Annotated in this window: 58 protein-coding genes (2 of these 58 cut by a window edge); 30 read left to right on the forward strand and 28 right to left on the reverse strand. The window is 64.4% G+C overall.

What is annotated here, in order from left to right:
* Positions 1-251: the 5' portion of a nucleoside-diphosphate kinase gene (gene ndk / locus ASD45_RS10710; RefSeq protein ID WP_056911469.1), read on the reverse strand. The gene continues 172 nt to the left of window position 1, outside the view; the window shows 251 of its 423 coding nt (coding positions 1-251); it begins with the start codon at positions 249-251; its stop codon lies beyond the left edge, outside the window.
* A 154-nt stretch (positions 252-405) separates the two neighbouring features.
* On the opposite strand from ndk, the gene ASD45_RS10715 reads away from it, so the two are divergent.
* Together ASD45_RS10715 and ASD45_RS10720 are read left to right on the forward strand one after the other, a co-directional pair.
* Positions 406-930, forward strand: coding sequence for a DinB family protein (locus ASD45_RS10715; RefSeq protein WP_244485298.1), 525 nt, complete (start codon positions 406-408; stop codon positions 928-930).
* 47 nt (positions 931-977) lie between these two features.
* Positions 978-2,846: an ABC-F family ATP-binding cassette domain-containing protein gene (locus tag ASD45_RS10720; RefSeq protein ID WP_056911470.1), complete on the forward strand. Its 1,869-nt coding sequence runs from the start codon at positions 978-980 to the stop codon at positions 2,844-2,846.
* A gap of 47 nt (positions 2,847-2,893) precedes the next feature.
* On the opposite strand, the gene ASD45_RS10725 is transcribed toward ASD45_RS10720, so the two are convergent.
* From ASD45_RS10725 to ASD45_RS10735, 3 genes are all read right to left on the reverse strand, one after another.
* Entirely contained in the window at positions 2,894-3,499 is a 606-nt protein-coding gene (locus tag ASD45_RS10725; RefSeq protein ID WP_056911471.1) for a hypothetical protein, read from the reverse strand.
* A 99-nt stretch (positions 3,500-3,598) separates the two neighbouring features.
* Positions 3,599-4,051: a DNA polymerase III subunit chi gene (locus ASD45_RS10730; protein WP_056911472.1), complete on the reverse strand. Its 453-nt coding sequence runs from the start codon at positions 4,049-4,051 to the stop codon at positions 3,599-3,601.
* Between the two features lie 18 nt (positions 4,052-4,069).
* Positions 4,070-5,587, reverse strand: coding sequence for a leucyl aminopeptidase (locus ASD45_RS10735; protein ID WP_056911473.1), 1,518 nt, complete (start codon positions 5,585-5,587; stop codon positions 4,070-4,072).
* 369 nt (positions 5,588-5,956) lie between these two features.
* Between ASD45_RS10735 and lptF the strand changes: the two genes are divergently transcribed.
* From lptF to rsmA, 6 genes are all read left to right on the forward strand, one after another.
* Positions 5,957-7,126, forward strand: coding sequence for an LPS export ABC transporter permease LptF (gene lptF / locus ASD45_RS10740; protein WP_056911474.1), 1,170 nt, complete (start codon positions 5,957-5,959; stop codon positions 7,124-7,126).
* Positions 7,123-8,217, forward strand: a complete 1,095-nt coding sequence (lptG, locus tag ASD45_RS10745) for an LPS export ABC transporter permease LptG (RefSeq protein WP_056911475.1) — start codon at positions 7,123-7,125, stop codon at positions 8,215-8,217. Before lptF ends, lptG begins: the two co-directional genes overlap by 4 nt.
* The gene (locus ASD45_RS10750) at positions 8,217-10,697 is read left to right on the forward strand and encodes an LPS-assembly protein LptD (RefSeq protein ID WP_082540779.1); all 2,481 of its coding nucleotides are present in this window, start codon (positions 8,217-8,219) and stop codon (positions 10,695-10,697) included. Before lptG ends, ASD45_RS10750 begins: the two co-directional genes overlap by 1 nt.
* 73 nt (positions 10,698-10,770) lie before the next feature.
* The gene (locus ASD45_RS10755; RefSeq protein ID WP_056911476.1) at positions 10,771-11,691 is read left to right on the forward strand and encodes a SurA N-terminal domain-containing protein; all 921 of its coding nucleotides are present in this window, start codon (positions 10,771-10,773) and stop codon (positions 11,689-11,691) included.
* Complete coding sequence (gene pdxA, locus ASD45_RS10760) at positions 11,688-12,719, forward strand: 4-hydroxythreonine-4-phosphate dehydrogenase PdxA (protein WP_056911477.1); 1,032 nt, start codon at positions 11,688-11,690, stop codon at positions 12,717-12,719. The genes ASD45_RS10755 and pdxA overlap by 4 nt, the downstream gene beginning before the upstream one ends.
* 6 nt (positions 12,720-12,725) lie before the next feature.
* Positions 12,726-13,577 (forward strand): 16S rRNA (adenine(1518)-N(6)/adenine(1519)-N(6))-dimethyltransferase RsmA, encoded by an 852-nt coding sequence (gene rsmA / locus ASD45_RS10765; RefSeq protein WP_056911478.1) that lies wholly within the window; start codon positions 12,726-12,728, stop codon positions 13,575-13,577.
* A gap of 33 nt (positions 13,578-13,610) precedes the next feature.
* On the opposite strand, the gene gmk is transcribed toward rsmA, so the two are convergent.
* The 7 genes from gmk to fabD form a co-directional block, all read right to left on the reverse strand.
* Positions 13,611-14,282: a guanylate kinase gene (gmk, locus tag ASD45_RS10770; protein ID WP_056911479.1), complete on the reverse strand. Its 672-nt coding sequence runs from the start codon at positions 14,280-14,282 to the stop codon at positions 13,611-13,613.
* Complete coding sequence (locus ASD45_RS10775) at positions 14,279-15,169, reverse strand: YicC/YloC family endoribonuclease (RefSeq protein WP_056911480.1); 891 nt, start codon at positions 15,167-15,169, stop codon at positions 14,279-14,281. Before ASD45_RS10775 ends, gmk begins: the two co-directional genes overlap by 4 nt.
* A 111-nt stretch (positions 15,170-15,280) precedes the next feature.
* Positions 15,281-16,483, reverse strand: a complete 1,203-nt coding sequence (gene mltG / locus ASD45_RS10780) for an endolytic transglycosylase MltG (protein WP_156380801.1) — start codon at positions 16,481-16,483, stop codon at positions 15,281-15,283.
* A gap of 434 nt (positions 16,484-16,917) precedes the next feature.
* Positions 16,918-18,183 (reverse strand): beta-ketoacyl-ACP synthase II, encoded by a 1,266-nt coding sequence (gene fabF, locus ASD45_RS10790; protein ID WP_056911483.1) that lies wholly within the window; start codon positions 18,181-18,183, stop codon positions 16,918-16,920.
* Positions 18,184-18,351: 168 nt separating this feature from the next.
* Entirely contained in the window at positions 18,352-18,591 is a 240-nt protein-coding gene (locus ASD45_RS10795) for an acyl carrier protein (RefSeq protein WP_056911484.1), read from the reverse strand.
* Positions 18,592-18,894: 303 nt separating this feature from the next.
* Complete coding sequence (gene fabG, locus ASD45_RS10800) at positions 18,895-19,632, reverse strand: 3-oxoacyl-[acyl-carrier-protein] reductase (RefSeq protein ID WP_056911485.1); 738 nt, start codon at positions 19,630-19,632, stop codon at positions 18,895-18,897.
* The gene (fabD, locus tag ASD45_RS10805) at positions 19,632-20,579 is read right to left on the reverse strand and encodes an ACP S-malonyltransferase (RefSeq protein WP_056911486.1); all 948 of its coding nucleotides are present in this window, start codon (positions 20,577-20,579) and stop codon (positions 19,632-19,634) included. Before fabD ends, fabG begins: the two co-directional genes overlap by 1 nt.
* 221 nt (positions 20,580-20,800) lie before the next feature.
* On the opposite strand from fabD, the gene ASD45_RS10810 reads away from it, so the two are divergent.
* The 5 genes from ASD45_RS10810 to rplI all read left to right on the forward strand — a co-directional run bounded on the left by ASD45_RS10810 (position 20,801) and on the right by rplI (position 23,866).
* Positions 20,801-21,016, forward strand: coding sequence for a hypothetical protein (locus tag ASD45_RS10810; RefSeq protein ID WP_056911487.1), 216 nt, complete (start codon positions 20,801-20,803; stop codon positions 21,014-21,016).
* 263 nt (positions 21,017-21,279) lie between these two features.
* Positions 21,280-21,729, forward strand: a complete 450-nt coding sequence (gene rpsF, locus ASD45_RS10815; protein WP_056911488.1) for a 30S ribosomal protein S6 — start codon at positions 21,280-21,282, stop codon at positions 21,727-21,729.
* Positions 21,730-21,732: 3 nt separating this feature from the next.
* A complete protein-coding gene (rpsR, locus tag ASD45_RS10820) occupies positions 21,733-21,987 on the forward strand; it encodes a 30S ribosomal protein S18 (RefSeq protein ID WP_056911489.1) in 255 nt (84 codons plus the stop codon).
* A 212-nt stretch (positions 21,988-22,199) separates the two neighbouring features.
* Complete coding sequence (locus ASD45_RS10825; protein ID WP_082540782.1) at positions 22,200-23,165, forward strand: DUF2232 domain-containing protein; 966 nt, start codon at positions 22,200-22,202, stop codon at positions 23,163-23,165.
* Positions 23,166-23,209: 44 nt separating this feature from the next.
* Positions 23,210-23,866 carry a 50S ribosomal protein L9 gene (gene rplI, locus ASD45_RS10830; RefSeq protein WP_056911491.1) on the forward strand — a complete coding sequence of 219 codons (657 nt, stop codon included), beginning with the start codon at positions 23,210-23,212 and terminating at the stop codon, positions 23,864-23,866.
* Between the two features lie 97 nt (positions 23,867-23,963).
* On the opposite strand, the gene ASD45_RS10835 is transcribed toward rplI, so the two are convergent.
* Positions 23,964-24,503: a hypothetical protein gene (locus ASD45_RS10835; protein ID WP_162249410.1), complete on the reverse strand. Its 540-nt coding sequence runs from the start codon at positions 24,501-24,503 to the stop codon at positions 23,964-23,966.
* A gap of 277 nt (positions 24,504-24,780) precedes the next feature.
* Between ASD45_RS10835 and ASD45_RS10840 the strand changes: the two genes are divergently transcribed.
* From ASD45_RS10840 to ASD45_RS10850, 3 genes are all read left to right on the forward strand, one after another.
* A complete protein-coding gene (locus ASD45_RS10840; RefSeq protein WP_056911493.1) occupies positions 24,781-26,040 on the forward strand; it encodes a cyclopropane-fatty-acyl-phospholipid synthase family protein in 1,260 nt (419 codons plus the stop codon).
* A 216-nt stretch (positions 26,041-26,256) separates the two neighbouring features.
* Positions 26,257-27,759, forward strand: a complete 1,503-nt coding sequence (locus tag ASD45_RS10845; protein WP_056911494.1) for a replicative DNA helicase — start codon at positions 26,257-26,259, stop codon at positions 27,757-27,759.
* 275 nt (positions 27,760-28,034) lie between these two features.
* Positions 28,035-29,666 carry a GMC family oxidoreductase N-terminal domain-containing protein gene (locus ASD45_RS10850; protein ID WP_056911495.1) on the forward strand — a complete coding sequence of 544 codons (1,632 nt, stop codon included), beginning with the start codon at positions 28,035-28,037 and terminating at the stop codon, positions 29,664-29,666.
* Between the two features lie 5 nt (positions 29,667-29,671).
* On the opposite strand, the gene ASD45_RS10855 is transcribed toward ASD45_RS10850, so the two are convergent.
* Positions 29,672-30,091, reverse strand: a complete 420-nt coding sequence (locus tag ASD45_RS10855; RefSeq protein ID WP_056911496.1) for a cupin domain-containing protein — start codon at positions 30,089-30,091, stop codon at positions 29,672-29,674.
* 77 nt (positions 30,092-30,168) lie between these two features.
* On the opposite strand from ASD45_RS10855, the gene alr reads away from it, so the two are divergent.
* The 6 genes from alr to ASD45_RS10885 all read left to right on the forward strand — a co-directional run bounded on the left by alr (position 30,169) and on the right by ASD45_RS10885 (position 36,866).
* Positions 30,169-31,371, forward strand: a complete 1,203-nt coding sequence (gene alr, locus ASD45_RS10860) for an alanine racemase (protein WP_056911497.1) — start codon at positions 30,169-30,171, stop codon at positions 31,369-31,371.
* Between the two features lie 129 nt (positions 31,372-31,500).
* Positions 31,501-32,907, forward strand: a complete 1,407-nt coding sequence (gene radA, locus ASD45_RS10865; protein ID WP_056911498.1) for a DNA repair protein RadA — start codon at positions 31,501-31,503, stop codon at positions 32,905-32,907.
* A 237-nt stretch (positions 32,908-33,144) separates the two neighbouring features.
* Positions 33,145-33,774: a CvpA family protein gene (locus ASD45_RS10870; RefSeq protein ID WP_082540783.1), complete on the forward strand. Its 630-nt coding sequence runs from the start codon at positions 33,145-33,147 to the stop codon at positions 33,772-33,774.
* Positions 33,774-35,273, forward strand: coding sequence for an amidophosphoribosyltransferase (purF, locus tag ASD45_RS10875; RefSeq protein WP_056911499.1), 1,500 nt, complete (start codon positions 33,774-33,776; stop codon positions 35,271-35,273). The genes ASD45_RS10870 and purF overlap by 1 nt, the downstream gene beginning before the upstream one ends.
* Positions 35,274-35,306: 33 nt before the next feature.
* A complete protein-coding gene (locus tag ASD45_RS10880; protein WP_056911500.1) occupies positions 35,307-35,990 on the forward strand; it encodes a glutathione S-transferase family protein in 684 nt (227 codons plus the stop codon).
* 129 nt (positions 35,991-36,119) lie between these two features.
* Complete coding sequence (locus tag ASD45_RS10885; protein WP_056911501.1) at positions 36,120-36,866, forward strand: SDR family NAD(P)-dependent oxidoreductase; 747 nt, start codon at positions 36,120-36,122, stop codon at positions 36,864-36,866.
* Positions 36,867-36,902: 36 nt separating this feature from the next.
* Here the strand turns inward: ASD45_RS10885 and der are convergent, their stop codons facing one another.
* The 5 genes from der to ASD45_RS10910 all read right to left on the reverse strand — a co-directional run bounded on the left by der (position 36,903) and on the right by ASD45_RS10910 (position 41,247).
* Entirely contained in the window at positions 36,903-38,267 is a 1,365-nt protein-coding gene (gene der, locus ASD45_RS10890) for a ribosome biogenesis GTPase Der (protein WP_056911502.1), read from the reverse strand.
* Between the two features lie 47 nt (positions 38,268-38,314).
* The gene (locus ASD45_RS10895) at positions 38,315-38,863 is read right to left on the reverse strand and encodes a hypothetical protein (RefSeq protein WP_056911503.1); all 549 of its coding nucleotides are present in this window, start codon (positions 38,861-38,863) and stop codon (positions 38,315-38,317) included.
* 11 nt (positions 38,864-38,874) lie between these two features.
* On the reverse strand, positions 38,875-39,570 hold the full coding sequence (locus ASD45_RS10900) for a tetratricopeptide repeat protein (RefSeq protein WP_056911504.1): 696 nt from the start codon (positions 39,568-39,570) through the stop codon (positions 38,875-38,877).
* 255 nt (positions 39,571-39,825) lie between these two features.
* Positions 39,826-40,647: a 3-methyl-2-oxobutanoate hydroxymethyltransferase gene (gene panB / locus ASD45_RS10905; RefSeq protein ID WP_056911505.1), complete on the reverse strand. Its 822-nt coding sequence runs from the start codon at positions 40,645-40,647 to the stop codon at positions 39,826-39,828.
* 18 nt (positions 40,648-40,665) lie between these two features.
* Entirely contained in the window at positions 40,666-41,247 is a 582-nt protein-coding gene (locus ASD45_RS10910; protein WP_156380936.1) for an NnrU family protein, read from the reverse strand.
* 129 nt (positions 41,248-41,376) lie between these two features.
* Between ASD45_RS10910 and ASD45_RS10915 the strand changes: the two genes are divergently transcribed.
* From ASD45_RS10915 to ASD45_RS10930, 4 genes are all read left to right on the forward strand, one after another.
* Positions 41,377-42,747 (forward strand): FAD-dependent oxidoreductase, encoded by a 1,371-nt coding sequence (locus ASD45_RS10915; RefSeq protein ID WP_056911507.1) that lies wholly within the window; start codon positions 41,377-41,379, stop codon positions 42,745-42,747.
* 65 nt (positions 42,748-42,812) lie between these two features.
* The gene (locus ASD45_RS10920; RefSeq protein WP_056912715.1) at positions 42,813-43,778 is read left to right on the forward strand and encodes a tripartite tricarboxylate transporter substrate binding protein; all 966 of its coding nucleotides are present in this window, start codon (positions 42,813-42,815) and stop codon (positions 43,776-43,778) included.
* Positions 43,779-44,040: 262 nt separating this feature from the next.
* Positions 44,041-44,577, forward strand: a complete 537-nt coding sequence (locus ASD45_RS10925) for a hypothetical protein (protein ID WP_056911508.1) — start codon at positions 44,041-44,043, stop codon at positions 44,575-44,577.
* 20 nt (positions 44,578-44,597) lie between these two features.
* Positions 44,598-45,104, forward strand: a complete 507-nt coding sequence (locus tag ASD45_RS10930; RefSeq protein WP_056911509.1) for a hypothetical protein — start codon at positions 44,598-44,600, stop codon at positions 45,102-45,104.
* On the opposite strand, the gene ASD45_RS10935 is transcribed toward ASD45_RS10930, so the two are convergent.
* The 5 genes from ASD45_RS10935 to ASD45_RS10955 all read right to left on the reverse strand — a co-directional run bounded on the left by ASD45_RS10935 (position 45,079) and on the right by ASD45_RS10955 (position 50,003).
* Entirely contained in the window at positions 45,079-46,707 is a 1,629-nt protein-coding gene (locus ASD45_RS10935; protein WP_056912716.1) for a peptide chain release factor 3, read from the reverse strand. The two genes, ASD45_RS10930 and ASD45_RS10935, sit on opposite strands and share 26 nt — an antisense overlap.
* An 81-nt stretch (positions 46,708-46,788) precedes the next feature.
* Positions 46,789-47,250 (reverse strand): carboxymuconolactone decarboxylase family protein, encoded by a 462-nt coding sequence (locus tag ASD45_RS10940; protein WP_056911510.1) that lies wholly within the window; start codon positions 47,248-47,250, stop codon positions 46,789-46,791.
* Between the two features lie 3 nt (positions 47,251-47,253).
* Positions 47,254-47,772, reverse strand: a complete 519-nt coding sequence (locus ASD45_RS10945; protein WP_056911511.1) for an Rrf2 family transcriptional regulator — start codon at positions 47,770-47,772, stop codon at positions 47,254-47,256.
* Positions 47,773-47,917: 145 nt separating this feature from the next.
* Positions 47,918-49,249: a dicarboxylate/amino acid:cation symporter gene (locus ASD45_RS10950; RefSeq protein ID WP_056911512.1), complete on the reverse strand. Its 1,332-nt coding sequence runs from the start codon at positions 49,247-49,249 to the stop codon at positions 47,918-47,920.
* A 196-nt stretch (positions 49,250-49,445) separates the two neighbouring features.
* The gene (locus tag ASD45_RS10955) at positions 49,446-50,003 is read right to left on the reverse strand and encodes a flavin reductase family protein (RefSeq protein WP_056911513.1); all 558 of its coding nucleotides are present in this window, start codon (positions 50,001-50,003) and stop codon (positions 49,446-49,448) included.
* A gap of 138 nt (positions 50,004-50,141) precedes the next feature.
* On the opposite strand from ASD45_RS10955, the gene ASD45_RS10960 reads away from it, so the two are divergent.
* The gene (locus tag ASD45_RS10960) at positions 50,142-51,188 is read left to right on the forward strand and encodes a YeiH family protein (protein ID WP_082540960.1); all 1,047 of its coding nucleotides are present in this window, start codon (positions 50,142-50,144) and stop codon (positions 51,186-51,188) included.
* 2 nt (positions 51,189-51,190) lie between these two features.
* The gene (locus ASD45_RS10965) at positions 51,191-52,105 is read left to right on the forward strand and encodes a LysR family transcriptional regulator (RefSeq protein ID WP_056912718.1); all 915 of its coding nucleotides are present in this window, start codon (positions 51,191-51,193) and stop codon (positions 52,103-52,105) included.
* Here ASD45_RS10965 and ASD45_RS10970 read toward each other — a convergent pair.
* Complete coding sequence (locus ASD45_RS10970) at positions 52,071-52,421, reverse strand: ArsC family reductase (protein WP_056911514.1); 351 nt, start codon at positions 52,419-52,421, stop codon at positions 52,071-52,073. The two genes, ASD45_RS10965 and ASD45_RS10970, sit on opposite strands and share 35 nt — an antisense overlap.
* Before the next feature lie 38 nt (positions 52,422-52,459).
* On the reverse strand, positions 52,460-53,434 hold the full coding sequence (locus tag ASD45_RS10975) for an alpha/beta hydrolase (RefSeq protein WP_082540784.1): 975 nt from the start codon (positions 53,432-53,434) through the stop codon (positions 52,460-52,462).
* 226 nt (positions 53,435-53,660) lie between these two features.
* Here ASD45_RS10975 and ASD45_RS10980 point away from each other — a divergent pair, with 226 nt between their 5' ends.
* The gene (locus ASD45_RS10980) at positions 53,661-54,062 is read left to right on the forward strand and encodes a MarR family transcriptional regulator (protein WP_056911515.1); all 402 of its coding nucleotides are present in this window, start codon (positions 53,661-53,663) and stop codon (positions 54,060-54,062) included.
* Positions 54,063-54,075: 13 nt separating this feature from the next.
* Here the strand turns inward: ASD45_RS10980 and ASD45_RS10985 are convergent, their stop codons facing one another.
* From ASD45_RS10985 to ASD45_RS10995, 3 genes are read right to left on the reverse strand one after another with little or no spacing between them, the layout of a single operon-like run.
* Entirely contained in the window at positions 54,076-54,318 is a 243-nt protein-coding gene (locus tag ASD45_RS10985) for a hypothetical protein (RefSeq protein WP_056911516.1), read from the reverse strand.
* A 34-nt stretch (positions 54,319-54,352) separates the two neighbouring features.
* Positions 54,353-55,099, reverse strand: a complete 747-nt coding sequence (locus tag ASD45_RS10990; RefSeq protein ID WP_056911517.1) for a thioredoxin family protein — start codon at positions 55,097-55,099, stop codon at positions 54,353-54,355.
* 46 nt (positions 55,100-55,145) lie between these two features.
* A complete protein-coding gene (locus tag ASD45_RS10995) occupies positions 55,146-55,883 on the reverse strand; it encodes a DUF899 domain-containing protein (RefSeq protein ID WP_156380803.1) in 738 nt (245 codons plus the stop codon).
* Between the two features lie 177 nt (positions 55,884-56,060).
* On the opposite strand from ASD45_RS10995, the gene ASD45_RS11000 reads away from it, so the two are divergent.
* Positions 56,061-56,163, forward strand: partial view of a hypothetical protein gene (locus ASD45_RS11000; RefSeq protein WP_056911518.1) — the beginning only. The gene runs 1,118 nt beyond the window's last position; only the first 103 of its 1,221 coding nucleotides appear in the window; its start codon is at positions 56,061-56,063; its stop codon lies off the right edge, out of view.

A 56,163-nucleotide genomic window follows, 5' to 3' on the forward strand; every position in this document is an offset into this window, starting at 1 on the left:
GCAATGGCGCCCTCGCCCTCGAGGACCTGCACCACGACCGGCGCGGAGATCATGAACTCGACCAGTTCGCCGAAGAACGGGCGCGCCTTGTGCACCGAGTAGAACTGCTCGGCCTGTTCCTTGGTGATGCGCACGCGCTTCTGCGCGACGATGCGCAAGCCCGCCTTCTCGATCATGGCGTTGATGGCGCCGGTCAGGTTGCGCTCGGTCGCATCGGGTTTCAGAATGGAAAAAGTACGCTCGACCGCCATCGGGTTGTTGTCCTTCAGTGGGATTGATCGGAACGATGTCCGAGTTTCATTGGAACGGGATGTGTGGGCGGCTTATACCGGCGGGCATGGGGGCGGGGCAAGATCGGTTTTGCCCGGTTTCTGACTGATTTTTCGTCGAAATCCAGGGGGTCAGGTGAAATCGCGCTATCAGATGTTCGCGGGCTACAACGCCTGGTGCAACGAGCGGCTCTATGACGCAGCCGCGCTCGTCCCCGATGCCGAATACCGCGCCGACCGCGGCGCTTTCTTCAAGTCGCTGCACGGCACGTTGAACCACATCCTGGTCGCCGACCGCATCTGGATGCGGCGCTTTACCGGCGTCGGTGACGTGCCGCCGAGCCTCGATACCATCCTGCATGACAGCTTCGAGGATTTGCGATCCGCCCGCCGCTCGCAAGACGTGCTTATCAATCGCTACATAGACGGTCTCGATCACGAGCGGCTGTCCGGCACCCTGCGCTACAAGACCGTCACCAACCCGCAGGTGATCGAGCAACCGCTGGCGCCGGCGCTCGACCATTTCTTCAACCATCAGACCCACCACCGCGGCCAAGCGCACGCCCTGCTCACCTCGATCGTCGGCAACGACAAGACGCCGAGCTTCGATTTGATCGTGTATCAGCGGCAGACCGGGGTTGGTTTGACCAACGTCGGCTGATTACGCGACTATTGCGCGGCGGGCCTCGGTCGGCCACATAGCGCCCCATGTTGATCATCGACGACCTGACCGTCCGCATCGCCGGCCGCACCCTTCTGGAAGATGCCAGCGCCCGCATCACGCCGGGCGCGCGCGTCGGCCTGATCGGCCGCAACGGCACCGGCAAGTCGACGCTGTTCAACGTCATTACCGGGCAGATGGGCGCCGAGACCGGCTCGATCGAGCTGCCGCCGCGCTGGCGCATCGGCCGGCTGGCCCAGGAAGCGCCGAACGGGCCGGAAAGCCTGCTCGAGGTCGTGCTCAAGGCGCCGAGCGAGCGCACCGACCTGCTGGCCGAGGCCGAGACCGCCACCGATCCGCACCGGATCGCCGAGATCCAGTCGCGGCTCGCCGACATCGGCGCCCATGCCGCGCCTGCCCGCGCCGCCGCCATTCTCTCCGGCCTTGGCTTCTCGCCCGCCGACCAGCAGCGGCCTTGCACCGAATTTTCCGGCGGCTGGCGCATGCGCGTTGCGCTGGCGGCGGTGCTGTTCGCCGAGCCCGACCTGTTGCTGCTCGATGAGCCGACCAACTATCTCGATCTCGAAGGCACCCTGTGGCTGCAGGACCATCTGGCGAAATATCCGCACACCATGATCGTGGTCAGCCATGACCGTGACCTGCTCGACAATTCGGTCAACCAGATCCTGGCGCTCGAAACCAAGAAGCTGACGCTCTACAAGGGCGGCTATTCCGACTACGAGAAGCTGCGCAGCGAACGCCTGATGCTCGATCAGAAGATGATCAAGAAGCAGGAAGCGCAGCGCGCGCATCTGCAGGCTTTCGTCGATCGCTTCCGCGCCAAGGCGACCAAGGCGCGGCAGGCGCAATCGCGCATCAAGATGCTGGCGAAGATGCAGCCGATCGTGTCGCTGGTGACCGACGACGTGCGGCCGATCAATATTCCGGCGCCCGACAAGCTGTTGTCACCGCCGATCATCGCCACGGATAATGTCGCCGTGGGTTACGAACCCGGCCATCCGGTGCTGACGCATGTGTCGCTGCGCATCGACAATGACGACCGCATCGCGCTTTTGGGCGCCAACGGCAACGGCAAATCGACTCTGGTGAAACTGCTCGCCGGCCGGCTCGAGCCCGAGCGCGGCACGGTCACGCGCGCCGCGCCACTGAAGGTCGGCTATTTTGCCCAGCACCAGGTCGATGAACTAGACCTCCGCGACAGTCCTTACGATCATGTGCGGCGGCTGATGCCGGACCAGCCGGAAGCGCGCATCCGCGCCCGTGTCGGCTCCATCGGTTTTTCCGGCGACGCGGCCAACACCAAAGTCGAGAAGCTATCCGGCGGCGAAAAGGCACGCCTGATGCTCGGCCTCGCAACCTTCAATGCACCGCATCTCATCATCCTCGACGAGCCAACCAACCATCTCGACATCGACAGCCGCGGCGCGCTGATCGAAGCGATCAACGATTTCCCCGGCGCCGTCATTCTGGTGTCGCACGACCGCTACCTGCTCGAAGCCACCGTGGACCGGCTGTGGCTGGTGGCGAACGGCGAGGTCAAACCGTTCGACGGCGATCTCGACGACTATCACCGCTTCATCTTGTCGGATGGCAAGCCGGCGAGCGTCGCCAAGTCGGCGCCGCGCGTCGATCCGGCGGAGGCACGTCGCGCCGCGGCCGAAAAGCGCGCCGAGACCGCGCCGCTGCGCAAGAAGATTCAGAAGGCCGAAGCAGACATCGCTCAGCTCAACAAGCAGCTCGCCAAGCTCGACAACACACTGTCCGATGGCGACCTGTTTACGAAGGACCCGGCACGCGCCGCCGAATTGTCGAAGACGCGCGCCAATGTCGTCGAGGCGATCGCCAAAGCCGAAGAGGAATGGCTCGAGGCTTCGAGCGCGCTCGAGACCGCGTGACGACCGAAGCCGCAACGAGCCGCGGCCTTGAGCTTTCGGAAATGCCGTCAGCCGCGCTTGGCCGGCGCTCTCTTCTTGGCGACTGGCTTCTTGGCCGGCTTCTGTGCCTGCGGCACTTCATCGACGACCTTCAGGCGGCCGGCCGTGAACGTGTAAACGCCTGGCCAGGTGCCTCCGAGGTAAGTCAGCACGACCTTGCGTTCGTTGTTATCACCGGCGCCGATCGCGACATTGCTCGGCGTACCGGCGCGGCGCACCGTCTGACATTCGGTCATGCCGAGCGCGATGCCGCCGAGCACTGACGGTCCCGCTTCGCCCTCGGATGCCGGCATCGACGCACCGGCGGGGTCGCCACTGGACTGCTGGGCCTGCGGCGCGGCCGGACTCGCCGGCGACGGCGTTTCCGGTGCGCAAGAGCCGTCGGCGTTGACCAGTTCCTCAGGGCTGACCGGGCCGGTCGGGCCGAGCGTGAAACCCTTGTTGCCCATGGTGCCGGAGCCGTCTTCGCGCGACAGCACGCTGGTGATCGGCTTCGAGAACCAGCCGGCATCGGATTTGAAGGTGTCGGCCATGCCGGAGCAGCCGGCCAGGCTGAGCGACAACAGTACCGCACCGGTGACCGGCAGTTTCGAGTTCAAGTCGCGCTGCGCCAAAGCGGTTTCTCCCCGCGCTAACCTATCGTGTTGTCCCTTAAGGCCTATTTTGCGACATCACAATGGCGCAGAACAAGGCATCGCCGGATTATGGCCGGATCAGGCCTTCTTGACCCAGCGGCCATTGTCATCGGGCTGCCAGTAGGTCGCCTCGAACCCCTTGGCCTTGGCCTCGGTCCAGAAGCCGCGCGCCCGCGTTACCGCCTCGTCGTCGTCGCCGTCGAACACCAGAACGAGCCGCTGATAGGCCTCGGCGTCGGCCGGGAGCCCCGCCCCGTCGATCAGGAAACGCACCGTCGCCGCATTCGGGTTGGTGTCGTTGACCGTGAGCAGCACCGGCTGCTGCGCCGCTTCGGCTTCGCGCCAGGTGCCGTGCGGCAAAAAGCCGTCGTCGCGATAGGTCCATAGATGCGAGTCGAGCGCCTCGATGCGTTCCTCGTTGCTGCCCTGCACGGCGACGCGCCAGCCGCGCTCGATCGATTTCTCGATCAGCGGCGTCAGTACGCCTTCGACCTTCTGACCCTGCAGGTGATAGAACAGAACTTCGGTCATTGAATGCGCCCGACGGCGCTACCCCTCGTAATAATCCGCGACCAGACGGTCGAGAAGGCGCACGCCCCAGCCCGACGCCCAGCTTTTGTTGATCTCGTTCTGGCGCGAATCCATGCCGGTGCCGGCGATGTCGAGATGCGCCCACGGAGTCTTGTCGACGAAGCGCTGCAGGAACTGCGCCGCCGTGATCGAGCCGCCGGCGCGGGACCCGCCGGTATTCTTCATGTCGGCGAACTTTGAATCGATCATCTTGTCGAAGGTCGCCGAAAGCGGCATGCGCCACACCAGTTCGCCGGTCGCCTCGCCCGACTTGCTGAGACGCTCGCTCAGTTCGTCGTTGTTGGAGAACAGTCCGGCATATTCGTGCCCGAGCGCGACGATGATGGCGCCGGTCAGTGTCGCCAGATTGACCATGAATTTCGGCTTGAATTTCTCTTTCGTGTACCAAAGCACGTCGCCGAGCACGAGGCGGCCTTCCGCGTCGGTATTGATGATCTCGATGGTCTGGCCCGACATCGATTTGACGATGTCGCCGGGGCGCTGGGCATTGCCGTCCGGCATGTTCTCGACCAGACCGATGACGCCAACGGCGTCGACCTTGGCCTTGCGCGCCGCCAGCGCCTGCATCAGGCCGACGACGCAGGCCGCCCCCGCCATGTCGCCCTTCATGTCCTCCATGCCGGCCGCGGGTTTGATCGAAATGCCGCCGGTGTCGAAGCACACGCCCTTGCCGATGAAGGCGACCGGCGCAGCGCCCTTCTTGCCGCCGTTCCAGCGCATGACAACGACGCGGCTTTCGCGCGTCGAGCCCTGGCCGACGCCGAGCAACGCGCCCATGCCGAGCTTCTTCAGGGCCGCCATGTTGAGGATCTCGACCGCGCAGCCGGCTTTCTTCAGCGCCAGAGTGCGGCGGGCGAATTCCTCCGGGTAAAGGACGTTCGGCGGTTCATTGACCAGGTCACGCGCCAACAGCACGCCGTCGGCGATCGCCTCACGCTCGGCGAAGGCCTTGCGCGCGCCGTTCACGTCGCCTGTGGCGATGGTAACGCTGCGCTTGGCGGCCGGCTCCTCGTCCGGCTTTCGCTTGGTCTTATACCGGTCGAAGGCATAGGCCCGCAGCACCATGCCTTGGGCCAGATCGGCCGCCTGGTCCGGGTTCATGCCGCCGGCGGCGCCCTTGCCCGCTCCGGGCAGGTCGGCGACCACGACCGCATTGTCGATCCGGCGCAGTTTGCCCATCGCCGCGCCGCCGAGCTTGACCACATCCTGTTGCTTGAGGTCGGACACCTTGCCGACGCCGATGACGACCAGCCGGTCGGCCTTGAGGCCCTCCGGCACCAGAAGTTCCAGCGTTGTGCCGCTCTTGCCTGTGAATTTCTCAAATTTGGCCGCCCGGGCGACGATTTCGCCCGCCTCGCCCAGCATTCGGGCGGCGTCGGCCCCGAATTTCACCCCCTCGTCGCAGAACACGACCAGGGTATCGGCCGCTTTTCCCGGGGCGACGGGGCTGAAAGTGATCTGAGGGGCGTTCGCCATGGGGAGGAATTCCTTCGTCTTCGGAAAAGCGGCGGGTTCATTCCCCATATGCGCCGCCGGAGCCGGTCCTGCAAAGCCCCGCAAGCGCCAAGGCGGCGGCTTTTCACAGGCCCCAAACAAGCCTGCGCCGGCCCGCAAAACCGCCCTTATGTTCTTGCCAGAATCGGCACCAAAAGGCTTGGTTCCGCTCGTCAGGGGGCGTTTCGCCGTTTACCATTTGTTGGGCATGATCAATGGCTTTGCCTTGGCTGAGCCATTTTGTGCACCGAACAAGGTTAACTGGTGGAGATGGGTTAGCTTTTGCTCGCGACGTTACGGTGTGTACCGGTCGCTGAATACTAGGACCGGTACGGGGATCGACTGCACGCCATGGGCTCCATCAACCGGTACATTTTTCGCACCACGTTCGGTGCGTTCGCGCTGGTCCTGATCAGCCTCACGGCCGTGATCTGGGTGACGCAGGCGTTGCGTGACATCGACATCATGACGAGCCAGGGCCAGACCATCCTGGTCTTCGTCGGCATCACCGGCCTGATCATCCCCCTTCTCGTCCTTGTCATCGCGCCGATCGCGCTTCTGATCGCGGCCGCGCACGTTCTCAACAAGCTCTCGACCGACTCCGAGATCATCGTGATGAACGCCGCCGGCATGTCGCCGTGGATCCTGTTCCGCGCGTTCATGACAGTGGCGGTCGTCGTCTCGATCATCGTGCTGTCAATCAGCGCCTATTTCGCGCCCAAGGGCCTGCGCATGCTGCGCGACTGGCTCACCGAGGTGCGCGCCAATGTGGTGAGCACGATCGTGCAGCCCGGCCGTTTCACATCGATAGAATCCGGCGTCACCATTCACATCCGCGAGCGGCGGGCCAACGGCCAACTGGTCGGCATCTTCCTCGACGACCGGCGCAATCCGGAAGAGCGCATGACCGTGGTGTCGGAGCGCGGCGAACTGGTCGATAACGAGAACGGCACCTTCCTGGTCCTGCAGACCGGCGTGGTGCAGCGCCAGCAGGTCGGCAAGAAGGATCCGGCGATGGTCGCTTTCGACCGCTACGCCTTCGACCTGTCGCAGTTCTCGGCCGGCCCGCAGGCGGTGAAGTATTCGATCCGCGAGCGCTATCTTTGGCAACTCTTGTTCCCCGACCCGAAGGACCCGTATTACGTCGAGCAGCCGGGGCAATTCCGTGCCGAATTGCATGACCGGCTGATCGCGCCGCTTTATCCGATCGCTTTCGTCGTCATCGCGTTTGCTTATCTCGGCGCTCCGCGCACAACCCGACAAAGCAGAACCATGTCGATGGTGGGCGCGGTCGGCGCTGTGGCCGCGCTGCGGCTGATCGGCTTTGCATCGACGGTGTTCGGGGCCAACGTGCCCTGGATGCTGGTGCCGCAATATGTCGCTGTGGCTTTCGCGGTGGGTGGCGGCGCCTATGTGATCCAGCGCGGGCTGATCATCGAACCTCCGGCGTTCCTCAACGAATGGATTTCGGCCGCCGTCGCGCGGATCGAGCGTCTCACCAGCGGCGTGACCGCATCATGAGCGTCGTCGGCGGCACATTGGCGCGCTACTTCGGGCTGCGCTTCCTCAACACCGTCTTGATGGTGTTTTTCGGCATCCTCTTGCTGGTTGCGCTGCTCGACTACATCGAACTGATGCGGCGCGCCTCCGACATCCCGAATGTCTCGGCGTTGCTCGTGGCAAAAACATCGCTGTTTCGCGTGCCGCAGGTGGCCGAGCGCATCATGCCGTTCTGCATCCTGATCGGCGCGATGTCCTGCTATCTGAACCTGTCGCGCCGGTTGGAACTCGTCGTGGCGCGCGCCGCCGGCATGTCGGCCTGGCAGTTCGTCGCGCCGGCGCTGATCGTCGCCTTCCTGTTCGGGGTCGTTGCGACCACGATCTACAACCCGGTCGCGGCGGTGCTGCAGGAGCGGTCGAAGCGTTTCGAGGCCGAATTGTTCGGTCAGAACACCGGCAGCGCGCAAGGCGGCGGCCCGTTCTGGCTCAGCCAGCGCACCGACAGCGGCCAGGCCATCATCAACGCCAAGTCCAGCCGTGATCAGGGCGTGTCGCTGTTCGGGGTGACGGTGTTCACCTTCGACCCGTCCGGCCACTTCCGGCAGAGGATCGAGGCGCGGTCCGCGGTCCTGGAGCCAGGGGTCTGGCACCTGTTCAACGCCCGGGTCTATGAACTGCAGACCCTGCCGGTCGATCTTGCCGACTTCCGATTCAAGACCAGCCTGACGCCGGAACAGGTTCGCGAGAGTTTTGCAACCCCCGAGACCGTACCTTTCTGGGAATTACCCCTGTATATCCAGATCGCCGACCACGCTGGACTTGTTGCCGCAGGCTATAGATTGCAGTTCCAGAAGCTTCTCGCCCGCCCGTTCTTTCTGGCTGCCATGGTTTTCCTTGCAGCGGCCGTCAGTTTACGGTTTTTCCGGTTCGGCGGCATCCAAAAGATGGTTTTAAGTGGCGTTGCCGCCGGCTTTCTGCTTTATATCCTGCAGAAGGTGACCGAGGACCTAAGCAAGGCCGACCTGATGCACCCTGTGGCAGCGGCCTGGCTGCCTGTGCTCGTGGGCGGCCTGACGGGGTTTGTGGCGTTGTTGTATCAGGAGGACGGCTGATGGCGCTGCGTTTCCGCACGCGTCCGCCAGCGCCGAGGCGTTTTCGCCGCGGCGCATTCAGCGTTCTGACCGTCCTCGTTCTCGCCGTCGCCGGCATGGGTTCGTGGTCGCCGGCGCACGCCCAAACCACAATCGATTTCCCGCCGCCGCCCCCGCCCAAGGCCAAATCCAAGGCCGCGATCGAGCGCGACAAGTCCGGCGACAAGCAGATGCTCGTCCAGGCGGACGAGATCGACTACGATTACGCCAATAACCGCGTCTCCGCTGTCGGCAACGTGCAGATGTACTACGGCGGCTCGACCCTCGAGGCACGCAAGGTCGTCTACGACCAGAAGACCAAGCGGTTGCACGCCGAAGGCAACGTCCGGCTCACCGAAGAAGACGGCAAGGTGACCCACGGCGAGATCATGGATCTCTCCGACGACTATCGTGACGGGTTCGTCGACTCGCTGCGTCTGGAAACCCCGGACCGCACGCGTATGGCCGCCGCCCGCGCCGACCGCACCAAGGGCAACTACACGGTGTTCCACAACGGCGTCTACACCGCCTGCGAACCCTGTAAGGACAACCCCACGAAGCCGCCGCTCTGGCAGGTCAAAGCCGCCCGGATCATCCATGATCAGGGTGAGAAGATGATCTACTTCGAGGACGCGCGGATCGAGTTCTTCGGCCAGCCGATGATGTACCTGCCCTATTTCTCGGCGCCGGATCCGACGGTGAAGCGCAAGACCGGCTTCCTGATGCCGTCGGTCGCCTCGAGCTCGAAATACGGCGTCGCCGTCGAGATCCCCTATTACTGGGCGCTGGCGCCGGATTATGACCTTACGCTGGCGCCGATGATGACGACCAAGCAGGGCCTGCTGATGGAGGGCGAATTCCGCCAGCGCCTGATCAACGGTTCCTATTCGATCCGCGCCGCCGGCATTCACCAGAACGATCCGGGCTATTTCCTGCGGAGCGACGGCACGTCGACTCCCGGGTATCGCGACAACCGCGGCAGCGTTGAAACGAGCGGCCGCTTCGCCATCAACGAGAAGTGGGCGTGGGGCTGGGACGCGCTGATGGTGTCGGACAAGTCCTTCATCCAGGACTACAACCCGCGCCTGTCGCACTACCGGATCAACGACCCGCTGCAGACCGGCATCACCGAAGGCGTGTCGCAGCTCTATCTGACCGGCAAGGGCAACCGCAGCTACTTCGACGCGCGCAGCATCTACTATCTCGGCCTGTCGGAAGCCGACACGCAGGCGCAGATCCCGGTCGTGCACCCGGTGATCGACTACATGTACACGGTTGATCATCCGGTTGTCGGCGGCGAACTCGGCTTCAACTTCAACTTCACCAGCCTGTCGCGCACGCAAGCCAATTTCGATGCGATAAACACGACGTCGCTGGCGAGCGGCGCCTGCAACACCGCCGACTCGCGCGTGAAGACATCGTCGAACTGTCTGTTGCGCGGCGCCCCGGGCAACTTCAACCGCTTCTCCTCGGAAGCGCACTGGAGCCGCAGCATCACCGACGGCCTCGGCCAGGTGTTCAAGCCGTTCGCTTCGGTCCGCGTCGATGCCGGTTCCATGAACGTCACCAACGATCCGAGCGTCGGCAACTACCTCAGCACGGGCGAGACCGATCTGGTCCGCGCCATGCCGACCGTCGGCCTCGAATACCGCTTCCCCTTCATCAACGTGAGTTCCTGGGGCACGCAGACGATCGAGCCGATCGCGCAGATCATCTTGCGGCCGAATGAGAGCCAGATCGGCAAGTGGGTGAACGAGGATGCGCAGAGCCTGATCTTCGACGACACGAACCTGTTCAAGGTCGACAAGTTCTCCGGCTACGACCGCGTCGAAGGCGGCAGCCGCGCCAATTACGGCGTCCAGTACACCGCCCAGTTCAACAAGGGCGGCTTTATCAACGCGCTGTTCGGCCAGTCCTACAGCCTGTTTGGGCAGAACTCCTTCGCCGTCAGCGACGCGACCAATACCGGCCTCGACAGCGGCCTGGACACCCGCCGCTCGGACTACGTGGCGCGGGTCGCGTACCAGCCGAACAGCACTTACACGTTCAGCTCGCGCTTCCGCTTCGATCAGGACACCTTCGCCCTGCAGCGGCTGGAAGTGGAATCGACCGCCTCTTTCGACCGCTGGTCCGCGTCCGTCCTTTATGGCGACTATGCGGCACAGCCGCTGATCGGCTTCCTCGACCGTCGTCAGGGCATCCTCGGCTCCGGCCAGTACAAACTTGACGCCAACTGGGTCCTGCTCGGCTCGGCGCTCTACGACATCAACGAAAAGAAGTTTTCCCAGACCCGCCTGGGCCTCGGCTATATCGACGACTGCCTCATCTTAGCCGTGAATTACATTACAAATTACACGTATAGTGGGAACGTCGAGAATAACCACACGGTCATGCTGCAACTGAGCCTGCGCACGCTGGGAAGCACCTCGGTCAGCCAGTCGCTTAGCAGCACGGCGCAGTAGCGCTCGGCGCGGCGGCCCGGCCGCAACCGGCCGCCGCCTCGATACAATGGATGAGATGATGTCGGGAAACTGCATGAAACGCCGAACGATCGGCCTCTGGTTCGGCTGCGCGGTCGTCGCCGCGGCGCTGTCGGCTTCGGTGCCGGCGCGGGCCCAGGTCGTGGTCATCGCCAACGGCTCGCCGATAACCGAATTGGATATTGCACAGCGCTCGAAGCTGATGGCGGCCTCGACGCACAAGGCGCCTCCCCGTCAGGAAGTGATCAACGAGCTGATCGACGACCGGCTCAAGATCGCCAAGGGCAAGTATTACGGCCTCGAAGTCAGCGACAAGGACGTCGACAACGCCTTCGCCAACATGGCGCAGCGGCAGCGGATGACGACCTCGCAATTCGAACAGGTTCTGGGACGCAGTGGCATTTCGCCGGCCGCGCTGAAGGCACGCTTGCGGGCTCAGCTTATCTGGACCCAGTTGGTTCGCGGCCGGTTCGGCACCTCGCTCGAGATCGGCGATGCCGATGTCGCCAACGCCATGCGCGGCACCAATTCGTCCGACACCGTCGCCGGCTACGTCTACACGCTCTATCCTGTGACCGTGATCGTTCCCAACGGGTCGCCGCCGGCCGTCGTCGAGAGCAAGCGGCGCGAAGCCGAGAACCTGCGCAGCCGCTTTGTCAGTTGCGATTCCGGTGTGAAGCTGGCGCGCGCGCTTCGCGATGTCGCGGTCCGCGAGCCGGTGACGCGCAGTTCGGCCGAACTGCCCGAGCAACTGCGCGACGTGCTCGCCAAGCTCGAAATCGGCCGCCTCAGCTCGCCCGACGCCACGCCGCAGGGCTGGCAGATGTTCGCCTTGTGCAACAAGAAAGAGACCACCTCGGATTCGCCGGCCAAGCGCGAAATGCGCGACAAGCTGTACAACGAGCGCTACGAGGCGGAATCCAAGAAATTCCTGGAAGACATCCGTCGCTCCGCGATGATCGAATACAAGCGATGATACCCGCCGGCCTTCCTGTCGCGCTGACATTGGGTGAGCCGGCCGGGATCGGACCAGAACTCACACTCGACGTCTGGCGGCGGCGCGGCGAATTCGAAGTGCCGCCGTTTTACGTCATCGGCGATCCGGATTTTTACCGGGCGCGCGCCGCCGCCCTCGGCATCGACGTCCCGGTCAAGACCGTCACGGCGGCGCAGGCCGTCGAGACCTTTGACCGTGCCCTGCCGGTTGTGCCGCTCGACATGAACGTCACCGCGCAGCCGGGCAAGCCCGACGCCAGCAGTGCCCCTGCGGCTATCAGCTCGATCCGGCGCGCGGTCGCCGACGTGATGGCGGGGCGCGCATCGGCGCTCGTCACTAATCCGATCGCGAAGAACGTGCTCTATCGCTCCGGCTTCGCCGAACCGGGCCACACCGAATTCCTCGCCAAACTTGCGGAGGAAGCAACCGGTCGGAAGGCGCAGCCGGTGATGCTGTTGTGGTCGCCCGAACTTGCCGTCGTGCCGGTGACCATCCATCTGCCGCTCAAGGACGTCGTCAGCCGGCTGAGCAAGGAGCTGATCGTCGAAACCGGGCGCATCACCGCGCGCGACCTGCATGACCGGTTTGGCATCGTCCGCCCGCGGCTTGCCATCGCGGGCTTGAACCCGCATGCCGGCGAGAACGGTTCGCTCGGCGAAGAGGATCGCGACATCGTCGCGCCGGCTGTCGCCGCGCTGCGCGCCGAAGGCATCGACGCAGTCGGCCCGCTGCCTGCCGATACGATGTTTCACGCCCGCGCGCGCGCCAGCTACGACGTGGCGCTGTGCATGTATCACGACCAGGCCCTCATCCCGATCAAGACGCTGGCATTCGACCACGGCGTCAACGTCACTCTAGGGCTGCCCTTCGTGCGCACCTCGCCCGACCACGGCACCGCCTTCGATATCGCCGGCACCGGAAAGGCGGATCCGTCCAGCCTCGTTGCCGCCCTCGCCCTCGCCGCGCGCATTTCGGCGAGAACGCCGACACTGGCCACGGCCACATAGCAAACCATGGGTTCGATCGACGATCTGCCGCCGCTGCGTGACGTCATAAGCCGCCACGGCTTGCGGCCGAAGAAATCGCTCGGCCAGAACTTCCTGCACGACCTCAATCTCACCGCCCGCATTGCGCGGGCCGCCGAGCCGCTCGAGGCGACGACTGTCGTCGAGGTTGGCCCCGGTCCCGGCGGCCTGACGCGCGCGCTGCTCTCGCTCGGCGCCCGCCGCGTCGTCGCTATTGAGCGTGACGAGCGCGCCATCGCCGCGCTCGAAGAGATCGCGGCTTATTATCCCGGCCGCCTCGACATCGTCGCCGGCGACGCCCTCGAGGCCGACTACGACGCGCTGCTCGGCCCCGAGCGCGCCGCGATCGTCGCCAACCTGCCTTACAACGTCGGCACGGCGCTGCTGATCCAATGGCTCACCGCCGAGCCGTGGCCGCCGTTCTACGATCAGATGGTGCTGATGTTTCAGCGCGAAGTGGCCGAGCGCATCGTCGCCCGCGTCGGCGACAAGGCTTATGGCCGCCTCGCCGTACTCGCCGGCTGGCGCACCGAGGCCAAGATCCTGTTCGATGTTTCGCCGTCGGCCTTCGTGCCGCCGCCGTCGGTGACGTCGTCGGTGGTGCGGCTGGTGCCGATCGAGCGGCCGATCCCTTGTGACTCTGAAACGCTTCAGCGCGTGACCGAGGCCGCCTTCGGCCAGCGCCGCAAGATGCTGCGGCAGAGCCTCAAATCCCTCGGCGTCGATACCGCGGCACTCCTGGCCAATGCCAATATCGAACCGACGGCGCGCGCCGAGGAAATCGACGTCGCCGGCTTCGTCGCGCTGGCACAGGAATATGTGAAACTGAAGTTGGCCTGACCTGCTTTGCGCAGGTCATGACGGAGCTTCCAGCTACGGCGTCAGCGCCTTCAATTCCGTCAACAGCTTGTCGACGAAGTCGTTGAGGTTCGGCATTTTCACGCGCTTCAATCTTTCCGCCGTGAGGATAGCGCGCAGCCGCTCGAAGCTCTTCTGTAGGTCGCGGTTGACCAGGATGTAATCGTATTCGTTCCAGTGCTGGAATTCTTCCGCGGCGTTGCGCAGGCGCTGCGCGATCACCGCTTCGCTATCCTCGGCGCGGCGCACCAGGCGCGACTTGAGATCCTGCGCCGTCGGCGGCAGCACGAATACCGTGACGACGTCGTCACGCATCTTTTCGATGAGCTGGCGCGTGCCCTGCCAATCGATGTCGAACAGCACGTCGCGGCCTTCCGACAGCGCCCGCTCCACCGGTTCACGCGGCGTGCCGTAGTAATTGCCGTGCACCTCGGCCCATTCGAGGAGTTCGCCGTGGTCGCGCATCGCCTCGAAGCGCGTCTTGGTGACGAAGTAATAATGCGTGCCCTCGATCTCGCTCGGCCGCTTCTGCCGCGTCGTCGCCGAAATCGACAGCGTCAGCTTGCCGGGATAGTCGATGTTTTCGCGCTCGAGCAGATTGCGCGTCAGCGTGGTTTTGCCGGCGCCGGATGGCGACGACAGCACCAGCATGATGCCGCGGCGTGTGATGTCGGGTTCGTCGTTCATTCCAGGTTTTGCACCTGCTCGCGGAACTGTTCGACCACGGTCTTCAATTCGAGGCCGATATTGGTGAGTTCGACGTCGTTGGCCTTGGCGGTCAGCGTATTCGATTCGCGGTTGAGTTCCTGCGCCAGAAAATCGAGCCGGCGGCCGACGGGCCCGCCCTCGGAGAGCAGCTTGCGGACCTGAGTGCCGTGCGAGGCCAGCCGATCGAGCTCCTCCCGGATATCGGCCTTGCTCGCGAGCAGAAGAGCCTCCTGATAGAGCCGGTCGCTGTCGAAGCGTTGCGAGGCATCCATCAGCGCCGCCACCTGTTCGGCGAGACGCGCCTTGATCGCTTCGGGCTTGCGGCCCGGCGCCGCCTCGGCGCGGGCGGCAAGCGTCGCGATCTCGTTGAGCCGTGTCGTCAGCAGTTCGCCGAGCGTGGCGCCCTCGGCGCGGCGCATCTTGACGAGATCGGCCAGCGTGGCGTTGAAGCCGGCGGTGATCGCCTGCTCGGCGGCGCGGCGCTCCTCCGGCTTTTCGTCGTCTTCGCTGAGTTCGAGAACGCCCTTCAGGCCCAGAATGCCGTCGAGCGTTGGCCGGCCGGCGCCGACGACGCGATTGTCGATCTGGTCGAGCGTGGCGATGATCGCCGACAGCACCGGCTCGTTGATCTTCACGGTCGGCGCCATGCCTTTGCGCTCGACGCTGAGGTTGCCATAGACGGTGCCGCGCGCCAGCGCATCGTTCGCCGCCTTGCGCACCGCGACCTCAACCGCGTCCCAGCCCGGCGGCAAACGCAGCCGGACATCGAGGCCCTTGGCGTTCACCGATTTGAGTTCCCAACTCCAGGCATAGGTGCCGGTCACGCCCTGGCCACGCGCGAATCCGGTCATGCTCGACAGCGCCATAGTTCTTATTCTTTCGTCTTCGATCGCGACAAATCCGGCGCGACCATAGAGCAAATCGCGGCGGCGTGGGAACGGCGCCCGGCGCAAAAATCGGAGAAGGAAACCACTTCGTTACCGCCGCGCGCCGCTCTTCGGCTTGGCGGGTTCGACCGGCTTGGCTGCTTCCGGCGGCTTCGGCGTTTCAACCGGCTTTGCGACGTCGGCCGGCACGGTCCCTGCAGGCGCGGCGGCGCCGCGCTCGATCGCGCGCAGCTTGGCCACGTTCTTCTGGTGCTCGGCATAGCTGTCCGAGAAGACGTGGCCACCGGTGCCGTCGGCGACGAAGTAGAGCTCTTTGGTGCGCGCCGGATTGGCAGCGGCCTCGAGCGAGGCGCGGCCGGGATTGGCGATCGGGCCCGGCGGCAGTCCTTCGATTGTATAGGTGTTGTAAGGCGTCGCCTGCTCGATCTCGCTCTTCATGATCGGCCGGCCCAGCGCGCCCTTTCCGCCGGTCAGGCCGTAAATGATGGTCGGATCCGACTGCAGCCGCATCTTTGCCTTGAGGCGATTGACGAACACGGCGGCAACGCGCGTGCGCTCGTCATCGCGGCTGGTTTCCTTTTCGACCAGCGAGGCCAGCGTCACCAGTTGCTCCGGAGTCTGCACCTGGCTCGGCAGATCCGACGAGCGCCGCGCCCAGACTTCCTGCAGCACGCGCTTCTGCGCCTGCTCCATGCGGCCCAGTATCTGCTCGCGCGACATGCCGCGCGTGAATTTATAGGTCTCCGGCAGCAACGAACCTTCGCGGGGAATTTCCTTGATCTGCCCCGACAGCGCATCGGTCTCCAGCAGACGCTGCACGATCTGTTCGGAGGTGAGCCCTTCCGGCACGGTGAAGGCGTGCTGCACCACCTTGCCTTCGCTCAATGTTTCAACGACGTCGGACAGACTCGCGTGCTTAACGAACTTGTATTCGCCATGCTTCAGCGTCAGGCCGCGCGCCTTCAGCACCATGACGCCGCCGAAGAAGACATAGGGCTGATCGATCACGCCCTCACGCTGAAGAAGATCGGAGATGTCCTTGACGCCGTAGCCCGAGGGAATGTTGACGATCTTGTCGTCGCTCAACGGACCCGGCTGGTCGAACTTCTGCTTGCCGATGAACAGGCCGCCGCCGATGGCGACGGTGATGATGACGAGCAGCGTGAAGATGGCATTGCCGAACACCACCATCGGATGGCGCGCGCGAGCTGAAGCGCGGCGTGGTCCCGGCACCTTCTCGGGTTCAAGCGCCGCCCGCGGGCTGCGCGGCGGCTTGCCAATGGGCGGCGGCACGGCCGTCGCGGCGGCTCGCGCAAAGGGCCCGCGCCGCGTCGGCGCCGAAGCCGCTGCGTCAGGACCGTTCTGGTCTGGTGGAAGTCCCGCGGTCAAAGTCTGCTCTCGCTCGTTCTTCCAGTTGGCCGCCCGCCGTTACCCGATCGTCCCGGTCGCCCGTCACTACGATCCGGAAGCCATGCCGGATAGCTGTGTCCGCACCGCGGCGGAAGTTGGCTGCCAACGCGACACGCCGGCCGGCTTCCAAGCGCCGGACGGTAACCCGCCGGGGCAAAATTAGCAGCAGATTGTTCAGGTTAGGAAGAAATGTGGCGAAAGCGCGGGACTTCTCCACGGCCCATATCACGGGCCCCATCTGGCACGGTCCGGCCGCGATTCGCCCCGTGCGACACCGGCCCATGCGTCCGGCGCGACCGCACCGGCCACGGCCGGTGCTAACCGTTGTAGCGGCTGAAGATCAGCGAGGCGTTGGTGCCGCCGAAACCGAACGAGTTCGACAGCGCCACGTTCACCTCGCGCTCACGCGCCTTGTGCGGCACCAGATCGATCGGCGTCTCGACCGACGGATTGTCGAGATTGATGGTCGGCGGCACGACCTTGTCGCGGATCGCCAGGATCGAGAAGATCGCCTCGACCGCGCCGGCGGCGCCGAGCAGATGACCGATGCACGACTTGGTCGACGACATGGAAATGCGGCCGGCGGCATTACCGACGAGGCGCTGCACGGCGCCGAGTTCGATCTCGTCGCCGAGCGGCGTCGAGGTGCCATGCGCATTGATGTAATCGACGTCATCGGCGCTGAGATTGGCGCGCTTCAGCGCCATCTTCATGCAGCGATAGGCGCCATCGCCATCGGGCGCCGGGGCGGTGATGTGATAGGCATCGCCGGAGAGACCATAGCCGACGAGTTCGGCGTAGATCTTGGCGCCGCGCGCCTTAGCGTGTTCGAGTTCTTCGAGAATGACGGCGCCGGCGCCCTCGCCCATAACGAAGCCGTCGCGCGCCTTGTCGTAGGGACGCGACGCCCGCGTCGGCTCATCGTTGAAGGCCGTCGACAGCGCGCGCAGCGCGGCAAAGCCGGCGAGCGAAAGACGATTGACCGGAGATTCGGCGCCGCCGGCGACCATCACATCGGCATCGCCGAGCGCGATCATGCGCGCCGCATCGCCGAGGGCATGCGCGCCGGTCGAACAGGCCGTGACCACGGCGTGATTGGGGCCCTTGAGGCCAAACTCGATCGAGACGAACCCCGAGGCGAGATTGATGATGCGCCCGGGAATGAAGAACGGCGATACCCGGCGCGGACCCTTTTCGTGCAGGATGACCGCGGTCTCGGCCACGCCTTCGATGCCGCCAATGCCGGAGCCGATCAGAACGCCGGTCGAAACCTGTTCTTCCTCGGTCTTGGGATGCCAGCCGGCGTCGTCCAGGGCCTGCTTGGCCGCGCACATCGCATAAACGATGAACTGATCGACCTTTCGCTGCTCCTTCGGCTCCATCCACTGGTCGGGATTGTAGGTGCCGCCGGTGCCGTCGCCACGCGGAATCACGCAGGCGATCTTGGCCGAAAGATCGGACACTTCGAACGTGTCGACCTTCTTGGCGCCGCTCTCGCCCTTGATGAGGCGAGACCACGTTGGTTCGACGCCGCAACCCAGCGGCGTGACCATTCCCATTCCGGTGACGACAACTCGCCTCATACCCGGCTCCGCGCAATGTGACGAAGGCACGGCGCTACACCGGCTTCGGCCGTCGTGAACGGCCTAAGCACCGCGCACCGCACATCGCCGGCCAAACGATGGCCGTAGTAACGACGCTGGTCCATAAAGCTGGAGAGCGGCCGCGGCGTCAGTTCGACACGCAGCGTTTCAGCTCTTGGCGTTCTTTTCGAGGAACTTGACCGCATCGCCGACGGTCAGAATCGTCTCGGCGGCGTCATCGGGAATTTCGCAACCGAATTCTTCCTCGAAGGCCATGACGAGCTCGACCGTGTCGAGGCTGTCGGCGCCAAGATCATCGATAAAGCTTGCCCCTTCGGTCACCTTGTCGGGCTCAACGCCCAGGTGCTCCACGACGATCTTCTTCACCCGCTCGGCAACGTCACTCATCGGTCAAACCTCGTGCTTTTTCAGATTAGGCTGCGTCCCGGTCGGTTCACAGCCATCGCGCTTCGGCCTCGTCGTGGTGACAGTGGCGTGACGACTCGCATCGCGGATACCTTCAAGCCTTCGCCTTCAGACATCCAGGATCGGCCGCCCCAGCCGGGCCGAAATTCGGTTACCACACTTCAAATGCGTTGACTAGCAGCCCCAGTCTAGTCGGTAGAGGGCTGAAAAGCCACACGAATTCACCTCTCAACAGCCCCGGAACGCTGGGCCGCCCACTGCCCCCAGGCAATGGCCGCCCGCCCCCTAGAACATGGCCATGCCGCCATTCACGTGAATGGTCTGCCCGGTCACATAGGCCGCTTCGTCGGAGGCCAGATAGACCGCCGCAGCCGCCACGTCCAGCGGCGTTCCGAGTTTCCCCGCAGGAACCTTGGACAAGATGGTTTCGCGCTGCTTGTCGTTGAGCTTGTCGGTCATCGCCGAGGTGATGATGCCCGGCGCGATGCAGTTGGCCGTGACATTGCGCTTGGCGTATTCGGCGGCGACCGCCTTCATCATGCCGACCATGCCGGCCTTCGACGCCGTGTAGTTGCCCTGGCCCGGATTGCCGGTGAATCCGACCACCGACGAAATGCCGATCACACGCCCGAAGCGGCGGCGCATCATGCGAGACACCGCGGCGCGCGTCAGGCGGAAGGTCGCGGTCAGATTGACCGCAATCACCTTGTCCCAGTCTTCGTCCTTGAGCTGGACGAACAGGTTGTCCTTGGTGATACCGGCATTGGCGACGAGGATGTCGAGCTTCTGCATCTTCTCTTCCGCCGCCGGCACCAGCGCCTCGACCTGCTCGGCGTTGGACAGATCGCAGGGCAGCACGTGGACGCGGCTGCCGAGTTCACCGGCGAGCTTGTCGAGCACGTCCTGACGCGTGCCGGAGATGGCCAGCGTGGCGCCCTGCCCATGCAGCGCGCGCGCGATCGCCTCGCCAATGGCGCCGGTCGCGCCGGTGACCAGCGCGGTTTTTCCGTCCAGATTAAACATCAGCCATTTCTCCCGGCTTTAAAGGCTGCGACGTCGTCGGGCGTGCCGATCGACGTTGTGGTCGCACCTTCCGCGATACGCTTGTTGAGACCGGCCAGCACCTTGCCGGCGCCGACTTCGTAGAACTTGGTGACGCCCTGCGATGCCATGTAGGCAACGCATTCGCGCCAGCGCACGGTGCCCGTGACCTGCGCGACCAGCGATTTGACGATGTCGCCGGGCTCGCTGAGCGGGCTCGCGGCGACGTTGGCAACCACCGGCACCGCCGGTCGGTTGACCTGCACCTTTGACAATGCGTCGGCCATGACGTCGGCGGCGGGCTGCATCAATGCGCAATGGAACGGCGCGGACACCTGCAGGAGCATGGCGCGCTTGGCGCCCTTGCCCTTGGCGATATCGACGGCACGTTCGACGGCGGCCTTGTCGCCGGAGACCACGACCTGGCCGCCGCCATTATCGTTGGCGGCCTGACAGACCTGCCCCTGCGCTGCTTCGGCTGCAACGGCTGCGGCAGCATCAAAATCCAGACCGATCAAAGCCGCCATGGCGCCAACACCGGCGGGCACCGCCTTCTGCATCGCCTGCCCGCGCGTGCGCAGCAGCCGCGCCGCGTCGGAGATCGAGAAGGTGCCGGCCGCGGCCAGCGCCGAATACTCGCCGAGCGAGTGGCCGGCGACGAATTTGGCGTCGCGCGCCAGGTCGAGCCCGGTTTCGGACTGCAGCACACGGAAGGTCGCGAGCGACACGGCCATCAGCGCCGGCTGTGCGTTCTCGGTCAGCGTCAGCGTCTCGATCGGACCCTCGAAGATCGTGGTGGAAAGCTTGGCGGACAGCGCCGCATCGACTTCGTCGAAAACAGCCTTGGCGGCCGGGAAATCGTCGGCCAGCGCCTTGCCCATGCCGACCGTCTGGCTGCCTTGGCCTGGAAATACGAATGCGACCGTCATGGTCCTCTTGCCGCCCCTGCTCGCTGTCGGAAAACATCGGCTTGCGGAAGAGCGCTTGCATGCGCGCCGAAGCCGGGGCCGAAAAACACGTCCCATCGCGGGATGTCAACCGGGCTTGTTCCCGCCGGCCGGCTCGGTAACCAACCAAAAAGACTCTGCCGCTAGTGTTTTTGGCTTCTTAGCCGCCGCCGAGCATCGGTCCCGGCGTCGCGGAGCGCTGTATGGTCGACCTGGTCACCGAAGACGACATCGAACGGGCACGGAACGACCCCGGTTTTCGCCAGGAACTGCTGGCGAAAAACCTGGAGCAGTTGCTGGCCGCCCTCAATACGATGCGCCGGAACAACGGCGACCGCGACCCGCTCGGGGCCAAGCAGATCCGGGAGGGTGTCGATCTTGCCGTCCAGCTCGCCGGCCGGCTGCAAAAGGCCCCGTAAGGTGGCCTGATACAGCCTGGGTCTGGCCCGCAAAACTTGCGTTTTCGGCGAAACTCCCTATAAACCCGCAATCTTCCGTCGCTCCTGGTTGGGGACTGAACGGACGGCCGCAAATCCTGAGCACAAGCAAAGGTTTACGGTAGGGCTCACAAGGCCCGGCGTCCCGTGTTTCCGCCTTCTGAGCAAATCGAGCCTTTCCCGAAGGGCTCGAAGGGCTAGGCGCCAGGGCAACGGATATGGGCAAACCAAGGGAAAGGCATTTCATGCCATTGTACGAACACGTCTTCATGGCGCGGCAGGATCTCAGCCCGCAGCAGGTTGAAGAACTGACCGCCAAGCTGACCGGCGTCATCACCGAAGGCGGTGGCAAGGTCACCAAGAGCGAGTATTGGGGGCTGAAGTCCCTCTCCTACCGCATCAACAAGAATCGCAAAGCGCACATGACGCTGCTCAACGTCGAGGCGCCGTCGGCGGCCCTGACCGAGATCGAGCGTCAGGAGCGCATCAACGAAGACGTGCTGCGCTATCTCACCATCCGCGTCGAAGAGCTGGAAGAAGGCCCCTCGGCAATGATGCGCAAGTCGGATCGCGACGATCGCGGTGACCGTGGCGATCGTGGTGACCGCGGCGGTTTCGGCCGTGGTGATCGCGACCGCGAGCGTCGGCCGCGTCGCGACGACGATGCTGCTGCTGAAATCGGTGGGGAGGAATAAGTCATGGCTTTCGGTTCTTCACAGGGTGGCGGCCAGCGCCGTCCGTTCTTCCGCCGTCGCAAGACCTGCCCGTTCTCGGGCGCCAATGCGCCGAAGATCGACTACAAGGACGTGAAGCTGCTGCAGCGTTACGTCTCCGAGCGCGGCAAGATCGTGCCGTCCCGCATCACCGCGGTGTCGGCCAAGAAGCAGCGCGAACTCGCCCAGGCGATCAAGCGTTCGCGTTTCCTCGGCCTGCTGCCTTACGTGATCCGCTAACTGTTGTGCTCATTCCGGGACGCGCCGTAAGGCGCGCCCGGGATACATAACCGCGGTCAACTATGGATCCCGGGCTCGCGGACTTCGTCCGCGCTCCGGATGACGAACAAAACGAGGCGTCCGGATTCGATCCGCGCGCCGATGGTTGGGACGGACGGTTCTGCTGAAGAACATGATCCGTCTCTAACCGCCTCGAGGCGGGACAGCTCGGAATGCTGCAAATTGGCTTCATAGGATTGGGTTCGGGCGCGGCGGCAGCGTTGCTGTTCGCCTCGGTGACGTCGGGCACGGCGTTGTCGATCCCGCTCGCCTATCTGGCGCCTCTCCCGCTGATGATTGCCGCGCTCGGCTGGAGCCACTGGGTGGCGCTTGCAGGCGCGTTGATCGGCGGCTTTGCCATCTGGCTGTTTTTCGGCACGCTGTTCAGCGTCGGCTTCCTCGCAGGCATCGGCCTGCCCGGCTGGTGGCTCGGCTATCTCTCCATGCTGGCCCGGCCGGTCGGCAACGGCGGGCCGGCCTCGCTCGAGTGGTATCCGCCGGGACGCCTGGTGATCTGGTCGGCGGTGCTCGCCGCGGCACTGGTTCTGCTCGCGATCATCTCAGTGGGTTTTAACGCGGACGACTTCCGCGAAACGCTGCGCGCCGCCTTGCGCGAGGTATTCAGAATCGCGGCCACCGAAGGCGGCGACACCGGTCTGACGACGCTCCGCAACCCCGATCGGGTGGTCGACATTCTCGTCGTTGCCCTGCCACCGGCCACCGCGGTGATGGCGACCATTACCAATGCTCTCAACCTCTGGCTGGCGGGGCGCATCGTCAAGTTCTCCGGACGATTGACCCGGCCTTGGCCGGTGCTTGCCGACATGACATTTCCGCCGCGCGCCGCCGCGGCGCTCGCCATCGCGGCCGGGCTGTCGTTTGTCGATGGCCTCATCGGCATCGTAGCCGGTGTCATCGCCTCGAGCTTGCTGATGGCTTACGGCGTGCTCGGCTTTGCCGTCATGCACTCGGTTACGCGCGGCCTGTCGAGCCGCGGCTTCGTGCTCGCCGGCGTTTATGCGTCGGTTTTGATCTTCGGCTGGCCGGTGCTGGCGCTGTGCATCATCGGACTGTCGGAAACCTTCTTCCATTTCCGCGCGCGTGCCGCCGTAAAACGCGGCCCGCCCGCATCGACCTGAACTGCAACACACCGATCGAAACGATCAAACGAGGAGTACTGACCATGGAAGTGATTTTGCTCGAGCGCGTCGGCAAGCTTGGAAAGATGGGCGATGTCGTCCGCGTCAAGGACGGCTATGCCCGCAACTTTCTGCTGCCGCGCAACAAGGCGCTGCGCGCCAACGCCGACAACAAGGCCCGCTTTGAAAGCATGAAGGCCGAACTCGAGACGCAGAGCCTCGAGCGCAAGGGCGAAGCCGGCAAGATCGCGGCCAAGGTGGACGGCAAGCAGTTCACCATCATCCGTCAGTCGTCCGAGACCGGCCAGCTCTACGGTTCGGTGACCTCCCGCGATATCGCGACCCTGATCTCGACCGATGGCCTGACCATCTCGCGCGCGCAGGTCGAACTCAACGCGCCGATCAAGGCGCTCGGTCTGTACAAGGTGGCGCTCGGCCTGCATCCGGATATGGACGTGTCGGTGACCGTGATCGTCGCCCGCAGCGAGTCGGAAGCCGAACGCATCGCCCGCGGCGAAGACGTCACCGTGCGCGCCTCGGTTGCCGAGGACGCGGAAGCCGAAGCCCAGGCCGCCCGCGAGCGCGCCGAGGCTCTGTTCGATGCCGAGAGCGAAGAGGCCGAGGGTGGCGAGGCGGAGGCCGAAGCTGAGACCGAAGCCCAGCCCGCCAAGGGCAAAAAGAAGGCTAGCGAAGAAGCCTGATCTTCAGGCGCATCGTTCGTCAGCAAATAACCCCGCCCGGTCGAACCGGGCGGGGTTTTCATTTTGGCTTATACCTGCGGGCGCTGGCTGCGGCAGATTACTCCGCCTTCGGCTTCTCCGCTTCGCTCTTCGGCTCGGGCTTCGCCTCGGATTTGGTATCGGATTTCGTTTCGCTCGCGGCCTCGGACTTCGCGTCCGACTTGGGCTCGGGCTTGTTCTCCGCCTTCGGCTCGGATTTGGCGCCGGACTTCCCCTCGTCCGGCTTCTTCTCCGACGGCTTGGCCGCGCGGCGGCTGCTACCGCGCCGGGTGTCCGCGCCCGCCGGCGCATCGCCGACCGACTGCAGGTATTTCGCCAGGATGGAGGCGGTCTCGCGGCTGGCCGTGTAATGTTCGCGCAGGAAACCGTCGAGCCCGAACACTCCGCCGCTCTTGCTGGCGAGCCCCTGCGGGGTCTTGTGACAGAATACGCAATTGGACGCGAAAAGCTGTTGGCCCGATTTGCCCAGATCGAGGTTTTCCTGGGCGCATGCGGGCGCCGTTATCGCCAGTACGCCAAGGGTCACGCCAAGGCTTAATCCGCGTGTGTAAGACGTCATTGCCGCCAATCCTCTTGATCTTCGCTTGATCGCTATCACGCCGCCCGCCTTAAGGCGGCACCGTCTACACCCATTCTCGGCTCAAGTCGCCGCCCAGATCGCACCCTCACCACGTCTGGCGTCACCGGCCCGCAACGGCGGCCGCCCCCGGTCCCATGGGGCTGCCCCCCACCCCGGACAAGGGACGAAATTGCATGCAGCGCCACGATTTGTGGCATTGCTGCGACAAAAAGTCTTTGGTTGAATAGGTGTCCTGAAACCGGCAACCGACCGGCCGGTTTGAGGTGGGTTCACAACTCGATTGATGGGGCCGCCGATGGACCGGTTGCTTCAGTTTCTACTGAAATCGTTTATCAGCCGCGGCAATTTTCGGGTCACGACGTCCCGCGGCACGACTTTCACGTTTGGCGACGGCTCCGGGCCGCTGGTAGCGATCCGGCTGGTCACCCGCGCCGCCGAATGGGGAATCATTCTCGATCCCGAGCTCAAGTTCGGCGAGTCCTACATGGACGGCTCGCTGGTGGTCGAGCAAGGCTCGATCGCCGACGTCCTGTCGGTGGCCCTCGGCCAGAAAAGCGAGCTGCCGCAATGGGCCCGGCCGCAATTCCTCATCCGCTTCCTGTGGCGCCGCATCCAGCAGTTCAACCCGCGCAAGCGCGCGCGCAAGAACGTCGCCCATCACTACGATCTCGACGGCCGCCTCTACTCGCTCTTCCTCGACGCCGACCGGCAATACAGCTGCGCCTATTTCGAGCGGCCGGACCAGTCGCTCGACGACGCCCAGCTCGCCAAGAAGCGTCACCTCGCCTCGAAACTGCGGCTGACGCCCGACAAGAAGGATGCCCGCATCCTCGACATCGGCTGCGGCTGGGGCGGTCTCGGTCTCTACCTCGCAGAATTTGCCGGCGCTGACGTCACCGGCATCACCCTGTCCGAGGAACAGCACGCCATCGCCAACGAACGCGCCATGGAGCGCGGCCTGAGCGACCGCGCCCGGTTCCGCCTGCAGGACTACCGCGATCTGCATGACCGGTTCGATCGCATTGTCTCGGTCGGCATGTTCGAACATGTCGGCGTCAATCACTTCGAGACCTACTTTAACAAAGCCGCCGAACTCCTGAAGGACGACGGTGTCATGGTGCTGCATGCGATTGGCCGCTCGGAGGGTCCGAGCGTCACCAATCCATGGATCGCCAAATACATCTTCCCCGGCGGCTATATCCCGTCGCTGTCGGAGGTGCTGCCGCGGATCGAGAAATCGGGGCTGCTCGTCACCGACATCGAGATCCTGCGCCTGCATTACGCCGAGACGCTGAAGCACTGGCGCGAGCGCTTCCTCGCCCACCGCGAGGAGGTCGAGCGCATCTATGACCAGCGCTTTGTCCGGATGTGGGAATTCTACCTGGCCGCTTCCGAGATGTCGTTCCGCGAGCAGAACCTGATGGTGTTCCAGATCCAGATGACCAAGCGTCAGGACGTGGTGCCGATCACCCGCGACTACATCGTGCGCGAAGAGCAGCGCTTCAGGGCGCTCGAGGACAAGCGAATGGCGCCGTTGCGACTCGCCGGCGAGTAGACCGAGCGAGATTGGCGAGCAGATTCAAGGCCGGCGTCCAAAGCGCCGGCCTTTCTCATGACGCGTCATCGTCAACACAATTCCAAGGTTCGCTTCCTTTTACCGGTCCGCGCTGTGAACAACGGCTATAAGGCAAACGCGCCATCGCGCCGCCCGAACCGGCTGGTTAAGCAAGCGTGAACAAAAATCCGCCGCACCCGCGCCGCATCGAACGCCATGGCCCCAGTCGAATCAGTCTTGCGCAAACCGGTCGAGCAACCGGACCCGCTTTACCGCACTGCACCGCACAACATCGAGGCGGAGCAGGCGCTGTTGGGCGCTATCCTGATCAATAACGAAGCCTTCTACCGGGTCTCGGACTTCCTGAAGGCCGAACACTTCTTCGAGCCGATCCACAGCCAGATTTTCCAGATCACCGGCGACTTGATCCGCGCCGGCAAGGTGGCGACGCCGGTAACCGCCAAGACCTTCCTCGACGCCTCGATCAACGTCGCCGGCATGACGCTCAGCCAGTATCTGGCGCGGCTGGCCGCGGAAGCGACCACCATCATCAACGCCGAGGATTACGGCCGCACCATCTACGACCTGTCGATCCGCCGCGACCTGATCAGGGTCGGCGAGGACATGGTCAATGTCGCCTATGACGCGCCGGTCGATTTCGCGCCGCGCGCGCAGATCGAAGACGCCGAGCGCAAGCTGTTCGAACTCGCCGAGGTCGGCCGCTACGACGGCGGCTTCCAGCGCTTCGGTCAGGCGCTGACCACCGCGGTCGATATGGCGGCGCATGCCTATCAGCGCGACGGCAAACTGTCCGGCATCGCCACCGGTCTGGCCGATCTCGACCGCATGATGGGCGGCCTGCAGCCCTCCGACTTGATCGTGCTCGCCGGCCGTCCCGGTATGGGCAAGTCGTCGCTCGCCACCAATATCGGCTACAACATCGCCAAGGCCTATGTCGGCGAGGTCAAGCCCGACGGCACGATGAAGGCCGTCAATGGCGGCATCGTCGGCTTCTTCTCGCTGGAAATGTCGGCCGAACAGCTCGCCACCCGTATCATCGCCGAGCAGACCGGCATTCCGTCGAACCAGATCCGCCGCGGTTCCATCGGCGAAGCCGACTTCGAGCGCATCAAGGATGCCTCGATCGAGATGCAGAACATTCCGTTCTTCATCGATGAGACCGGCGGCCTGTCAATCGCGCAACTGTCGGCGCGGGCGCGCCGTCTCAAGCGCCAGCGCGGCCTCGATCTGCTGATCATCGACTATCTTCAACTCCTCACCGGCTCATCGAAGCGCTCGTCCGAGAACCGCGTGCAGGAAATCACCGAGATCACCACCAAGCTCAAGGCGCTGGCCAAGGAATTGCAGGTCCCGGTGATGGCGCTGTCGCAGTTGTCGCGTCAGGTTGAAAGCCGCGAAGACAAGCGCCCGCAGCTCTCGGACTTGCGTGAATCGGGCTCGATCGAGCAGGACGCCGACGTCGTGATGTTCGTCTATCGCGAAGAATATTATCACGTCATGCGCAAGCCGCTCGAAAGCGACCGCGAGAAGTTCGCCGCCTGGATGGCCGAAGGCGACAAGGTCGGCGGCAAGGCCGAGTGCATCATCGGCAAGCAGCGCCACGGCCCGACCGGCACGGTCGAACTCGGCTTCGACGGCGCCATCACCAAGTTCTTCTCCCTCGCCCCGGCCGATCATCTGCCCGAGCGGATGGAGTAAGCGAAGGCGCCGTAACAGACTCCGTTCGTTCCCGCGAAAGCGGGAACCCAGGGGCGACATCGTTGACCTTGCGCGTTTGGTTCTAGGTCACCGCGTTCGCGGGGACGAACGGCGATTGAACGCGGGCCCGAAATCCGTAACCCCAAGCCCTTCGCGTCTGGATTCCGGCCCGGCGCGTTAAACGCGCGTCCCGGAATGACGGCGTGAGCATCACCCTTCCCCACGCCGCCGCCGGGCGCTAGGCTTCCGCGCAATAAAAAGCCTGCGGGACGGAAATGGACACTTTCGATTACGTGATTGTCGGCGCCGGTTCCGCCGGCAGCGTGCTTGCCAACCGGCTGAGCGAAGACCGCAACGTCACGATCTGCGTGCTCGAGGCCGGCCCCGCCGACTGGCACCCCTACATCCATCTGCCCGCCGGCTTCATCAAGACGTTTTATAATAAAAGCATCAACTGGTGCTATTCGCAGGAGCCCGGCGAATACACCAATGGCCGGCGCATCTTCTCGCCGCGCGGCAAGACACTCGGCGGCTCGTCCTCGATCAACGGCCACATCTATAACCGCGGCCAGCGGAGCGACTTCGACACCTGGGCGCAATACGGCAACAGCGGCTGGGGCTATGCCGACGTCCTGCCCTACTTCAAGCGTATGGAGCGGCGCATCGGCGACGGCGACGCCACCTTCCGCGGCCGCGACGGCGAACTGACCGTCACCGACATCGACTGGCGCGATCCGCTCTGCGAAGCCTTCATCGAAGGCGCGGTGAGCCTCGGCATTCCACGCAATCCCGATTACAACGGCACAACGCAGGAAGGCGTCGCCTACGCGCAGCGCACCATTCATAACGGCCGCCGCATCAGCGCCGCCACCGCCTTCCTGCATCCGGCGGTGAAGCGCGGCAACGTCACCGTGCGCACGCATGCGCACGCCACCGCAATCACCTTCGACGGCAAACGCGCCACCGGCGTTCGCTATTCCATTGGAGGCCGCGGCGGCGAAGCCATGGAAGTGCGCGCCCGCAAGGAAGTCATCCTGTCGGGCGGCACCTATAACTCGCCGCAGTTGCTGCAACTGTCCGGCATCGGTCCGGCCGCCTTGTTGCAGGCGCACGGCATCGCGGTGCTGCACGACCTGCCCGGCGTCGGCGAAGGCTTACAGGATCATTACGCGCCGCGCTCGGTCGCGCGGGTCAAGAACGTCAAGACCATCAACGAACGCGCGCGCGGCCTTAATCTGGCGATGGAGGCCTTGCGCTGGGCGACAACGCGGCGCGGCATTCTCGCACTGTCGCCGACTTTGGTTTATTGCTTCTGGCATTCCGGCGAGACCGCCGAAAGTTCGGACCTGCAACTCACCTTCACGCCGGCGAGTTACATGGAGGGCGAGCAAGGCAAGCTCGAGCGCGAACCCGGCGTCTCGGTCGCCGCCTGGCAGCAGCGGCCCGAAGCGCGCGGCTATGTGCGCGTGCGCTCCAGCGATCCATTCGAACCGCCAATCATCCAGACCAACTATCTCGGCCACGAGCTCGATCGCCGCGTCACCATCGCTGGCATGAAGCTGGCGCGCCGCCTGCTCTCTTCCGAGCCGATGAAAGCCTATTACGACTACGAGGAATTCCCGGGGCCGAAGGTGCAGAGCGACGACGAATTCCTGCACGCGGCGACGCAGCGCGCGCAGACCACCTTCCATCCCGGCTGCACCTGCCGCATGGGCCCCGCGACCGACAGGATGGCAGTGGTCGACGACCAGCTTCGCGTCCACGGGCTCGAGGCGCTGCGCGTCGTCGATGCCTCGATCATGCCGCGCATGATCTCGGCCAACCTCAACGCCTCGACCTTGATGATCGCCGACAAGGCCTCCGACATGGTGCGCGGCCGCGCCGCGCCCGAAGCCGCCCGGATATGAGCCGATCAGGCGCGGCGATAACCGGCGAGCGAAGCATCGTCGACATCGGGTAGATTGACGATGATGTTTTCCGGCGTGCGGCAGGCCAGCCACCACAACTCCTGGGTCCTGCTCATGTTGGCTTCGAGGTGCGGCAGATACGGCGGCACGAACATGAAGTCGCCTTCCGACAGGTCGATGTAGTCCTTGAAGCCCTCGCCGAAATAAATGCGGGCGCAGCCGGACAGCACATAGGCTCCGGTTTCCGCTTCGCCATGATGATGCGGCAGCGACCGGAAGCCAGGCGGATTGCTCGCCTTGCCGAACCAGAGCCGGGTCGCCGGCGTATGCTGCGGGCCGACCCCGGTGACCAGCGTCAGGCCGCCGGACTGTCCGGTGTTGGAATTCTCAGCGCCCTTGCGCGTCACGATTGGCCGCACGCTCATTCCCTGTCTCCTCGCCGGTGGAACAGGGCCTTGATACCACATGGACGGACCCCGCCGGCGGCGCTAAACCGTCAGGCATGGCCAAGATCGACCAGAAGTTCGAACCCATCACAGCCGCCGAAGAAGCCGCCGCAGCGGTCCCTGCCCCCGGCGTCGTCGCCACCGACGGCCCCTCGGCCGATCAGGCCGGCGGCACGCTGACGATCGACCTTGGCGCGCTCGTCGCCAACTGGCAGTCGCTCGGCCGCCGGGTCATGCCGGCGGAATGTGCTGCGGTGGTGAAAGCCAACGCCTACGGCCTCGGCATCGAGCAGGTCGTACCGGCTCTCGCCAGGGCGGGCTGCAAGACTTTCTTCGTCGCCGATCTCAGCGAAGCCCGCCGCGTCCGCGCCGTAGCGCCCGACGCCGCCATCTATGTGCTGAGCGGCATGTTGCCGAACACCGGGCCCGCCTTCGCCGATATCAAGGCACGGCCGGTGATCAATTCGACGGTCGAACTTGCCGAGTGGGATGCCTTCGTCGCCGCCTCCGGCTCGCGCGGCGGCGCCGCGCTGCATGTCGATACCGGCATGAACCGGCTCGGCGTGTCGATCAATGACGCGGCCGCGCTGGCGCCGCGCATCCGCGCCGAGAACCACGGCATTCATTTGCTGATGAGCCACTTCGCCTGCGCCGACGAGCCGGAGCATCCACTCAACGACAGGCAGATCAAACTGTTTCGCGAAGTGCGCCTCCTCTATCGCGGCATTCCGTCGTCGCTGGCGAATTCGTCCGGCATCTTCCTGAGCGATGCCGCGCATTGCGATGTCGTCCGCCCTGGTGTGGCGCTCTATGGCGTCAATCCGACGCCGGGCAAGCAGAACCCGATGCAGCCGGTCGTCGGCCTCAAGGCGCGCGTCGTGCAGGTGCGTCACGTGACGCGCGGCGAGACGGTCGGTTACAGCGGCACCTGGACGGCGCGGCGCGCGGCACGCATCGCCGTGGTCGCCGCCGGTTATGCAGATGGATATTTGCGCGCTTCCGGCTCGACCGACGAAGTGCCCGGTGGCGCAGCGATCGTGGCCGGCAAGCGTTGTGCGTTGGCCGGGCGCGTCTCGATGGACCTCTCGACTGTCGACGTCTCCGAACTGGCGGAAGGCGCGGTGCGCCGCGGCGACATGGTCACTTTGATCGGCGACGACCTCACCTTGGACGAAGTCGCTCGCGGCGCCGGCACCATCGCCTATGAGCTGCTGACCGGGCTGGGCAAGCGGTTTCACCGGGTCTACGTCAAGGACTGACCTGTCCCCCTGCTCCGGTCGAAAGCCGCGCTCCGGATGGCAGGCTTGGCACTTCGTTTACGAATGTTCTTGTACTGTTCTCATGGCCGCCCTAGCCTGGGGCGGACCATTTCGGGGACGATTCTCGCCATGTCGAAGCGCAGCCTTGCCTTTATCTGCCAGAACTGCGGCGCGGCGGCGCCGCGCTGGCAAGGCAAGTGCGAGGCCTGCGGCGAGTGGAATTCCCTGGCCGAAGAAGGTGGGGATCGCCCCGCCGGGCCACGCAAACCCGGTAAGGGCCGGCTGTTCAAGCTCGAGCCGCTGACCGGCGAAGCCAAGGACGCACCGCGTCTGGCGTCCGGGGTCAATGAACTCGACCGCGTTACCGGCGGCGGTTTTGTCCGCGGCTCGGTCATCCTGATGGCGGGCGATCCCGGCATCGGTAAATCGACGCTGCTCATCCAGGCGAGCGCGGCCCTTGCCCGCGCCGGCCATCGCGCCGTCTATATCTCCGGCGAAGAAGCCGCCGCCCAGGTACGGCTCCGCGCCGAGCGCCTGGGATTGTCCGATGCCCCGGTCGAACTGGCGTCGGAGACCTCGGTCGAGGACATCATCGCCACCTTGTCCGAAGGCAAGGTGCCGCGGCTGATCATCATCGACTCGATCCAGACCATGTGGACCGACGCCGTGGAAAGCGCGCCCGGCACCGTCACCCAGGTGCGTGGCGCAGCGCAGACTTTGATCCGCTTTGCCAAGCGCTCCGGCGCTGCGGTGATCCTGGTTGGCCATGTCACCAAAGATGGCCAGATCGCGGGCCCGCGCGTCGTCGAGCACATGGTCGATGCCGTCTTGTCCTTCGAAGGCGAAGGCTCGCACCAGTTCCGCATCCTGCGGGCGGTGAAGAACCGTTTCGGTCCGACCGACGAGATCGGCGTGTTCGAGATGACCGGGTCGGGCCTGCGCGAGGTATCGAACCCGTCGGAACTGTTCCTGTCCGAGCGCGATCTCGGCTCGCCCGGCACCGCCGTCTTTGCCGGCATGGAGGGAACGCGGCCGCTGCTGGTCGAAATTCAGGCGCTGGTCGCGCCGACGTCTCTGGGAACGCCAAGACGGGCCGTGGTCGGCTGGGATTCGAGCCGCCTGGCCATGGTTCTGGCGGTGCTGGAAGCGCATTGCGGCGTCAAATTGGGCGGCTACGACGTCTATCTCAATGTCGCCGGCGGCATGCGCATCAATGAACCGGCGGCCGACCTTGCCGCCGCAGCGGCCCTCATTTCATCGCTGGCGAATTCTCCGCTGCCGGCCGATGCCGTCTATTTCGGGGAGGTGTCGCTGTCCGGGGCGATCCGCCCGGTCAGCCGCAGCCCGGCGCGGCTCAAGGAAGCGGCCAAGCTCGGCTTTGTCCGCGTCGTGATGCCGGACGCGGTCCGCGGCGAGAGCGGCGACCCGGCGCTGAAGATTTCGGGCGTCGGCGCCCTTGCCAGCCTGGTTGCGGATATTGCCGCATTGGGGAAGCCCCGCCCGGTCGCGCAGCAGCCGCGGTCAAAAGACGGGTGACGGCGCGGTATCGCCCCGCTATAGAGGGCGCGCTTCCCGCCGCCAGGGTGCCTTCCCGGCTCGTGGCTGTGGGCAAAAACGAGCCTGACCTAAAGCACTTAAGGCCGATGTTGACGCCCTGCCCGTAAGCCGCCAAGACGGCTTTGGGAAACAAGGGCTTTGGATTCGCCGTGCCGGCCGCTTCGTGGGCAGGTGCCGCGCCGATGCCGTTTCGCGGAGCGCTTGGAAAAGCCTGGCATGCCCGTCACCTTGCTCGACATTCTCCTCCTCGTCGTGATGCTGATCTCGGGGCTGCTCGCCATGATCCGCGGCTTCATGCGCGAGATCCTGTCGATCGGCGCCTGGGTCATCGCCGCGCTGGTCACGCTCTATACCTTCGCCAAGGCGCTGCCGATCGCCCAGGGCTACATCTCCAGCACGACGGTCGCCACCGCGGTTACCGTCGGCGCCATCTTCATCGTCACGCTGCTGATCGTCTCGATCATCACGGTCCGGATTTCGGACATGGTGCTGGACAGCCGGGTCGGCGCGCTCGATCGCACCCTCGGCTTCCTGTTCGGGCTCGGCCGAGGCCTGCTGATTGTGGTGGTCGCCTATCTGTTTTTCGACTGGCTGGTGCCCGATCGCAGCCAACCGGCCTGGATCAGCGGCGCCAAGTCGAAAGTCGTGCTCAAGAGCACGGGGGATTGGCTCAAGGGCATGTTGCCGGACGACCCCGAAAGCACCATCTTACAGAAGTTGAAGAAGCCGAAGCCGGCCGACCAGGATGCGCCGCCGGATAGCGCGCCCGGCCAGCGGTCAGAACTGAGCGTGCCCGTGCGTGTGGCTGCGGTTCCGCAGCACGACCCGAAACTGGGAACCCGCTGATGCCAGACCAGATGCAGGATGCAAACTCCGGCTTTGACCAGCACAAACCGGAGGACCTCGATCTTTTCGCGGACCGGTTACGCGAGGAATGCGGCGTGTTCGGCATTCTCGGCCACCCCGACGCCGCCGCCATCACCGCGCTCGGCCTGCACGCCCTGCAGCACCGCGGCCAGGAGGCCGCCGGCATCGTCTCGTTCGACGGCCAGCGCTTCCACTCCGAGCGCCGTCTCGGTCTCGTCGGCGACACCTTCTCGCGGCGCGAAGTCATCGACCGGCTGCCGGGCACCGCGTCGATCGGCCATGTCCGCTATTCGACCACCGGCGAAACCATCCTGCGCAACGTCCAGCCGCTGTTCGCCGAACTCGAAGGCGGTGGCTTTGCCGTCGGCCACAACGGCAACCTCACCAACGCCCTCACCTTGCGCCGGCAACTGATCCGCGACGGCGCCATGATGCAGTCGACCAGCGACTCCGAGGTCATCCTGCACCTCGTCGCCCGCGCCAAGCGCAACCGTTTCGTCGACCGCTTCATCGAGGGTCTGCGCCAGCTGGAAGGCGCCTACGCCTTCGTCGGCCTCACCAACAAGAAACTGCTGGGCGCCCGCGATCCGCTCGGCATCCGGCCGCTGGTCATCGGCAAGCTCGATGGCTGTCCGATCGTGACCTCGGAAACCTGCGCGCTCGACATCATCGGCGCCGAATATGTGCGCGACGTCGAGAACGGCGAAGTCGTCGTGTTCGACGAGGAAGGCGCGCACTCGCACAAGCCGTTCCCGCCGCAGGCGGCGCGGCCCTGCATCTTCGAGTACATCTATTTCGCCCGTCCCGACTCCATCGTGGGCGGCCGCCACGTCTACAACGTGCGCAAGGCGATGGGCGCCGAGCTCGGCCGCGAGGCCCCGGCCGGCGCCGACGTCGTCGTGCCGGTGCCGGACTCCGGCGTGCCCGCCGCGCTCGGCTATTCGCAAAAGACCGGCATCCCCTACGAGCTCGGCATCATCCGCAATCATTACGTCGGCCGCACCTTCATCCAGCCGACCCAGGCGATCCGCGATCAGGGCGTGCGCATGAAGCATTCGGCGAACCGCGCCGTGGTGCAGGGCAAGCGTATCGTACTGGTCGATGACTCGATCGTCCGCGGCACGACCTCGCGCAAGATCGTGCAGATGATGCGCGACGCCGGCGCCAGCGAGGTGCATTTCCGCATCTCGTCGCCGCCGATCACGCATCCGGACTATTACGGTATCGATACGCCCGACCGGGACAAACTGCTCGCCGCCACGCATGATCTCGAAAGCATGCGCCGGTTCATCGGCGCCGACTCGCTCGCGTTCCTGTCGGTCGATGGCATTTACCGCGCCATGGGCCTGCCCGGCCGTGACAACGCCAAGCCGCAGTTCACCGACCATTGCTTCACCGGCGACTATCCGACCTCGCTGACCGACCTCGAGCAGCAGGATACGCCGCGGCAGCTCTCGCTGCTGTCGGAAGCGGTCTGAACTCATCTCCCTGTTGCTGCAGGAGGCCTCGTGATGGCACCGATCGTGCTTTATTCCGGGCCGCTCTCGATGTTCGGCGCCAAGGCGGAAATCGCCTTGCGCGAAAAAGGCGTGCCATTCGAACTCGTCATGGTCCCCTTCGCGGCGGGCGATCGCTATGACCCGGTGCACCCGGAGGTCATGCGCATCAACCCCAAGCGGCAGGTGCCGGTGCTGGTCCACGACGGCCTCGAAATCTTCGATTCAACATTGATCTTTGAATATCTGGAGGATGCCTTTCCGGAGCCGGCGCTCTGGCCGAAGGACGCCGTGCCGCGCGCGCAGGCCCGGCTCCTCGAGCTCAAATCCGATGAAATCGTGTTCATGAACATTGTCCGGCTGTTCGGTCTCGAAGACACGCCGCAGCATCCGGTTGCCGTCGACGCGGTCGCCAAGGCCTATCGGCACTATGCCGAATTGGATGCGAACCTCGCCGGTCGGGATTTCATCGCGGGCGCCTTTTCCTATGCCGACATCGCCCTGTTCATGGCGCAGTTCTACGGCGAACGGAAAGGCGCGATGATGAACGAGACCACGCCCCGGCTGCTCGACTGGCGGACACGCGTGCTCGCCCGGCCCGCCGTGCGCACCGTCATCGGCCGGATGGGCGCCTGGCTGACATCACAGAGGCGCGAGTCGCCGGGCTACATTGCCGATGCGGTTGCCGCCAGCCGGTAACCAGCCTGCCGACTTGACCTGCGTCGCTCCTCATGGTGAGGAGCGCTCCGAAGGAGCGCGTCTCGAGCCATGAGGCCTCATCCTTCGAGACGGCCGTATCCGCGGCCTCCTCACGCCGAGGGTTGAGTGATGACCGCCTTGAAGCCGCTTTCCGACAAAATCGCCCTCGTCACCGGTGCCTCGCGCGGCATCGGCGCGGCGCTGGCGCTGCAATTGGCGGAGGCCGGCGCCCACGTCGTCGCGGTCGCCCGCACGGTCGGCGGTCTCGAGGAACTCGACGACAAGATCAAGGCGGCAGGAGGGACGGCGACGCTCGTCCCGGTCGATATGAAGGACATGGACGGCATCGCCCGTCTCGCGCTGGCGATCCACGATCGTTACAAGCGCCTCGACGTCATGGTCGGCAATGCCGGTATTCTCGGGCCGCTGTCACCGCTGCCGCATGCCGAGCCCAAGGACTTCGACAACATCTACGCCGTCAACGTGAAGGCGAACTGGCAGCTCATCCGCACCATGGACCCGCTGCTGCAGGCGGCGCCCGCCGGCCGCGCGGTGTTCATTACTTCGGGGCTTGGCTGGATGGGGCGCGCCTACACCGGCGTGTACGGCGCGAGCAAGGCTGCGCTCAATGCGCTGGCGCAAAGCTACGCCGCCGAAAACGCGACGACGAGGGTGAACGTCAACCTGTTCAATCCCGGTCCGACGCGCACGCGCATGTATGCCAGCGGCTGGCCGGGCGTCGATCCGGACACACTGCCGCCGCCCGACGAAGTTGCAAAGGCCATTGTGCCGTTGTGCCTGCCGTCATGCACCGAGAGCGGCAAGGTTTACGATTATCGCGCGGCGAAATTTCTGACGTTTCAGGCGCCGGTATAGGTCGGCGCTTCGCCCTCCACCGGAGGGACAAGACAATCAGTGCTTCCTTTTCGCCCGCCCCTCGAACGGGTTGGCTTTCTCACGCAACGTCAGGCGCACCGGCGTGCCCGGCATCTCGAAAGCTTCGCGCAGCGAGTTGGTGAGATAACGCTTATAGGCGTCGGGCACCGCATCGGCGCGGGTGCAGAACACAATGAAGCTCGGCGGCCTCGCCTTGGCCTGCGTGATGTAATTGAGCCGCAGACGGCGGCCCGACACCGCCGGCGGCGGATGCGCCGAAACGGCGTCTTCGAACCAGCGATTGAGCGCGCTGGTCGGGATGCGCTTGTTCCACACCGCATAAGCATCGATGATCGCCTGCATCAGACGGTCGAGCCCCTCGCCCGTCAGCGCCGAGACCGCGACCAGCGGCACGTCGGGCAACTGCATCAACTTCTCGCGGGCCTTCTCGCGCAGCCGCGATATGTCTCCGGGAGCGCGGTCCTTGAGATCCCATTTGTTGATCGCGATCACCACCGCGCGACCTTCGCTTTCGACAAGGTCGGCGATCTTCTGATCCTGCTCCTCGAATGCGTTGTCGACATCGAGCAGCACGACGACGACATCGGCAAAGCGGATGGCATTGAGTGACTCGCTGACGGACAGCTTTTCGAGCTTCTCGTCGATGCGCGAACGGCGGCGTATGCCGGCGGTGTCATGGATGAGGAAATGATTGCCATGCCATTCCATCTCGACCGCGATTGAATCGCGCGTCGTGCCGGCCTCCGGCGAGGTCAGCAAACGATCCTCGCCGATCAGGCGATTGATCAGCGTCGACTTGCCGGCATTGGGGCGGCCGACGATGGCAACGCGGATGGGATGCGGCGCATACGGATCTTTGACTTTCTCGATCGCTTCCGCGGTCAACTCCGGCAGCGCCAGACGCAGGGCGTCGTAGAGATCGGGCAGGCCTTCATTGTGCTCGGCGGACAGCGGCACCGGCTCACCGAGCCCGAGTGAATAGGCGTCGAGACGCCCGGATTCCCCCGCTCTGCCTTCCATCTTGTTGGCGATCAGCACGGCGGGCTTGCCCGACTTGCGCACCAACTGGGCGAATGCGCGGTCGTCGGGGAGCGCGCCGGCGCGCGCATCGATGACGAAGAATACGGCGTCGGCCTGTTCGATCGCCGTCTCGGTCTGTGCCCGCATGCGGCCGGACAAGGTCTCGGCGCCCGATTGCTCGAAACCGGCGGTATCGATCACGGTGAAGTCGAGGTCGCCGAGCCGCGCCTCACCTTCGCGGCGATCGCGCGTCACGCCCGGCCGGTCATCGACCAGCGCGACACGCCGGCCAACCAGGCGGTTGAACAGCGTCGATTTTCCGACATTGGGCCGGCCGACGATGGCGACGGTGAAGCTCATGAAAAGCCGATCTGCGCGCGACGAACGGCCCTAACCGGGCCGCCCTATCAACGCTGGAAGGTACCGGATGGCTGCGGCGCCGGCCATGACGAGCTCGACGACGATGTCGAGCCCTGCGCTGGCGCGGGCCAAGCCGGGGCCGCCGCCGGTTGCTGGGCGGCGGGCGCGGGTGCCGGCTGTGCTTCGACCGGTTGGGTCGGCGCAGCCTGCGCGGGGGTCGCATTGATGCGGGTCGGCTTGGGGCGCGCTGCCTGCCGTACCTTCGGCTTCGGCTTGGCCTTCGGCTTTGCCGGTTCGGCGGGAGCTGCACCCGCAGCAGAGGTATCGGCCGCTGCGGACTTCGCCCCCGGCTCGGCCGGCAGGTTGTAGCCCGGATCCGGCGCTTCCTGCGCGCCCTTGCGGTATTCCGGCGGAATGCCTTGCGTGACGCCCGGCACGCCGCCGGGGAACAAATCCTCGCGCTGACCCGGCAGCTTCTTCTTTTCGTTGAGACCGAAAATGTCGAGGCTGTCAGGATCGAAATTGGCGCAGCCGGCGATCATCGGCGTCACGCCGACCAGCACGGCCCACAAAACGATGCGTCGCAGGTTTCGCATCGGCTTTGCCCTCAACCTTTCTTGCCGTCGTTCGGCGCGCCTTCAGTCGCCTTGCCTTCACCGGCAATGAGCGCAGTCAGCACATCCATGCGCTGACGCGCGCCGGGCGGAGTTTGGCCATCGGCCGTCAGCATATCGATATAGCGCTTGGCCTCGGCCGCGTTATTGGCGTGCCAGGCCGACAGCGCCAGCAGTTCGCGCGCGGTGTGCCGATAGGGCCGTCCGGCCGCGGTAATCGGCTCGAGCCGGCTCTTCAGATCGGCAAAAGGCGCGCTGTCGACCAGCAACAGGCCGGCGCGCAAGGTGGCAAGATCCTGCCAGGCCTGGCCCAGGCTGCCATCGGCGGCGATCGCATCGTAAGCCTTCACGGCATCGGCGGGCTTGCCGGGATTGGCCTGAGCCAGTTCGGACGCCTCGCGGAAGCGGGCGAGAACGGCATAGCCCTGCGGCGCTTCGCCGACGACCTTGGCGAAGGCCTTCTCGGCCTCGGCATGCTTGCCCTGCTCGCTCAGGACCACGGCCTCTTCGAAAGCCGCGCCGGCGACTGCCGCCTTCTGCCCCGTCCAATACTCGTAGGCACGCCAGCCGCCGATGCCGGCGACGATCAACACGGCAACGGCGATGATGAGAAGGCTGTAGCGGTCCCACAGCGCTTTCAGGCGCTCGCGCCGGACTTCCTCGTCAACTTCATTAAAAATATCGGCCACTTAAGGCTCCCAGCCGTAATCGATCAGACCCCCGCCCCTGCCGGGCAACAGGCGGCGTAACCTAACGATATGGCGGCCGCAAGGCAAAAAGCGCCCCGACAAGCCTTGAGATTCAGGGGGTTAGCACGGCTGCGCGTCAGTCCGGGGCGCGGCCTAAGGCCGCGAGCCCGGAATCCATATCCCCGACGCCGCAGCGGATGGAGTCCAGAGCGGCCCATGGCGCGTCGAAGCGGTCCGCTGCGGAATGACCCGAGCCTACTTCTTCTTCATCGGATAGGTGTGCTCGGGCGCCGGGAAAGTCCGGGCGCGGACCTCGGCGGCATAGCTCGCCATCGCCTTCTCGATGCCTGGCCCGAGGTCACCGAAGCGCTTGACGAATTTCGGCACCCGCGGCGTCAAACCGAGCATGTCCTCCATCACCAGCACCTGGCCGTCGCAGGCGACGGAGGCGCCAATGCCGATAGTCGGGATCGAGACCGCCTCGGTGATCTTGCGGCCGAGCGGCTCGGCGATCGCCTCGAGCACCACGGAGAAAGCGCCCGCTTCGGCCACCGCCAGCGCATCCTGCTCGATCGGCGCCCAGTCGGTTTCATCGCGCCCCTGGGCGCGGAACGAACCGATGGTGTTGATCGACTGCGGCGTCAGGCCGACATGCGCCATCACCGGCACGCCGCGCTCGACCAGGAAGCGGATCGTCTCCGCCATGCGTGCGCCGCCCTCCATCTTGATGGCACCGCAGCCGGTCTCCTTCATGACGCGCGCCGCGCTCATGAAGGCCTGTTCCTTCGACGCCTCGTACGTGCCGAACGGCATGTCGACGACGACAAGCGCGCGCGAGGAACCGCGCATCACCGCGTGGCCTTGCAGGATCATCATGTCGAGCGTGACCGGCACCGTGGTCTCGAGGCCGTGCATCACCATGCCGAGCGAGTCGCCGACGAGAATGACGTCGCAGTATTTGTCGGCGAGACGCGCCGTATGCGCGTGATACGACGTCAGCATCACGATGGGCTCGCCGCCCTTGCGCGCGCGAATATCCGGCGCGGTGAAGCGCTTGATCTGTTCCTGAACCGACACGTTAAGTCTCCCGGGCAGTTAACGCGTAAACACCGGCACGCCGATGAGATAAGGATGGAAGTAGAAGCCGAGCGCGAAATAGAGCGCGAGGCCGATCACGACGACAAGGACGTCGTTGATGTACCCGGACGGCGCCGTGACGGCGCCGGCTTCGCCGGCCTTCTTGGCGGCGATGCGCGCGATGACACCCCAGGCCAGGAACGAGCCGAACAGCAGGATCGAGCCGAGATCGCCGTTCGCCAGCAGATGCGCCAGCGCCCAGGTTTTCACCGATGCCAGCATCGGATGCTTGAGCTTCACCGTGATGTGGCTCGGGATAAACGCCGCGACGATGAAGACCGACGCGAACAGCATCAGCAGTTCTGTGATGTGGCGCATGAAGGCCGGCGGATACCAGACATCGATCCAGCCGGTCGCGCGATAGTGGCCGAAGCCCCAGACGATCATTGCCAGGCCGGCGATCGAGACAATCGAAAACGCGATGCGATAGCCGGTGACACCGAGGCGCTCGATCGCGGCTGCACGCGCGTCGCGTCGGCGCACGAACAGATGCGAGGCGTGAAAGATCGCCAGTCCGAGAATGAGGACGATCAGGCCCAGATTATTGTTCAAGCCATTATTCATGCGTCACCCGGTCTTGCATTGACGCCGCTATCGGCGGCGCAGTAGAGGCGATAGAGCTTCGCAATGCAAGCCGAATACCGCACTGCAACCGCCGGAAATCCGCCAATGGCCACAAGCCCTTCCGCCATCACCGAACCGTCTCGGCAAACGCCGATCGTCGGCGAATATGACGTAGTGGTGCTGGGCGGCGGGCCGGCCGGCATCGCGGCCGCCGCCGCCGCCGGACAGCACGGCCGCCGTGTGCTGCTGGTCGAGCGCTACGGCTTTCTCGGCGGCATGGGCACCGCCGCCGGCGTCACCAATTTCTGCGGCCTGCACGCCAATGTACACGGCGAACACAAGCAGGTCGTACACGGCATCGCCGACGATCTCCTGGCACGCATCGACAGGCTCGGCGGCCTCAACGCGCCGCATTACGGCTTCGGCACCCGGATCATGGCGCAGGCCTACGACACCGCGGCGTTCAAATGCGCTGCCGACGATCTGCTGCTCGCGCACAAGGTGGACATCCGCTTTCACGCGCTCGCCGTCGGCGTGGTGATGGACAGCGATACGCAAATCAAGGCGCTGCTGATCGAGGACAAGTCCGGCCGCGGCGCGGTGCTGGCGCGGTCGTTCATCGACTGCTCGGGCGACGGCGATCTCGCCGCCTTCGCCGGCGCCGCCTTCGAGAAGGGCGACGCGCACGGCAACATGCTCTATCCGACCATGATGTTCCGCCTGAACGGCGTCGATCCGGACAAGGCGGCGATTTCGTCCCGCGCGATCGGCAGCCTGATGGAGGAAGCCGAGAAGCGCGGCGTCACGTTTCCGCGCAAGGGCGCGATCATCCGGCCGCAGAAGCACAACAGCGAGTGGCGGGTCAACGTCACGCAGGTCAAGAACGCCGACGGCGACGCCGTCGACGCCACCGACGCCCTCGAACTCTCCCAAGGCGAGATCGAGGGCCGCAAACAGGCCATGGCGTTCTTCGACTTCCTGCGCCGCGAGGCGCCGGGCTTTGAAAATGCCTATGTCGTCGATATCCCGCCGCAGCTCGGCGTGCGCGAGACGCGGCGCGTCAAGGGGCTTTACGAACTCACCGCGGACGATGTCCTCACCTGTGCCAGCTTCGACGACACCATCGGCGTCAATGGCTGGCCGATCGAAAACCACGCCGCCGGCGACGTGATCTGGCGCTGGCCGGAGCCCGGCTCGCGCGGTTTCAACCACCTGCCCTACCGCATGCTGCTGGCGGTCAATGCGCAGGCCAAAGTCTTCGACAACCTGATGGCGGCCGGCCGTTGCGCCTCGATGTCCCATGAGGGCCAATCGGCGGCGCGCGTGTCCGGCGGCTGTTTTGTCATGGGCCAGGCCGCCGGCACCGCGGCGCATCTTTCGCTTGCGGGCAACGGCGGCAATGCGGATATTCCCGTCGGCGAACTGCAAGCGACGCTGGCGCGCGACGGCGTTTATCTCGGACGCGACGCTACCTGATCGAATTCATCGACCGACGCGATCCTTCAACAGGACGCTCAAGACAACATGTGGAGGAGACCTTGATGTTCAAACGGATCGCAATCGGCCTTGTGGCGCTCGCCGCTCTGGCGCTGCCTGCCCACGCGCAAGACTGGCCGCCAAAGAGTGTGCGCATCATCGCGCCGTTCGGCCCCGGCTCGACCCCCGACCTGGTGGCGCGCATCATCTCCGATCAGCTCGGCAAGAAATATCCGAACTCGACCTTCATCGTCGAGAACAAGGCCGGCGCCTCCGGTAACACCGGCACCGATGCGGTCGCCAAGGCGACGCCGGACGGCTCGACCATCGGCGTGTCGATCGGCGGACCGCTGGCGATCAATACGCTGCTGTTCTCGTCGCTGCCTTACGATCCGAAGAAGGACATCGCCGCCGTCACCCAGCTCATCACCCAGCCGAGCGTGCTGATGGTCAACAATGACCTCAAGGTGAATTCGGTGAAAGACCTGGTGGCGCTGATCAAAGCCAATCCGGGCAAGTATAACTTCTCCTCGATCGGCAATGGCTCGCTGTCGCACCTTGCCATGGAAGCGCTCGCCATCAAGGCCGGCGTCAAGCTGGTGCACGTGCCGTACAAGAGCTCGCCTGAGGCTGTGACCGCGGTGATCCGCAACGACGCGCAGATGGCCTGCCTGCCGGCCATTTCGGTCATGGCGCAAGCCAAGGCCGACAAGGTCAAGGCGCTTGCGGTCTCGACCGCGGCGCGCTCGCCCTATCTGCCGGATTTGCCGACCTTGAAGGAAAGCGGCATCGACGTCGATGCCGACGCCTGGATGGGCCTGATCGCGCCCGGCGGCACGCCGAAGGCGATGGTCGACGCGATCAACAAGGACGTCGTTGCCATCATCAACATGCCCGAGGTGAAGGAGAAGCTCGCGGTGCAGCTTATGGCGCCGGTCGGCTCGACGCCGGAAGAATTCCGCAAGCGCATCGACGGCGAAATCGATCGCTGGGGTCCGGTCATCAAGGCGGCGGATATTAAAGTGAATTAGCTTTCGTCATTCCGGGGCGCCACGAAGTGGCGAGCCCGGAATCCATACTCCGCAGCTATGGTTATGGATTCCGGGTTCGCGCTTTCAGCGCGCCCCGGAATGACAATCCCTACTCCGCCTTCTTCACGTCCTTGATATCGTTGAAGACGATCCCTGGCGCGCGTTCATTTCTACATTGGAGCATTCTTTTACTGGCTCTCTATACGATTGATTAGGCTGACCTGCCGATAGTGAAAACCGGTGCAATATCCAGGCGGTCGGCATGAGATATCTTGGCCTCGGCTTTATCGCGGGTGTCACCTGGCTCTACGTGCTGGCGCAAATTCCGGTACGCCCCTGGCTTCTTTACGCCATCGCCATCACTGCCATATTCGCCGCAATCACTGTGTGGCGCCACGCCACCAGGAATAGCGCAAATCTCGCCATCGGTTTCGCGGCAGCGTCGATAGTCGGATTCGTCGGCGCAATTTATATGGCCGCAACGGTCATGGGCCAAGCAGAGGTCAGCGCATCCGGCCGGCCTTTCTGCATTCAGGTTGCGTCGCCGTCCGACTATACGCCGGCGCGCACTCTGCTCGATCTGTCACCGCTGACCATGCGCGCCGCGACAGCGTCTGGCCGTTCGATGATGCACCACGCCATCCTTGTCGTCGCGGACCCGGCAGGAGCGCAGCTTTTTCACTGGTCCTATCATAAGCGCCAGTTCGTCCCCGGAACCTTGAACGATAGAACGCCGGCTACGGCCCGGCGATCGTTTGCGAGCCGGACAAGAATTTCACTGACCGCCTGCCAAAGCTGATCGCCAATCCCGCCGATAGCGTGTTTATCCGCCTTTCGGAGCACGAGGCCTACCGCATTCCGCTGACCTACCGGCCGCGCTGGAGCGGCGGGTCCGGTCGCTACCTGGCGCTTCAAATGGTCCCGCCTGAATTCACGCCGGCGGCATCCGCCTCGGGGCGACACCGCGACGAGGTATTCATCCAATGGAATTCGGTTTGGCTCACAAGCCTGCTGCAAACACCGTCGAGCACAGCCGGCCAGCGGCAGGACAGCGCCTATGGCTTGACCCGCCAAGTGCTCGGGAAAGCGCACACCCGCTATGTCGACAACTCCGGCGCCGGCGTAACGTTGATCGATTGCTACGGCGGCGACAATTCCAACGAGCCGTCTTGCCAGCATCAATTTCTGGATGGCCCGCGCCATATCGCATTCCGGCATCGAACTGAGGACGTGCCGAACTGGCGCGCACTGGAGGCCAATCTCACCGCCCGCCTAGGCTCGTTCCGCGCGGCCACAGCGCCTATTCCGCCTTCTTCACGTCCTTGATATCGGTGAAGACGATACCCGGGGCACGTTCGCCGGTGTAATCGAGGACGAACTGGTTGCGCGCCATGAACACTTTGTCGCCGTCGAGGTCCTCGGCGCAGGACGAATAGTTGGCCTGCACGAAGTCGTTGAGCTTCTTGTCGTCGTCGCAGGAGATCCAGCGCGCGAGCTGGAATTCCGGCTGATCGAAGCCAATCTCCAGGCCGTATTCGTCGTTGAGGCGCACCTTCAGCACATCGAGCTGCAGCGAACCGACGACGCCGACCATGGCCGGCGCGCCGTCGAGCGGCCGGAACACCTGCACGACGCCCTCTTCCGCCATCTGCTGCAAAGCCTCTTTCAGCTTCTTGGCTTTCATCGGATCGCCGAGCTTGACGCGGCGCAGGATTTCCGGCGCGAACATCGGCACGCCGAGAAACTTGATGTCCTCACCCTCGGTCAGCGTATCGCCGATGCGCAAAGTGCCGTGGTTGGGAATGCCGACGACGTCGCCGGCAAAGGCTTCATCGGCAATCGAACGGTCCTGCGCGAAGAAGAACTGCGGAGCCGACAAGGTCATCGGCTTTCCGGTACGCACCAGCTTGGCGCGCATGCCGCGTCGCAGCCTGCCTGATACCAGGCGCGCGAACGCGATGCGATCGCGATGGTTGGGATCCATATTGGCCTGGATCTTGAAGACGAAGGCCGACATGTCGTTCTCTTCCGGCTCGACCATGCGGCTCGAAGCTTTCTGCGGCCGCGGCGACGGCGCAAACTCGGCCAGAGCGTCCAGCAGATCCTTGACGCCGAAATTCTTCAGCGCGGAGCCGAAATAAACCGGCGTGAGATGCCCCTCTCGGAAGGCGGCAAAATCAAACGGCTTGCAGGCCTCTTTCACCAGCGACAGTTCTTCGGCAATCGCCTCGGCGTCGAGCATCGGGTTCTTCGCCGCCAGCATCTTGAGATCGAGCGGTTGAGATTGCGCGTCTTTCGAGTCCTCGGTCATCAGCCGCATGTCGCCGCGGCGGATATCGTAGGTGCCGGCAAAGTCGCGACCCATGCCGATCGGCCAGGTCATCGGCGTCGTGTCGAGCGCCAGCGTCTTCTCGATCTCATCGAGGATCTCGAACGGATCGCGGCTCTCACGGTCCATCTTGTTGATGAAGGTGATGATCGGAATGTCGCGCAGCCGGCAGACTTCGAAAAGCTTGCGCGTGCGCGCCTCGATGCCCTTTGCGGCGTCGATCACCATGACCGCGCTATCGACCGCGGTCAGGGTGCGATAGGTGTCCTCCGAGAAGTCCTCATGGCCCGGCGTATCGAGCAGATTGAAGACGCGGCCTTCGTAATCGAAGGTCATCACCGAGGTGACGACCGAAATACCGCGCTCTTTTTCGATCGACATCCAGTCGGAGCGGGTCGAGCGGCGGTCACGTTTGGCCTTCACCTGGCCGGCGAGATTGATGGCTCCCCCGAACAGCAGCAGCTTTTCCGTCAGCGTGGTCTTGCCCGCGTCGGGATGCGAAATGATCGCAAAGGTGCGCCGGCGATCGACTTCTGCCGCCAGGGGCGACGAATTCCGTAGTTTCGGGGCCGAATCGGCGCTGGCAACGGGCTGGTCCATGGTCGGCATGTGGCAGGGAAAGCACCTGTTTTCAAGGGTTTTCCCTGCCTAAGCCGGGCCCAATGCCCGGTCAGTCGCCGCTTAGGCGGCTTTGGCGGCGGCGTCGACCGGATGTTTCTTGCGGGTGCCGACGGCAATCCGGTTCCAGACATTGATGGCGCCGATCACCATGATGATCTTGGCGATCTCGGCTTCCGAGAAGAACTTGCGCAATTCGTCGTAGTCCTCATCCGGTGCCCGGGTCTGCGCCACGAGGGTCAGCGAGTCGGTGAACGCCAGCACCGCGCGCTCTTCGTCGGTAAACACCGTCGACTCGTGCCAGGCCGAGACCAGGCGGATCCATTGCTCGGAAAGGCCATCGGCGCGCGACTCCTTCGCGTGCATGTCGACGCAATAGGAACAGCCGTTGATAATCGACGCCCGCAGCTTGATCAGGTGAAACAGCCGCGCCGGCAGCCCACTGTTCTTGCAATGCATCTCGAGCGCGATCGCTGCCTTCATAGCCTCCGGCGCAACGGCGGCGAAATCGAAACGGGTCTTCATGACTTACTCCTTTGACGTGGTGGTTGTGGATCGGTTGCGTTCATGCAGATCGAAGAAAGCGCAGGTGCGCGTGGCGATCGCCTTGCCGAGCGCGCCGCCGGAGTCGCCTGCAAGATCGGCGACCCTGATTTTCCTAAGCTCCGCGCGGTAAGCGCGCTCGGCCTTGAGCATCGCGGCGTTCACCGCACACGGCATCTTGAAGAAATGCTGGGCGACCGGGTTCGGACCGCGCTGGCGAATCTCGGCGCAGCGAAACGCCGGCTCAGGCCCTTCCACGGCAAGGACAATGTCGAGCAGCGTGATCTTGTCGGCAGCCTTGGCGAGCCGGTAACCGCCCTTCGGCCCCGGCACGGATTCGAGTAACCCCGCCCCTGCCATCGCCTGCAGGTGCTTGAGCAAATAGCTCGGCGATACGCCATGAAACTCCGCGAGCGCTGCGGCCGACAACACGCCGGTCTCCGACAGGCCGCTCATCACCAGCACGCTATGGATCGCCTGTTCAACGCCGTCGCCGAGTTTCATCGGATCGCCCGTTCTGCCCGAATTGCTCCGGGTCAAATTCAATCGTGGATATTTTCTATCCATGATTCCTTCACCTGTCAACCGCCGATAAAAAAGCGCGGCCCGGAAGTTCCGGACCGCGCCCAGTCTTTGGAGATATCGGAAATCAGGCCTGGGCCGCACCGGGCTCCAATGCTTCGCCTTCGGATATCGGATGCGCCAGCGTGTGGTTCAGCGCCTCCCTGTCGAGTTCGCCCTCCGAGCGGCTGATGACGATACAGGCGACACCATTGCCGACCAGGTTGGTCAGCGCACGGCATTCGCTCATGAACTTGTCGATGCCGAGCAACAGCGCGAGCGAGCCGATCGGAATGTCCGGCACGATCGCGAGTGTTGCCGCCAGCGTGACGAAGCCGGCGCCCGTGACGCCCGAAGCGCCCTTCGACGTGATCATGGCGATGCCGAGGATGCCCAGCTCCTGCCAGATGGTCAGGTGCGTATTGGTCGCCTGCGCCAGAAACAGAGTCGCCAGCGTCATGTAGATGTTGGTGCCGTCGAGGTTGAACGAATAGCCCGTCGGGACCACGAGGCCCACGACCGGTCGTGAGGCGCCCAGATGCTCCATCTTCTGGATCAGTTGCGGCAGCACCGTTTCCGACGACGACGTGCCCAGCACGATGAGGAGTTCGTCCTTGATGTAGCCGATGAAGCGGATGATCGAGAAGCCGGACATCCGTGCGATCGCGCCCAGTACTATCAGCACGAACAGCAGGCTGGTCAGATAGAAGGTGCCGATCAACGCCGCAAGCTTGCTCAAGGAGCCGATGCCGTAAGCGCCGATGGTGAAGGCCATGGCGCCGAAGGCGCCGATCGGCGCCACCCGGACCACCATGCGGATGACGCCGAAGAACACCTTGGCCGCCTGGTCGATGGCACTGGCGATCGGCTTGCCCCGCTCTCCGAGTGCGGCGATAGCGAAGCCGGACAGGATCGACACCAGCAGCACCTGCAGCAGGTCGCCCTTGGCCAGCGCGCCGAAGTAACTGTCGGGGATGATGGCCATCAGATGGGCGACAATGCCGTCCTGCTTGGCGCGCGTGACATAGGTGGCGACGGAATTAGCGTCGAGGCTGGCCGGATCGATGTTGAAGCCGGCGCCGGGCTGCAGCAATTCGCCGACGATCAGACCGATCCCCAGCGCCAGCGTCGAAACCACCTCGAAATAAACCAGTGTCTTGATGCCGACACGGCCGACGCGCCGCAGGTCACCCATAGACGAGATGCCGTGCACGACCGTGCAGAAGATGATTGGCGCGATCATCATCTTGATCAGCGCAATGAAGGCATCGCCAAGCGGTTTCATCTGCTTGGCGACATCGGGCCAGAAATGACCAAGGACGATGCCGATCGCGATGGCGATCAGCACCTGAATGTAGAGGATGCGGTACCACGGGGTGCGGGCCGCGCGGGTAGCCGCGGCAACTGAGGTCTGGGGCATGACTTGGAACGCCTTTGGCGAAATGAGGTTTCGCCGCGGACATAGGCCGAAGCTTCATCGGCCAGCAAGCCGAGACATGCAGAACTAGCGCGGCTTGCTATGCGCAAAGACGAAATCTGTGCGCGGGCAGTCTATGACCAAAGACGAAAGCGGCAGGGCTAAACTCCAGAAATTGCGTCGATACTGCCGTGGGCAATTACAGCATGCCGGGCCGGAAATGTCGGCGCAGGTTCAGTGATGGGCCGGACACCATGAACTGCCCCTCGCCGCGGTAGTGAATCGTCTTCGGATATTTCGGCGCGCGCGCCGCGTGCGCCTTCACCACCTCGAAGATGAAGAAGTTGTAGTCGCCGATCAGCCGGCCGTCGTGCAGCCGGCATTCGAGATTGGCGTGGCATTCGCCGATCAGCGGCCCCTTAACGATTTCACCCCGCTCCGCCGTCAGCTTGAATTTGGCGAACTTGTCGGTGTCGGCGCCGGAGCAGTTGCCGATCTTCGCCACCGTCGCGGCGAGCTCGACGGTCGGCACATTGATCACGCATTCCTTCGAGCGTCGCACAAGGTCGAAGGAATGATTGCTTTCGGCGATGACGCAGCCGACGAGCGCCGGCGTGAATTCCATGACTGTGTGCCAGCCCATGGTCATGACGTTGCGCTCGCCCTTGTAGGCCGAACTCACCAGCACCACCGGTCCAGGCTCGAGAAAGCGGCGGATCTCGGACACCGGGAAATCGGATTTTCTGATCGGTTTCATCGCTCGCTCCTGCCGCTCATCGTGGCCATTAGTTCGTTTAAATCGAACGTTATGTGCTATATAATGAATTGGATTGATCATTCGGTACCGCTCATGATCGGCTTTGTCCTTTCCAACCGCACCTCCGGAAATGCCCTGATGACCGCCGTTGCGCCCGATTCCAGCCCTGTTCCGACCGCTATCCGCCTGCGGACTGGCCTCGTCGCCATCCTGCCCGGGCTCGCGCTGACCTCGGCCATCGCGACCGCCGGCTTTGCCCTGCGGTTCATTCCCGGCATGTCCGTGTTGAGCCCGATGATCCTCGCCATCCTGATCGGCATTGGCTTCCACAACATCTTCGGGACGCCCGATCGCGCAAAAGCAGGCATTAAATTCTCGCTTCGGCGCATCCTGCGTTTCGCCATCATCCTCCTCGGCCTCCAGCTCACCGCCGCGCAGGTCGCCGAGGTCGGCGTCGCCGGCGTCGTCGTCATCGTCACAACGCTGGTGGCGACCTTCATGTTCACCAAATGGTTCGGGCGCGTGCTGGGCGTCGAACACCGGCTCGCCGAACTGATCGCCGCCGGCACCTCGATCTGCGGCGCCTCGGCGGTGATCGCGACCAACACCGTCACCGGCGCGCATGACGAGGACGTCGCCTACGCGGTCGCGTGTGTCACGGTATTCGGCTCGATCGCCATGTTCGTCTATCCGCTGTTGCCGGGCCTGTTGCACCTGACGCCGCACGCCTACGGCCTGTGGGCCGGCTCATCGATCCACGAGATCGCGCAGGTCGTCGCCGCCGCCTATCAGGACGGCGATCAGGCCGGCTATTTCGGCACCATTGCCAAGCTGTCGCGCGTGATGCTGCTGGCGCCGCTCATCATCGTGCTTGGTATGATCGCGCGCCGCCGCTCCGATGAACATGGGCATGGCCGCACCCAGTCGGCGCCGATGCCATATTTCGTGCTCGGCTTCATCGCGCTCGTCGCCCTCAACAGCCTCGTCCATATCCCGGCCCAGGTGATGGGTTTTGTCGTGCCCGCCACCACCTTCCTGCTGTCGGTCGCGCTGGCGGCGATGGGGCTCGAGACCGACATCGCAAAACTCCGGCTCAAAGGCCTGCGGCCGCTGCTGCTTGGCCTCGCCGCTTTCCTGTTCATAGGCTTGTTCAGCCTCGTTCTGGTGAAACTCACGACCGCATGACCCTGACGCTGGAGCAGCTTCGCATCTTCGTCGCCGTCGCCGAGCGCGAGCACGTGACGCAGGCTGCCCGCGCGCTCAACCTGACGCAGTCGGCCGTGAGCGCCGCGGTCAGCGCCATCGAAGCGCGCCATGGCGTCAAACTGTTCGATCGCGTCGGCCGCCGCATCGAACTCACCGAGGGCGGTCGAACATTCCTTACCGAAGCGCGCGCGGTCCTCGCCCGCGCAGCCGCTGCCGAGACCGTGCTGAGCGATCTCGCTGGGCTGAAGCGCGGCGCCGTGACGCTGGCCGCCAGCCAGACCGTCGCCAGCTACTGGCTGCCCCCTTTGATGGCGCGCTACCGCGCCGAGTTCCCCGGCATCGCGTTGAGACTCACCATCGGTAATACCGAAAGCGTCGCGGCGATGGTGCGCGAGGGAGAAGTCGATCTCGGTTTCGTCGAAGGCGAAGTTGAAGATCCGACGCTCGAGGTCAAGCCGGTCGCCGACGATCAGCTCATCGTCGTCACCGCCGCCGCCCATGCGCCGCGCCGTCGCGTCCCGCTGGATGCCGCTGACATGAAGGCATTGCGCTGGGTGTTCCGGGAGCGCGGTTCGGCCACGCGCTCGATCTTCGAGGCTGCGCTGGCGCGTCACGGCATTGAACCGGCGTCTCTGGACGTTATCCTCGAACTGCCGAGCAACGAAGCCGTCCGCGCCGCGGTCGAGCACGGCGCGGGCGCTGCCGCCCTCTCCCGCCTCGCCGTGGCCGATGCGCTGGCGTCCGGCGCGCTGGTCGCGTTGAACTTCGCGCTGCCGATGCGGCAATTCTATTTGCTGCGCCACCGCGAACGCTGGGTCAGTCAGGCCGAGCGCGAATTGCTGAAGATGGTCGCCAATAAGCCTAGCCAAGCGACGCGGCGTACTCGTCCGGCCTGAAGCCGACCAGGATCTTGCCGCCGCCGATCTCCAATACCGGACGCTTGATCATCGACGGCTGCGCCATCATCAGCTTGATCGCCTTCGCTTCGGTCAGTCCTTCCTTGTCCTTGTCGGGCAGCTTCTTGAACGTGGTGCCGGCCTTGTTGAGCAAGGTCTCCCAACCGGCCTTCTTGGCCCACTTCTCCAGCCTTTCTTTCTCGATACCGGCGGCCTTGTAGTCGTGGAAAGCGTATTCGACGCCCTTCTTCTCCAGATAGGCGCGCGCCTTCTTCATCGTGTCGCAGTTCTTGATGCCGTAGATGGTGATGAGCATGGCTATCGCCGTCCTGATGATTCCTATCGGCGATAGATTCAGGCGCTTTGCGCAGCAAGGCAAGGGCCGCGGCCGGCCGGCATCAAACCTGCCTGACGCTGTCCAAGAATCGACAGACGCCCGCACATGGCGGGCGTCTGCGCTCTCGCGACCGGCGTTGTTACGCCTTGAAGAAAGCCAGCAGATTCCTTGTTGATGACGTCGGCATGGGTCGTCGCCATCCCGTGCGGGAAGCCCTTGTAGGTCTTGAGCTCGCCCTTCTTAAGCAGCTTGACCGCAAGCAGCGCCGAGTCGGCGATCGGCACGATCTGGTCGTCCTCACCATGCATGACCAAAACCGGCACATCGATCTTCTTGAGGTCTTCGGTGAAGTCGGTTTCCGAGAAAGCCTTGACGCAGTCGTAATGCGCCTTGGCGCTGCCCATCATGCCCTGCCGCCACCAGTTGTCGATGACGCCCTGCGACACCGCGGCGCCCGGACGGTTGAAGCCATAGAACGGGCCGGCGGGAACATCGCGGAAGAATTGCGCGCGGTTGAAGGCAGTCGCGGTGCGGAAGCCGTCGAAGACTTCGAGCGGCAGGCCACCGGGATTGGCGGCGGTCTTGAGCATGGTCGGCGTCACGGCGCCGAGCAGCGCGGCCTTGGCGACGCGACCATTGCCGCCGTATTGCGCGACGTAACGGGCGACCTCGCCACCGCCGGTCGAATGGCCGACATGAATGGCGTTCTTCAGGCCGAGATGGACCGCAAGCGCATCGACGTCGGCTGCGTAGGTGTCCATTTCGTTGCCGGTGTCGGTCTGGCTGGAGCGGCCATGGCCGCGGCGGTCATGGGAAATGACACGATAGCCCTGGAGGACGAAGAACAGCATCTGTGTGTCCCAGTCGTCCGCGGTGAGCGGCCAGCCATGGTGAAAGACGACCGGCTGCGCCGTTTTGGAACCCCAGTCCTTGTAGAAGATGGTCGCGCCATCCTTGGTGGTGATGGTTCCGCTTCCGTTGGTCTCGCTCATCGCAATCTCCACTTTGCTTGCTGCGATATTTGTTATCGCGATATATTTCTCTAAATCGCCGGCATCCTGCGGTCAAGATATTATTTATCGCGATAATCAATTGCGCCTAGCGGGGGCATGCCATACACTGACTGCAATCGGCCTTTCCGCGCCGTGAAAAGGGAAAACGCCTGCCGTGCACAGTCCGCTTAGCGAACACATCTGCTTTACGCTTTACGCCACCAGTATGACGATCACGCGAACCTATAAGCCGATGCTCGACGACCTGGGCATCACCTACCCGCAATATCTCATGCTGACGGCACTGGCCGAAAACAACGGCATGACGATCGGCGCCATCGCCGCCCGGCTCGGACTGGAATCGAGCACCGTGACGCCGCCGGTCAAGCGGCTTGAACAGGCGGGCTTCGTCCAGCGAAAGCGCAGCACAGCCGATGAGCGACAGGTCACCGTGCATTTGACCTCCGCCGGCCGCTCGCTGCTGACCAAGTGCAAATGCCTCGGCGACGCTCTGCTGGAGAACAGCGGCATGAGCGAAGCCCAACTCGCGGGCCTCAACCGCCAGATCCAGAAATTCCATCGGGCGCTGAGCGACCAGCTCAACGCCGGTACCGGCGCCAAACATTAACGCACGGGCCCGATCACCGCCGCTGAACCAGCCGCAGCCATGGCGCGGCGTGAAACACGCTCATCAGCCCGTACATCATCGCCATGCCATCGAGCGGCGATGAGCCCTGCGTCGACATGCACAGCATGTCGCTTGGCCCGCCGGACAGTCCGGTCCACAGCGCCATCAGTGCAAAAACCGGCATGGCGGCGAAACCGAGCATCCGGGCGAGGCCAGGAGCGGCTGAACCGCTCCCGGCATCGTTGCCTGCTTGCATGCGGCTCGAGCGAGCTCGGTGCATGACGGCACCTTCAGGAGTGCGCGGCGCAGCACGAACCGGCGGCCTGCTTTGCCGGCTCGTAGCGGTCGTGATGACGCACCCACGCCATGGGGTGCGCCAGGCCATCCTCGTCGCGGCCCTTCGGCGTCAGATCGAGCATCCGATACGTGCCCATCATCACGTCGACGCCGCGGCCGTAGGTTGAGTATGTATTGAACACCTCGCCGGCGTCGTCCTTGAAGAACGCGCTGACGCCCGGCAGTTCCTCGCGGCCGTAATGTGAGGTGCCGTAATTATAGGCCTGCGAGCCCCTGGCGGCCTCGTCCGGCGTGAAGCTGACGCCGAAATCGTAGTTGAAGGTGGTGCCGTGCGACGACAGCCACCTGAACTTCCAGCCCATGCGCCGCTTGAAGCGCACGATCTCGGCATAGGGCGCCCGCGAGATGGCGACGAAGGTGGTATCGCGGTGCTCGAGATGCGGCAGCATGCCGTCGGTATGGTCGGCCATGTAGGAGCAGCTCTTGCAGCCCTCCTCCGCGCCCGGCGCCAGCATGAAGTGCTGGACCAGGAGTTGGTGGCGGCCGTCGAACAACTCGGCCAGCGACTGATGGCCGTCCGGGCCCTCGAACACGTAGTCCTTCTCGACCTTCACCCAAGGCAACTGCCGGCGCAGTTGCGCGACCTGATCGCTGCGCCGCGTCAGGTCCTTTTCGGCGGCGAGAAGATCGCGCCGCGCCTCGAGCCACTTGTCACGTGTTACAACGGTATGCATCGTCATGGTGTTGTTCCTTCTTCGAACTGCGATTGAACGAAGCGCGTATCGCTCAAGCGTCGCGCTTGCGGAAAGCGGCCTCGCCGGCGTCCGATACGGCGACCCATTTCGGATCCGGCGCGGCGTTCGCGATGTAACTGTCGTTCCAGTTCCACCACTTGTACGGCCGCTCCTGCGGGCAGCCATCCGGCGAGTCTTCCCAGATTTCCTGGCGGCCGAGCGCCGTCATATCGAGATAGCTCCAGACGGTGCCCATGGCCTCGTCGCCGCGGCTGTTGATAAAATAAGTGCGGTACACGCGCTCGCCGTCGCGGATGAAGGCGTTATGGCCGTGCCACTGATCGACGCCGAAATCGGCATCGAAGCTGTCGGTGATGGTGTACCAGGGCATATCCCAGCCCATGCGCGCCTTGAGACGCGCGATGTCGGCCTGCGGCGCCCGTGATGCATAGGCGAGCGTGGTGTTGCGTGCGTTCAGGTGCGCGAGGTGGCCGACCTGATCGGCGCCGAGCGAGCAGCCGATGCAGCCATGCTCCGGCCAGCCGTGCACGCCCGGCTCGAAGAAGGCGCGGTAGACGATCAGCTGACGGCGGCCCTCGAACAGGTCGAGCAGACTCGCCTTCCCGTTCGGCCCCTCGAATACATAAGCCTTGTCCACCGCCATCCACGGCATGCGCCGCCGTTCGGCGGCAAGCGCGTCGTGGGCGCGCATCATCGCCTTTTCCTTCACCAGCATCTGCTCGCGCGCTGCGGTCCAGTCGTCCGGCGAAACGATCGGCGGCATTTTCATGGTAGGCTGCGCCGCTGACGCTTCGTCCCGGGATGATTTTGACGTGTCCATCTTGTGCATCTCCGTTCTGCGGTCGACTTCGGCGTCGGCCGTTGCCTGTCGTGAGACAAACTTATGGCCGCGCCTGCCTGCGGCGGGAGTGACAAGTGTGTCGGGATTTCAGAGGGACAGAGTTCCATGGATTCGGTGATCACCGCGGCGGCCCGCGGCCTCGCTCACGGTGATCCGCTTGGCGCCCTCAACCTCATTGCCCTGCGCGACGATCCGCCAGCGCTGGCGC

The sequence above is a fragment of the Pseudolabrys sp. Root1462 genome (assembly GCF_001426945.1).
Classification (GTDB): domain Bacteria; phylum Pseudomonadota; class Alphaproteobacteria; order Rhizobiales; family Xanthobacteraceae; genus Pseudolabrys.

Coding starts and splice junctions, on each gene's coding strand:
- ASD45_RS10825 (WP_082540782.1), top strand. CDS start 22,200: ATGCTGCAAATTGGCTTCATAGGATTGGGTTCGGGCGCGGCGGCAGCG.
- ASD45_RS10730 (WP_056911472.1), bottom strand. CDS start 4,051: ATGACCGAAGTTCTGTTCTATCACCTGCAGGGTCAGAAGGTCGAAGGC.
- ASD45_RS10960 (WP_082540960.1), top strand. CDS start 50,142: ATGACCGCCGTTGCGCCCGATTCCAGCCCTGTTCCGACCGCTATCCGC.
- ASD45_RS10720 (WP_056911470.1), top strand. CDS start 978: ATGTTGATCATCGACGACCTGACCGTCCGCATCGCCGGCCGCACCCTT.
- rsmA (WP_056911478.1), top strand. CDS start 12,726: ATGGGTTCGATCGACGATCTGCCGCCGCTGCGTGACGTCATAAGCCGC.
- ASD45_RS10775 (WP_056911480.1), bottom strand. CDS start 15,169: ATGGCGCTGTCGAGCATGACCGGATTCGCGCGTGGCCAGGGCGTGACC.
- purF (WP_056911499.1), top strand. CDS start 33,774: ATGCCAGACCAGATGCAGGATGCAAACTCCGGCTTTGACCAGCACAAA.
- ASD45_RS10995 (WP_156380803.1), bottom strand. CDS start 55,883: ATGAAAATGCCGCCGATCGTTTCGCCGGACGACTGGACCGCAGCGCGC.
- ASD45_RS10980 (WP_056911515.1), top strand. CDS start 53,661: ATGACGATCACGCGAACCTATAAGCCGATGCTCGACGACCTGGGCATC.
- fabF (WP_056911483.1), bottom strand. CDS start 18,183: ATGAGGCGAGTTGTCGTCACCGGAATGGGAATGGTCACGCCGCTGGGT.
- ASD45_RS10870 (WP_082540783.1), top strand. CDS start 33,145: ATGCCCGTCACCTTGCTCGACATTCTCCTCCTCGTCGTGATGCTGATC.
- radA (WP_056911498.1), top strand. CDS start 31,501: ATGTCGAAGCGCAGCCTTGCCTTTATCTGCCAGAACTGCGGCGCGGCG.
- ASD45_RS10735 (WP_056911473.1), bottom strand. CDS start 5,587: ATGGCGAACGCCCCTCAGATCACTTTCAGCCCCGTCGCCCCGGGAAAA.
- fabD (WP_056911486.1), bottom strand. CDS start 20,579: ATGACGGTCGCATTCGTATTTCCAGGCCAAGGCAGCCAGACGGTCGGC.
- ASD45_RS10955 (WP_056911513.1), bottom strand. CDS start 50,003: ATGAAACCGATCAGAAAATCCGATTTCCCGGTGTCCGAGATCCGCCGC.
- ASD45_RS10750 (WP_082540779.1), top strand. CDS start 8,217: ATGGCGCTGCGTTTCCGCACGCGTCCGCCAGCGCCGAGGCGTTTTCGC.
- alr (WP_056911497.1), top strand. CDS start 30,169: ATGGCCAAGATCGACCAGAAGTTCGAACCCATCACAGCCGCCGAAGAA.
- pdxA (WP_056911477.1), top strand. CDS start 11,688: ATGATACCCGCCGGCCTTCCTGTCGCGCTGACATTGGGTGAGCCGGCC.
- ASD45_RS10895 (WP_056911503.1), bottom strand. CDS start 38,863: ATGCGAAACCTGCGACGCATCGTTTTGTGGGCCGTGCTGGTCGGCGTG.
- ASD45_RS10925 (WP_056911508.1), top strand. CDS start 44,041: ATGAGATATCTTGGCCTCGGCTTTATCGCGGGTGTCACCTGGCTCTAC.
- lptF (WP_056911474.1), top strand. CDS start 5,957: ATGGGCTCCATCAACCGGTACATTTTTCGCACCACGTTCGGTGCGTTC.
- ASD45_RS10935 (WP_056912716.1), bottom strand. CDS start 46,707: ATGGACCAGCCCGTTGCCAGCGCCGATTCGGCCCCGAAACTACGGAAT.
- ASD45_RS10880 (WP_056911500.1), top strand. CDS start 35,307: ATGGCACCGATCGTGCTTTATTCCGGGCCGCTCTCGATGTTCGGCGCC.
- fabG (WP_056911485.1), bottom strand. CDS start 19,632: ATGTTTAATCTGGACGGAAAAACCGCGCTGGTCACCGGCGCGACCGGC.
- ASD45_RS10810 (WP_056911487.1), top strand. CDS start 20,801: ATGGTCGACCTGGTCACCGAAGACGACATCGAACGGGCACGGAACGAC.
- ASD45_RS10755 (WP_056911476.1), top strand. CDS start 10,771: ATGAAACGCCGAACGATCGGCCTCTGGTTCGGCTGCGCGGTCGTCGCC.
- ASD45_RS10885 (WP_056911501.1), top strand. CDS start 36,120: ATGACCGCCTTGAAGCCGCTTTCCGACAAAATCGCCCTCGTCACCGGT.
- ASD45_RS10990 (WP_056911517.1), bottom strand. CDS start 55,099: ATGACGATGCATACCGTTGTAACACGTGACAAGTGGCTCGAGGCGCGG.
- ASD45_RS10840 (WP_056911493.1), top strand. CDS start 24,781: ATGGACCGGTTGCTTCAGTTTCTACTGAAATCGTTTATCAGCCGCGGC.
- ASD45_RS10845 (WP_056911494.1), top strand. CDS start 26,257: ATGGCCCCAGTCGAATCAGTCTTGCGCAAACCGGTCGAGCAACCGGAC.
- rplI (WP_056911491.1), top strand. CDS start 23,210: ATGGAAGTGATTTTGCTCGAGCGCGTCGGCAAGCTTGGAAAGATGGGC.
- ASD45_RS10950 (WP_056911512.1), bottom strand. CDS start 49,249: ATGCCCCAGACCTCAGTTGCCGCGGCTACCCGCGCGGCCCGCACCCCG.
- ASD45_RS10970 (WP_056911514.1), bottom strand. CDS start 52,421: ATGCTCATCACCATCTACGGCATCAAGAACTGCGACACGATGAAGAAG.
- ASD45_RS10915 (WP_056911507.1), top strand. CDS start 41,377: ATGGCCACAAGCCCTTCCGCCATCACCGAACCGTCTCGGCAAACGCCG.
- ASD45_RS10795 (WP_056911484.1), bottom strand. CDS start 18,591: ATGAGTGACGTTGCCGAGCGGGTGAAGAAGATCGTCGTGGAGCACCTG.
- ASD45_RS10985 (WP_056911516.1), bottom strand. CDS start 54,318: ATGCAAGCAGGCAACGATGCCGGGAGCGGTTCAGCCGCTCCTGGCCTC.
- rpsF (WP_056911488.1), top strand. CDS start 21,280: ATGCCATTGTACGAACACGTCTTCATGGCGCGGCAGGATCTCAGCCCG.
- ASD45_RS10940 (WP_056911510.1), bottom strand. CDS start 47,250: ATGAAGACCCGTTTCGATTTCGCCGCCGTTGCGCCGGAGGCTATGAAG.
- ASD45_RS10920 (WP_056912715.1), top strand. CDS start 42,813: ATGTTCAAACGGATCGCAATCGGCCTTGTGGCGCTCGCCGCTCTGGCG.
- rpsR (WP_056911489.1), top strand. CDS start 21,733: ATGGCTTTCGGTTCTTCACAGGGTGGCGGCCAGCGCCGTCCGTTCTTC.
- der (WP_056911502.1), bottom strand. CDS start 38,267: ATGAGCTTCACCGTCGCCATCGTCGGCCGGCCCAATGTCGGAAAATCG.
- ASD45_RS10850 (WP_056911495.1), top strand. CDS start 28,035: ATGGACACTTTCGATTACGTGATTGTCGGCGCCGGTTCCGCCGGCAGC.
- ASD45_RS10855 (WP_056911496.1), bottom strand. CDS start 30,091: ATGAGCGTGCGGCCAATCGTGACGCGCAAGGGCGCTGAGAATTCCAAC.
- ASD45_RS10945 (WP_056911511.1), bottom strand. CDS start 47,772: ATGAAACTCGGCGACGGCGTTGAACAGGCGATCCATAGCGTGCTGGTG.
- lptG (WP_056911475.1), top strand. CDS start 7,123: ATGAGCGTCGTCGGCGGCACATTGGCGCGCTACTTCGGGCTGCGCTTC.
- ASD45_RS10975 (WP_082540784.1), bottom strand. CDS start 53,434: ATGAGCGAGACCAACGGAAGCGGAACCATCACCACCAAGGATGGCGCG.
- gmk (WP_056911479.1), bottom strand. CDS start 14,282: ATGAACGACGAACCCGACATCACACGCCGCGGCATCATGCTGGTGCTG.